Annotated in this window: 47 protein-coding genes and 1 riboswitch (2 of these 48 cut by a window edge); of the genes, 26 read left to right on the top strand and 21 right to left on the bottom strand. The window is 66.3% G+C overall.

Annotated features, from left to right (window positions below):
• From B0G62_RS11830 to B0G62_RS11840, 3 genes are all read left to right on the top strand, one after another.
• A protein-coding gene (locus tag B0G62_RS11830) for a GlxA family transcriptional regulator (RefSeq protein WP_103704364.1) crosses the window boundary here: on the top strand, nt 1–189 show its 3' portion. It extends 768 nt beyond the left edge of the window; 189 of the gene's 957 nt are visible here — the last part of the coding sequence; its start codon lies off the left edge, out of view; it ends in the stop codon at nt 187–189.
• 73 nt (nt 190–262) lie between these two features.
• Entirely contained in the window at nt 263–1,495 is a 1,233-nt protein-coding gene (gene sbcD / locus B0G62_RS11835; protein WP_103704365.1) for an exonuclease subunit SbcD, read from the top strand.
• On the top strand, nt 1,492–4,965 hold the full coding sequence (locus B0G62_RS11840) for an AAA family ATPase (protein ID WP_103704366.1): 3,474 nt from the start codon (nt 1,492–1,494) through the stop codon (nt 4,963–4,965). The genes sbcD and B0G62_RS11840 overlap by 4 nt, the downstream gene beginning before the upstream one ends.
• Nucleotides 4,966–4,983: 18 nt before the next feature.
• Here the strand turns inward: B0G62_RS11840 and B0G62_RS11845 are convergent, their stop codons facing one another.
• The 6 genes from B0G62_RS11845 to B0G62_RS11870 all read right to left on the bottom strand — a co-directional run bounded on the left by B0G62_RS11845 (nt 4,984) and on the right by B0G62_RS11870 (nt 11,010).
• Complete coding sequence (locus B0G62_RS11845) at nt 4,984–5,637, bottom strand: FMN-binding negative transcriptional regulator (RefSeq protein ID WP_103704367.1); 654 nt, start codon at nt 5,635–5,637, stop codon at nt 4,984–4,986.
• Nucleotides 5,638–5,785: 148 nt separating this feature from the next.
• Nucleotides 5,786–6,553 carry a DeoR/GlpR family DNA-binding transcription regulator gene (locus tag B0G62_RS11850; RefSeq protein ID WP_103704368.1) on the bottom strand — a complete coding sequence of 256 codons (768 nt, stop codon included), beginning with the start codon at nt 6,551–6,553 and terminating at the stop codon, nt 5,786–5,788.
• A gap of 82 nt (nt 6,554–6,635) precedes the next feature.
• On the bottom strand, nt 6,636–7,634 hold the full coding sequence (gene pdxA, locus B0G62_RS11855; protein ID WP_103704369.1) for a 4-hydroxythreonine-4-phosphate dehydrogenase PdxA: 999 nt from the start codon (nt 7,632–7,634) through the stop codon (nt 6,636–6,638).
• 81 nt (nt 7,635–7,715) lie between these two features.
• Nucleotides 7,716–9,056 carry a four-carbon acid sugar kinase family protein gene (locus B0G62_RS11860; RefSeq protein WP_103704370.1) on the bottom strand — a complete coding sequence of 447 codons (1,341 nt, stop codon included), beginning with the start codon at nt 9,054–9,056 and terminating at the stop codon, nt 7,716–7,718.
• The gene (locus B0G62_RS11865; protein ID WP_103704371.1) at nt 9,053–10,102 is read right to left on the bottom strand and encodes a 2-keto-3-deoxygluconate permease; all 1,050 of its coding nucleotides are present in this window, start codon (nt 10,100–10,102) and stop codon (nt 9,053–9,055) included. The genes B0G62_RS11860 and B0G62_RS11865 overlap by 4 nt, the downstream gene beginning before the upstream one ends.
• Before the next feature lie 611 nt (nt 10,103–10,713).
• Nucleotides 10,714–11,010 carry a hypothetical protein gene (locus tag B0G62_RS11870; RefSeq protein ID WP_103704372.1) on the bottom strand — a complete coding sequence of 99 codons (297 nt, stop codon included), beginning with the start codon at nt 11,008–11,010 and terminating at the stop codon, nt 10,714–10,716.
• Nucleotides 11,011–11,093: 83 nt separating this feature from the next.
• On the opposite strand from B0G62_RS11870, the gene B0G62_RS31205 reads away from it, so the two are divergent.
• Together B0G62_RS31205 and B0G62_RS11875 are read left to right on the top strand one after the other, a co-directional pair.
• A complete protein-coding gene (locus B0G62_RS31205) occupies nt 11,094–11,525 on the top strand; it encodes a hypothetical protein (RefSeq protein WP_167401229.1) in 432 nt (143 codons plus the stop codon).
• A 149-nt stretch (nt 11,526–11,674) separates the two neighbouring features.
• Entirely contained in the window at nt 11,675–12,682 is a 1,008-nt protein-coding gene (locus B0G62_RS11875) for an acyl-CoA dehydrogenase family protein (RefSeq protein ID WP_103704373.1), read from the top strand.
• Nucleotides 12,683–12,757: 75 nt separating this feature from the next.
• Here the strand turns inward: B0G62_RS11875 and B0G62_RS11880 are convergent, their stop codons facing one another.
• The gene (locus B0G62_RS11880; RefSeq protein WP_103704374.1) at nt 12,758–13,300 is read right to left on the bottom strand and encodes a cysteine hydrolase family protein; all 543 of its coding nucleotides are present in this window, start codon (nt 13,298–13,300) and stop codon (nt 12,758–12,760) included.
• Nucleotides 13,301–13,731: 431 nt separating this feature from the next.
• Here B0G62_RS11880 and B0G62_RS11885 point away from each other — a divergent pair, with 431 nt between their 5' ends.
• Nucleotides 13,732–14,610 (top strand): IclR family transcriptional regulator, encoded by an 879-nt coding sequence (locus tag B0G62_RS11885; protein ID WP_103704375.1) that lies wholly within the window; start codon nt 13,732–13,734, stop codon nt 14,608–14,610.
• 30 nt (nt 14,611–14,640) lie between these two features.
• Here B0G62_RS11885 and B0G62_RS11890 read toward each other — a convergent pair whose 3' ends face one another.
• On the bottom strand, nt 14,641–16,743 hold the full coding sequence (locus tag B0G62_RS11890; protein WP_208624223.1) for a putative bifunctional diguanylate cyclase/phosphodiesterase: 2,103 nt from the start codon (nt 16,741–16,743) through the stop codon (nt 14,641–14,643).
• A gap of 492 nt (nt 16,744–17,235) precedes the next feature.
• Between B0G62_RS11890 and B0G62_RS11895 the strand changes: the two genes are divergently transcribed.
• Nucleotides 17,236–18,351, top strand: coding sequence for an alpha/beta hydrolase family protein (locus B0G62_RS11895; RefSeq protein ID WP_103704377.1), 1,116 nt, complete (start codon nt 17,236–17,238; stop codon nt 18,349–18,351).
• Here the strand turns inward: B0G62_RS11895 and B0G62_RS11900 are convergent.
• Nucleotides 18,344–18,865, bottom strand: a complete 522-nt coding sequence (locus B0G62_RS11900) for a cysteine hydrolase family protein (RefSeq protein WP_103704378.1) — start codon at nt 18,863–18,865, stop codon at nt 18,344–18,346. The genes B0G62_RS11895 and B0G62_RS11900 overlap by 8 nt on opposite strands.
• Nucleotides 18,866–19,089: 224 nt before the next feature.
• Here B0G62_RS11900 and B0G62_RS11905 point away from each other — a divergent pair, with 224 nt between their 5' ends.
• Complete coding sequence (locus B0G62_RS11905; protein WP_103704379.1) at nt 19,090–20,940, top strand: acyl-CoA dehydrogenase; 1,851 nt, start codon at nt 19,090–19,092, stop codon at nt 20,938–20,940.
• Between the two features lie 52 nt (nt 20,941–20,992).
• Here B0G62_RS11905 and B0G62_RS31635 read toward each other — a convergent pair whose 3' ends face one another.
• On the bottom strand, nt 20,993–21,148 hold the full coding sequence (locus B0G62_RS31635; RefSeq protein WP_167401230.1) for a hypothetical protein: 156 nt from the start codon (nt 21,146–21,148) through the stop codon (nt 20,993–20,995).
• Nucleotides 21,149–21,248: 100 nt separating this feature from the next.
• Entirely contained in the window at nt 21,249–21,527 is a 279-nt protein-coding gene (locus B0G62_RS11910) for a DUF4148 domain-containing protein (RefSeq protein WP_244193197.1), read from the bottom strand.
• Between the two features lie 510 nt (nt 21,528–22,037).
• Between B0G62_RS11910 and B0G62_RS11915 the strand changes: the two genes are divergently transcribed.
• Together B0G62_RS11915 and B0G62_RS11920 are read left to right on the top strand one after the other, a co-directional pair.
• Complete coding sequence (locus B0G62_RS11915; protein ID WP_103704381.1) at nt 22,038–23,210, top strand: porin; 1,173 nt, start codon at nt 22,038–22,040, stop codon at nt 23,208–23,210.
• Between the two features lie 156 nt (nt 23,211–23,366).
• Nucleotides 23,367–23,543, top strand: a riboswitch (yybP-ykoY riboswitch).
• A 62-nt stretch (nt 23,544–23,605) separates the two neighbouring features.
• Nucleotides 23,606–24,616 carry a sodium:calcium antiporter gene (locus tag B0G62_RS11920; RefSeq protein WP_103704382.1) on the top strand — a complete coding sequence of 337 codons (1,011 nt, stop codon included), beginning with the start codon at nt 23,606–23,608 and terminating at the stop codon, nt 24,614–24,616.
• Between the two features lie 206 nt (nt 24,617–24,822).
• Here B0G62_RS11920 and B0G62_RS11925 read toward each other — a convergent pair whose 3' ends face one another.
• On the bottom strand, nt 24,823–26,217 hold the full coding sequence (locus tag B0G62_RS11925; RefSeq protein ID WP_103704383.1) for a sensor histidine kinase: 1,395 nt from the start codon (nt 26,215–26,217) through the stop codon (nt 24,823–24,825).
• A 476-nt stretch (nt 26,218–26,693) separates the two neighbouring features.
• On the opposite strand from B0G62_RS11925, the gene B0G62_RS11930 reads away from it, so the two are divergent.
• Both B0G62_RS11930 and B0G62_RS11935 read left to right on the top strand, forming a co-directional pair.
• Entirely contained in the window at nt 26,694–27,821 is a 1,128-nt protein-coding gene (locus tag B0G62_RS11930) for an MFS transporter (protein WP_167401231.1), read from the top strand.
• On the top strand, nt 27,821–28,234 hold the full coding sequence (locus B0G62_RS11935; RefSeq protein ID WP_103704385.1) for a RidA family protein: 414 nt from the start codon (nt 27,821–27,823) through the stop codon (nt 28,232–28,234). The genes B0G62_RS11930 and B0G62_RS11935 overlap by 1 nt, the downstream gene beginning before the upstream one ends.
• Nucleotides 28,235–28,275: 41 nt before the next feature.
• On the opposite strand, the gene B0G62_RS11940 is transcribed toward B0G62_RS11935, so the two are convergent.
• The 5 genes from B0G62_RS11940 to B0G62_RS11965 form a co-directional block, all read right to left on the bottom strand.
• A complete protein-coding gene (locus tag B0G62_RS11940) occupies nt 28,276–28,992 on the bottom strand; it encodes an MIP/aquaporin family protein (RefSeq protein ID WP_103704386.1) in 717 nt (238 codons plus the stop codon).
• 167 nt (nt 28,993–29,159) lie between these two features.
• On the bottom strand, nt 29,160–30,665 hold the full coding sequence (gene glpK / locus B0G62_RS11945) for a glycerol kinase GlpK (RefSeq protein ID WP_103704387.1): 1,506 nt from the start codon (nt 30,663–30,665) through the stop codon (nt 29,160–29,162).
• A gap of 86 nt (nt 30,666–30,751) precedes the next feature.
• The gene (glpD, locus tag B0G62_RS11950; protein WP_103704388.1) at nt 30,752–32,299 is read right to left on the bottom strand and encodes a glycerol-3-phosphate dehydrogenase; all 1,548 of its coding nucleotides are present in this window, start codon (nt 32,297–32,299) and stop codon (nt 30,752–30,754) included.
• Nucleotides 32,300–32,610: 311 nt separating this feature from the next.
• Nucleotides 32,611–32,775: a winged helix-turn-helix transcriptional regulator gene (locus B0G62_RS11960; protein ID WP_407671148.1), complete on the bottom strand. Its 165-nt coding sequence runs from the start codon at nt 32,773–32,775 to the stop codon at nt 32,611–32,613.
• A 28-nt stretch (nt 32,776–32,803) separates the two neighbouring features.
• Nucleotides 32,804–33,583 (bottom strand): DeoR/GlpR family DNA-binding transcription regulator, encoded by a 780-nt coding sequence (locus B0G62_RS11965; protein WP_103704391.1) that lies wholly within the window; start codon nt 33,581–33,583, stop codon nt 32,804–32,806.
• A gap of 309 nt (nt 33,584–33,892) precedes the next feature.
• On the opposite strand from B0G62_RS11965, the gene B0G62_RS11970 reads away from it, so the two are divergent.
• From B0G62_RS11970 to B0G62_RS11990, 5 genes are all read left to right on the top strand, one after another.
• Nucleotides 33,893–34,963: an ABC transporter substrate-binding protein gene (locus B0G62_RS11970; protein WP_103704392.1), complete on the top strand. Its 1,071-nt coding sequence runs from the start codon at nt 33,893–33,895 to the stop codon at nt 34,961–34,963.
• A gap of 128 nt (nt 34,964–35,091) precedes the next feature.
• Nucleotides 35,092–36,387 carry an MFS transporter gene (gene tcuC / locus B0G62_RS11975; RefSeq protein WP_103704393.1) on the top strand — a complete coding sequence of 432 codons (1,296 nt, stop codon included), beginning with the start codon at nt 35,092–35,094 and terminating at the stop codon, nt 36,385–36,387.
• Nucleotides 36,388–36,436: 49 nt separating this feature from the next.
• A complete protein-coding gene (locus tag B0G62_RS11980) occupies nt 36,437–37,114 on the top strand; it encodes a response regulator transcription factor (protein WP_103704394.1) in 678 nt (225 codons plus the stop codon).
• Nucleotides 37,115–37,135: 21 nt separating this feature from the next.
• Nucleotides 37,136–38,512 carry a sensor histidine kinase gene (locus tag B0G62_RS11985; protein WP_103704395.1) on the top strand — a complete coding sequence of 459 codons (1,377 nt, stop codon included), beginning with the start codon at nt 37,136–37,138 and terminating at the stop codon, nt 38,510–38,512.
• Between the two features lie 137 nt (nt 38,513–38,649).
• Nucleotides 38,650–39,264, top strand: a complete 615-nt coding sequence (locus tag B0G62_RS11990) for a hypothetical protein (protein WP_103704396.1) — start codon at nt 38,650–38,652, stop codon at nt 39,262–39,264.
• A 99-nt stretch (nt 39,265–39,363) separates the two neighbouring features.
• Here B0G62_RS11990 and B0G62_RS11995 read toward each other — a convergent pair whose 3' ends face one another.
• The 4 genes from B0G62_RS11995 to B0G62_RS12005 form a co-directional block, all read right to left on the bottom strand.
• Nucleotides 39,364–40,101: a response regulator gene (locus tag B0G62_RS11995; RefSeq protein WP_103704397.1), complete on the bottom strand. Its 738-nt coding sequence runs from the start codon at nt 40,099–40,101 to the stop codon at nt 39,364–39,366.
• 76 nt (nt 40,102–40,177) lie between these two features.
• Nucleotides 40,178–40,306 (bottom strand): hypothetical protein, encoded by a 129-nt coding sequence (locus B0G62_RS32470; protein ID WP_279629748.1) that lies wholly within the window; start codon nt 40,304–40,306, stop codon nt 40,178–40,180.
• A 7-nt stretch (nt 40,307–40,313) separates the two neighbouring features.
• Entirely contained in the window at nt 40,314–41,543 is a 1,230-nt protein-coding gene (locus B0G62_RS12000; protein WP_244193198.1) for an MFS transporter, read from the bottom strand.
• A 135-nt stretch (nt 41,544–41,678) separates the two neighbouring features.
• Complete coding sequence (locus B0G62_RS12005; RefSeq protein ID WP_103704398.1) at nt 41,679–42,599, bottom strand: LysR substrate-binding domain-containing protein; 921 nt, start codon at nt 42,597–42,599, stop codon at nt 41,679–41,681.
• 94 nt (nt 42,600–42,693) lie between these two features.
• On the opposite strand from B0G62_RS12005, the gene B0G62_RS12010 reads away from it, so the two are divergent.
• The 9 genes from B0G62_RS12010 to bcsA form a co-directional block, all read left to right on the top strand.
• On the top strand, nt 42,694–43,689 hold the full coding sequence (locus B0G62_RS12010) for an alpha/beta hydrolase family protein (RefSeq protein WP_103704399.1): 996 nt from the start codon (nt 42,694–42,696) through the stop codon (nt 43,687–43,689).
• A gap of 71 nt (nt 43,690–43,760) precedes the next feature.
• Nucleotides 43,761–44,753 carry an alpha/beta fold hydrolase gene (locus tag B0G62_RS12015; RefSeq protein WP_103704400.1) on the top strand — a complete coding sequence of 331 codons (993 nt, stop codon included), beginning with the start codon at nt 43,761–43,763 and terminating at the stop codon, nt 44,751–44,753.
• Nucleotides 44,754–45,282: 529 nt separating this feature from the next.
• Complete coding sequence (gene bcsB, locus B0G62_RS12020; RefSeq protein WP_103704401.1) at nt 45,283–47,751, top strand: cellulose biosynthesis cyclic di-GMP-binding regulatory protein BcsB; 2,469 nt, start codon at nt 45,283–45,285, stop codon at nt 47,749–47,751.
• Between the two features lie 2 nt (nt 47,752–47,753).
• Entirely contained in the window at nt 47,754–49,073 is a 1,320-nt protein-coding gene (gene bcsZ / locus B0G62_RS12025) for a cellulose synthase complex periplasmic endoglucanase BcsZ (RefSeq protein WP_103704402.1), read from the top strand.
• Entirely contained in the window at nt 49,043–53,080 is a 4,038-nt protein-coding gene (locus B0G62_RS12030) for a cellulose synthase subunit BcsC-related outer membrane protein (RefSeq protein WP_244193199.1), read from the top strand. The genes bcsZ and B0G62_RS12030 overlap by 31 nt, the downstream gene beginning before the upstream one ends.
• Before the next feature lie 76 nt (nt 53,081–53,156).
• Complete coding sequence (gene bcsE / locus B0G62_RS12035; protein WP_167401232.1) at nt 53,157–55,031, top strand: cellulose biosynthesis protein BcsE; 1,875 nt, start codon at nt 53,157–53,159, stop codon at nt 55,029–55,031.
• Nucleotides 55,032–55,044: 13 nt separating this feature from the next.
• Entirely contained in the window at nt 55,045–55,320 is a 276-nt protein-coding gene (locus B0G62_RS12040) for a hypothetical protein (protein WP_103704404.1), read from the top strand.
• Nucleotides 55,317–56,174 (top strand): cellulose biosynthesis protein BcsQ, encoded by an 858-nt coding sequence (gene bcsQ, locus B0G62_RS12045; protein WP_103704405.1) that lies wholly within the window; start codon nt 55,317–55,319, stop codon nt 56,172–56,174. The genes B0G62_RS12040 and bcsQ overlap by 4 nt, the downstream gene beginning before the upstream one ends.
• On the top strand, nt 56,171–57,671 hold the 5' portion of the coding sequence (gene bcsA / locus B0G62_RS12050) for a UDP-forming cellulose synthase catalytic subunit (protein ID WP_103704406.1). The gene runs 1,139 nt beyond the window's last position; only the first 1,501 of its 2,640 coding nucleotides appear in the window; the start codon lies at nt 56,171–56,173; the stop codon falls past the right edge of the window. The genes bcsQ and bcsA overlap by 4 nt, the downstream gene beginning before the upstream one ends.

The raw sequence follows: 57,671 nt of genomic DNA on the forward strand, positions 1-57,671 counted from the left end.
GCGATCGAAGGGCTGCGCCTGGAAGCCGCGCGGCTGATGATCGAACAAAGCCGCCATCCGCTCGAAGTGATCGCCAGGGAAACCGGCTTTCGCGACCGCCGCCATCTGCGCGAGGCGTTCATGCGCGGATTCGGCATTCCGCCCCAAGCCGTGCGCCGCGAGGCACGCGGCGAACAACGCCTTGCGTAGAGGCCCGCTGCACTACAATCGCTGCACTCGCGCGCGCCGCGCACGTCACTAAAACGAATCTGCCTCACCCCTCATGCGTCTTCTTCACACCTCGGACTGGCATCTGGGCCAGAACTTCATGGGCAAGAGCCGTCAGGCCGAGCATCGGCAACTGATCGACTGGCTCGTGGCCCAGGTCGACGAGCATGCCGTCGATGCGGTCCTGATTGCCGGCGATATCTTCGATACCGGCACGCCGCCCAGCTACGCCCGCGAGCTCTACAGCGACCTCGTGGTGCGCCTGCACACGGCGGGCGTGGCGTTGCTCCTGCTCGGCGGCAATCACGATTCCGTGGCGACGCTGCGTGAAAGCAGCGCCTTGCTGGAGCGGCTTTCGGCGCGTGTCGTGCCTCACGCCGACGCGCCCGAGGCGCAGGTCCGCGTGTTGCCACTGCGCGCGAAAGCGACGCCCGGTTGCGTGGTCTGCGCCGTGCCCTTTATCCGCGCGCGCGACGTGATGCAAAGCGAGTACGGCCAAAGCGCCGAGCAGAAGCAGCAAACCTTGCAACTTGCGATTCAGGCCTATTATCAAGCGGTTTTCGTGGCCGCCGATGCGCGGCGCAAAGCGCTGGTAGCCGAACTCGGCCATGCCGTGCCGCTGATCGCGACGGGCCATCTCACGACGGTGGGCGCAAGCGCGAGCGAATCGGTGCGCGAAATCTACGTGGGCGCGCTCGAAGCGTTCCCCACCAGCGCGTTCCCTCCGGTCGATTACATCGCGCTCGGCCATATCCATCGCCCGCAGAAAGTGGGCGGCCTCGCGCATATCCGCTATAGCGGCTCGCCCATTGCGCTGAGTTTCGACGAAGCCTCGCAGCAAAAGGAAATGCTGCTGGTCGAGCTGGGCGAAGCGGGCCTTGAAGGCGTCACGCCGCTGCCAGTGCCGGTATTCCAGCCGCTCGTTGCGCTCAAGGGCAACCTCAAGACGCTGCCCGATGCGTTCGCGAACGCGGCAAAAGACGCCTCGCCCGAGCGCCCCGTGTGGATCGAAGTGACGGTCGCCGAAGACGATTATCTGGCCGATCTGCCCGCGCGCATCCAGACGCTGGCCGAAGGTCTGCCGCTGGAAGTGCTGCGCATTCGCCGCGAGCGCGGCAGCAACGTGGCGCAGTTATCGGCCGACGCGGGCGTGACCCTCGACGAACTCGATCCGCTCGACGTATTCGCGCGCCGTCTCGCACACGAAACGCTGGACGATGACATCCGCGACGCGCTCACCGCGCGCTACAAGGCCGTCGTTGCGTCCACCGTGGAGGGCGAGGCATGAAGATCCGCAGCCTGCGCCTGAAGAACCTCAACTCGCTCAAGGGCGAGTGGCATATCGACTTCACGAAGCCGCCGTTTACCGATAACGGCCTGTTCGCCATCACCGGCCCGACCGGCGCGGGCAAGTCCACGCTGCTCGACGCGATCTGCCTCGCGCTCTATCACGAGACGCCGCGTCTGAAGACACTTTCGGCAACCGCGAACGACATCATGACGCGCCACACGGCGGACTGCCTCGCCGAAGTGGTGCTCGAAGTGAAGGGCGAAGTGTTTCGCGCCTTCTGGAGCCAACGCCGCGCGCGCGACAAGGTCGATGGCGCTTTGCAGCAGCCCAAGGTCGAACTCGCAAGCGGCGACGGCACGATCCTCACCACTCATATCAACGAGAAACTGCGCCGCGTGACCGAGATCACGCGGCTCGATTTTCCGCGCTTCACGCGCTCGATGCTGCTTGCGCAAGGCGGCTTCGCGGCCTTCCTCAACGCCACGGCGAACGATCGCGCGGAACTGCTCGAAGAGCTGACCGGCACGGAAATTTACGGCGAAATCTCGCGTCGCGTGTTCGAGCGCGCGGGCGAAGCGCGCGACGCGCTCAAGCAGTTGCGCGCGAAAGCCGAAGGCATGGAATTGCTCGACGCCACGCAGCGCGCGACGATCGAACAGGACATCGTCACCCTCACGGGCCAGTTGAGCGCAGCAGGCGTGCAGACAAAAACGTTGCACGCGCAACGTCAATGGCGTCGAGACCTCATTCAAGCCGAAGCCGATACGCAAACGGCGCTCGTGCGCGAAACCGCGGCGGCCGCCGCGCTCGACGCCGCCGCGCCGGAACTGGAACGGCTTGCCGCAAGCGAGCCCGCCGAAGCGCTGCGCCCCACTCACCTGGCCGTGCAGCAGGGCGAGGCGGCCTGCCGTCAATCGGACGCCGAACTAACCGCGTTGCGTCTGGAGCGCACCCAGCGGCTGACCGCGCAACGGCAGCAATATGGCGCGACGGCTACGCTCGCCGCGCGCATCGTGCGTGACGGCGACGCGCAACTTGCGCGGCTCGAAGCGGAACAGCGCAGCCTCGATACGTACTGTGCGTCGAATCGACATCTTGCCGAGCTAGGCGAGCGCGCTGGCGCATGGCGTCAGCAATTCGAGCAGCGCAAGCGCATGGCTGCGGATATCGCCGCGCGCGCAAGGCAGCTTGGCGATGTGGAGCGGCAACAGAACGAGCAGCGCACGCAGCGTGAGCAACATGCAGCGACGCTTGGCGCCGCTGAGCGCGCGAAGAGCGAAGCGGACGCGGGCCTGCAAACACTTCAGACGGCGCAGCAAACTCGCCTGGCGGGACAAACGCTCGCGCAGTTGCGCGAGATAGGTCACGCGTCCCAGGTGACGTTCACGCGCTGGCAGCAACTGGAAACCGTGGCCGAGCGCAGGCGCGCGCTCGCCGATGAAGAACAGACGCTGGCAGCTTCCATAACGCGCACGCTAGGCGATATCGACGCCAAAGCTGCGGAATCGCAAACGCTCCAGCAATCGCATGTGCAGTTGCTGGCTCGCGTCGAAGACAAGCAAAAGCTGCTCGAACAGGAGCAGATGATCCGCAGCCTCTCGCAACATCGCGAGCAATTGCAGCCCGGCGATGCGTGTCCGTTGTGCGGCTCGCACGAACACCCGGCAATCGACGCGTATCGCGCGCTCGATGAATCCACGACGCAGGCCGCGTTGCAAGCGGCGCGCGCGGAATGGCAGGCTTGCGCGCAGCGTCTGAATGGCAGCGAGCAGGCCTTGTCGGCGCTGCGTGCGACTCTCGCGCAGCAGCGCGCGCAACATGAACAACTGGCCGTTCGCGTCGCGCAGAATCGCGAGGAATGGGACGCTCTGGTCACCGAGCTTGCAACGCGGACCCTTGAAGCCGATGCATGGCAACATGCCGATGCACTCGCATCCGCGCGCGAAGCGGCGGGTCGCACCGCGCAGCAACTCAAGCAGCAACTCGACACCGCCGAAGAAGCCGAAGCCGCCCTCACCCGCGCGCGCGAAGCGAACACGCGTTGCGCCGACGCGCTTCAGGCCGCCCGCGCCCGCGCCGATTTGCTCGAACAATCGCTAAAGAGCCTGCAGGAGCGCAGCGAAGATCTCGCCCGCGAGCGCGCCACGCTGCAAGTTGCGCACGACGACGAATCCACGGTCCTCCTCGACGCGTTGCGCGCGGGCGGCTACGCGCTCGACGCCCTGCCCGACGACTCCGCCACCTGGCTGGCCGCGCGCGGCGCCGAATGGCGTCAATGGCAGGAAACGCAACAGCGCCTTCAGGCGCTCGGCCAGAATCTCGTGCGCCAGCGCGCCCTGTGCGAAACCGCCAGCGCTCAATGGCAGACGTGGCGCGAACGATGCGCTGGCATCGGCGTGGAGACGGTACACGCCAATGCTTCGGCATCCTTATTTGATGAAGAGGAAGCGGACGGCGACGCCTCGCCGGAAGACTTCGCAGCCAGCACCACACGCGCCGATGCCTTGACGCGCGAGCTGGCCGCGCTCGACGGCCAGTTGAGCCATCTCGAACGCACGCTCGCGCAACAGCGCACGGCGCTCGAAGAAACCACCAAAGCCTGGCAAGCGGCGCTCGCGCAAAGCCCCTTCGCCGATCAAGCGGCTTTCCTCGCCGCCTTGCTGCCGACAGAAGAACGCAAGCGGCTGCAGGCTCTCAAACAGCAACGCGAACAGGACAAGCAGACCGCCAGCGCCCTGCTGCAAAGCACGCGCGGCAAGCTCTCAAGCCTGCAAGCCGTCGAGCCGCCCGTGCGGACCGACGCGACGCTCGAAGCGCTGGAGGCACAACTCGATACGCTCGAAAAAGAATGCGCGGCGCTCAACGAGCGTCTGGGCCATCAGCGCGGGCTACTGACGCGCGATGCGCAGCAGCGCGAAAGCCAGCGTGCGCTGTTCGAACAGATCGAGGCGCAATCGCAGGATGCCGATCTCTGGCAGCGGCTCGACTCGCTGATTGGTTCGGCGAAGGGCGACAAGTTCCGCCGCTTCGCGCAGGGCCTCACGCTCGATCATCTGCTTGCGCTCGCCAACCGCCATCTCGACCGGCTGCACGCGCGCTATCTGCTGCGCCGCAAATCGACGGGCGAGCTGGAACTGGAGATCGTCGATGGCTGGCAGGCCGACGCCACGCGCGACACGCGCACGCTCTCGGGCGGCGAGAGCTTTCTCGTGAGCCTGGCGCTCGCGCTCGCGCTATCGGATCTCGTGAGCCACAAGACGTCGATCGATTCGCTGTTCCTCGACGAAGGCTTTGGCACGCTCGATGGCGACACGCTCGAAATCGCGCTGGATGCGCTCGATACGCTCAACGCGAGCGGCAAGATGATCGGCGTGATCAGTCACGTCGAAGGGCTGAAGGATCGTATCGCCACGCAGATCCGCGTGGAGAAAGGCGGCGGAATCGGGCATTCGCGGCTGGTGCTTTAAGGCACCCGCCCACGCGATTCAAGGGTTGTTTTCAAGTCCCGCGAGATGATTGAGCATCTCGCGGCCGATCGTGCCTTCGCCGCGCGCCACTAGTGCCTCGCCCGCGCCGCGAATGTCGCGCGCTTCCTTGTTCTGCCCCAGCTTGCGCTTGCCCACGAGACGCGTGATCTCGATCTCCAGCCCGACGATGGCCTTGAGCATGGTGTCGAGATAGTCGGTGGGCGCGTCGCCCATCTTCCAGGGCTGCGGCTCGTCCGCCTCGTGCGTGCGCGTGAGGCGCGCGACCACGCCGCGCACGAACTTTTCGTCGTCGCGGATGCGGATACGGCCATGCGCATGCACGACCACGTAGTTCCACGTGGGGACCTGGCGATGGGTTTCGTGCTTGCTCGGGTACCAGGTGGGCGAGATATACGCGTCGCCCGCACGGAAAATGGCGAGCACTTCGTCGCCATCCTTGACGTCCTGCCAGAGCGGATTGGCGCGCGCGACGTGGGCATGCAGCGTGCCGAAAGTACCCGGCGCACCCATATTGTCAAGGAGTTCGAACGGAATGTGATTGGCGTCCAGACCGCTTGCGCCATGCGTGACCAGCGTGCCGAACGGATGCTGCGCGATCAGCGCGTGCAGGACTTCCGGGCGGGATTCGTCGAAATGGGCGGGGACGTACATGGCGGCTCCACGATGCGGGTGTGGCGCACGGCGGCCGGGCCATGCGCGGATGGGGAAACCCTGATTGTCGCGCTAAAGCGCGCCCGGTTGTAGAGCCAGCGCCGCACGCAAACGGGGAACCAGAAAGAGCGAGCGCGAGAAAAGCGCCCTAGCCCGCCAGTTCGACCTCGACGCGTTGCAGCGCGCGAAACGGCTCCAACGTATCCTCGCTCGCACTCGCCGACGTGATCAGCCGCCAGTCTCGCTCCAGCGGCGTCCAGTGCTGCTGACGCGCGCGACCGAGCTTGTCGGAGTCCGCCAGCACGATCACCTGCGCCGCGCGCCGGATCATGCAGTCCTTGAGCGACGCCTGCTGCGCGCTCGCTTCGCACAGGCCGAAGCCGGCCACCACGCCATCCGCGCCCAGAAATGCGGTATCCACGCTCACGCGCGACAGCAGCAGTTCCGCGAGCGGCCCGAGCGTGCTCATGCTGGTGCTGCGCAGATCGCCGCCGAGCAGCGTGACTTCGATGCCCGGCGCGTTCGCGAGCGTCATCACGGCCAGCAGATTGTTGGTGATGACGTGCAGATCCGTGCGCGTGACCAGATGGCGCGCGAGCGCCGCGCAGGTGGTGCCGCCGTCGAGCATGACGGTGTCGCCGTCGCGCACGTGCGCCGCGGCCGCCAGCGCGATCAGCTCTTTCTGTTCGCGCTGCGCCGCCTTGCGCTCTTCGAGCGAGGCTTCCGGCTCGTGCACGCCGACCAGCGCCGTGGCGCCGCCATAAGTGCGAACGAGGCGGCGCTGCTTGTGCAGCACGGCCAGATCGCGGCGGATCGTGGCTTCCGACACGCCCAGCGCCTCCGTCAACTGTTCGACGTTGGCCTCGCGCGTTTGCACGAGTTCGAGGATGGCGCGGTGACGGTCGGATGCTTTCATTGCATGGGGTGGGGATGAACGGACCCGGCGATCTTACACGATGGCGCGCGGGCCTCGTCCCCACTCAGGCGATACGGCAACGTCAACGCCGCGTGGCCAGCTCCGCGCCCTGGCGCAGCGCTTCGAGCAGACTGCCTTCATCGACCACGCCCTTGCCCGCGATATCGAACGCCGTGCCGTGATCGACCGAGGTGCGGATCACTTCGAGGCCCACCGTCACATTCACGCCCGCTTCGAGGCCCAGCACCTTCACGGGACCGTGGCCCTGGTCGTGATACATCGCCACCACGAGGTCGAAATCGCCGCGTCCCGCGCGGAAGAACAGCGTATCGGCGGGCAGCGGGCCGGTCACGTCCAGACCGCGCTCCTGCAGCAGCTTGACCGCCGGAATGATCTTCTCCTCCTCTTCGCCGTAGCCGAACAGGCCGTTCTCGCCCGCATGAGGATTGATCCCGCACACGCCGATGCGCGGCTTCGCGATGCCCGCCTTCACGAGCGTGGCGTTGCCGCGCTCGATCGTGCGCTGCACGAGGCCCGGCTCGATCTTGCGGATCGCGTCGATGATGCCGATGTGCGTCGTCACGTGGATCACGCGCAGTTGCGGCGCGACCAGCATCATCGACACTTCCTCGACGCCCGTGAGGTGCGCGAGCATTTCCGTGTGGCCCGGGTATTTGTGGCCGCCCGCATGCAGCGCTTCCTTGTTGAGCGGGGCCGTGCAGATCGCGTCGATCTGCTTACCCTGCGCGAGTTCGACCGCGCGCGCGATGTACTGATACGCCGCGTCGCCCGCCAGCGCCGAAAGCTGGCCGAAGGGCAAATCGTCGGGGATCAGGTTCAGGTCGATCACATCGATCGTGCCCGGCTCGTAGCGCGCTTCGGACGGATCGTTCACGCGGCGCACCGCGAGCTTCAGCCCGCAGATGGCGATGGCGCGTTCGAGCCGGCGCGCGTCGCCGATCACGACGGGGCGGCATTGCGCGTAGACCTGCGCGTGCGTGAGACTCTTCGCGACCACCTCGGGGCCGACGCCGGCGGCGTCGCCCATCGTGATGCCGATGACGGGGATATAGGTGCTCATAAATTCCTCAAGGGTGCTGAACAGGCGTCGGCGCGCGGCTCATTGAGAGGCCTCGCGCGCCGTGCGCGCTGATGTCGGGGGTTATGTACTGTGTGTTGTGTCTTGTTTCGACTCATCGCTGTGCATGTCGCCGCGCCGGTCGCCGAGATGGCGCCACGCCGCGTACAGCGCCTCGTCGGTGCCGAAAGCGCCCGCCTTGGTAACGACGGCGGGCCGGTCGTGCGTGCCGATATGCGTCGGCGTAAGCGTATGCGGACGCGCCACGGCCACGCCCGCCTCGATTTCGGCGATCAGGCGCAGGCTGCCGATGCCCGCGGCGTCGAGCATCGCGCGCGCGGTCTCGCCGCCCGTGGCAATCAGGCCGCCAAGGCGCGCGAAGTGCGGCGCGACCAACGCGGCCAGCATTGCCGAAAGATGCGCGCCTTCGGCGGGATCGAACGCATCATCGCGGCCAATGCGCAGGAGCAAATCGGCGTGTTCTTGCGCCGCGCCGAGGGCTACGCCGATGCGAGTCCCCCATTGCGCCCAGTGCGCGTGCGCCGGCCCGGCGCGCAGCACCTCGGGCGGCACCACGAGTTCGGCGAGTTTGGCGACTTCCACGCGCTCGCGCAGCACGGCGCACTGACGCTCGCCCACGGCGGACAGGCTGCCGACCAGCACGAGAATCGGGCCTGGCGCGCTGCCGCCTTTGTCGTCGATATCGCTGGCGCGAGCCGCTTCGAGCGTCGCCAGTTCGCGCGCAAGCCCGCCCGAGCCGACCCAGAAAAACGCGCTATCGAGTTCGAGCGTCGCGCGGGCCAGCGCGCGCAGATCTTCGGCGCTTTCGGCGTCCACGATCAAGGCCTGCGCGCCTTCCGGGCCTTCCGAGGCGATCAGCGCGGTGCGGCGCGCGAGCGCGCGCGGCTCGTCATGCAGCAGGGCCGCATTGAAGCGCTCGCTTTTGAGGCCCGCGCTTGCCAGCATCGCGGCCATATCGGCCGGGCGGCCCGCGTGTTCGAGTTGCCAGGTTTGTGTCTGTTCGAGCGGCACGCCGTGCACGACCAGCGCGCCGCCGCGCACCGTGCGGCCCGTCGCCGGAAACGCGGGCGCAACGATCGCCAGACCCGCGCGCGCCTGCAAAGCCGCGACTTCGGCGGCCCAGTTGCCGCGCAGCGTCGAATCGATCTTCTTGTAGAGGCGTCGTTCGCGGCCCAGCGCGGCGAACGCCTGCGCGGTGCGGGCAGCGGCTTCGGCGGGCGCGAGGCGGCGCGTGTCGGTGTCGGCGGCGATCACGTCGGCGTCGTTCGGCGTAGCGCTCGACGGCACTTCGCGCGCGTCACCCGACGCATCGAGCGTCACCACCGTGCGATGGCCCGCGCTCGCAAAGCCGATCGCGCAGTCGGCGGCGCCCGAAAGATCGTCGGCGATGATCAACAGCTTCATGGAGCGAGCCTCTTGCTTTCGCGTGCCTGCGTGTGATTTTGCGGGCGGCTCGCTTCGCGCGTTGCTTCACGCGTTGCGTCACGCGCGGCCTCGCGCGCCTGTGCCCGCTTCGCCACCCAGGCCGTGAGCACCGGCGAGGCGATCGCCGTCACCACCACGCAGGCGGCGACCAGCAGCGTCGCGCTTTGCGCCGCGTGTTCGTAGACCGGATTGGCCGCCGCGACCAGCGCGGGCACGGCGGCGGCGTTGCCTGCCGTGTTGGCGGCCGCCACGCCGGCCACACCCGTGCCGCCGGTCACGCGATCGGCGAAGTAGAGCGGAATGCCCGTGACGATCACCACGGCGACACCCAGACCGATGCCCAGCAAACCGGCCTGCCAGACCTTGTGCAGATCGAGGCCCGCGCCCAGCGCCAGCGCGAAAAACGGAATCATCACCGGCACGGCGCGCGCGAGGAAAGCGCGCATTTCGCGGTCCAGATTACCTAGCAGCATACCCGCGCACAGCGGCAGGATACTGCCCACCAGCGTCTGCCACGGGAACGCCGACAGCCCGGCCACGCCCATCGTGACCATGGTGAGGAACGGCCCCGACTCCAGCGACATGATGGTGTAGGCGCCCACGTCTTCCGAGCGGCCGTACTGGCCCATCAGCGCCATATAGAGACCGCCGTTGGTGTCGTTCATGGCGGCGACCACGGCCAGCGTCGAAAGCCCCGCGAACAGTCCCGAGGCGACCGGCTGCTCGCCGAGCAGATGGCCCAGCAGGATGCCCACCAGGATCGCCGCGCCCACCTTGGTCGCGAACAGCGCGCCGCCCTTCTTGAGCAGATAGGGCGTGGCCTTCACATCGATGCTCGCGCCCATGCAGACGTAGAACACCGCGAGGATCGGCAGCGCGCCGGTAAAGAGTGCGTTCGTGAACGAGCCGAAGAACTTCGGCAGGCCTGGCAGGAAGGTCGCGACGAGCGAGCCGGCCAGCAGCGGCACGATCATCATGCCGCCGGGAACGCGCTCGATAGCACGCTTGATGGGAATCTGAGCCATGGGAGTCTCCTCAATGATGATCCGATCGGCGCGCGCCTTGAGCCGGCGTGATCGCGCTGGGGATTTTGATCGGCTTGCTCACTTTTTTGATTGGAACGATCACGTCGGAGTGTATACGCGCTGGAGTAATTGCGCAATTCGCTCATTGATTTGATCGAAACGATCAAAATCAGGGACGGTTAGCGGAACGGACTCGATCGATCCCGACAAGCGCATGACCGGACTAGAGGCATCGTCAGATCGAAGGAATGGAACGCGTTTTTCGCAGTGCGTCCACATCTTCAGAACTACTGGTGGTATCGCCTGCGCAAACGCAGCGACGCGCCGGCCGTGATTTACAACGGCAGCCGGGCGTTTTATCTGGGCGTGGAAAAGAAGGAGGAGTCCGGCGCGCCTGCGCGTCGGTGGGCGGCGATGCCTGGGACGACGCGCGGCGGTTCTATCACGGCGCGCTGGAGGCAAGCTGTTCGCGAGGCGCGTGCATCTGCGTTCGCGCGAATTCCTCAGCGACGATTTCGCGCGAGACGCGCGCAAGGCGTATTTGATCGACTACCCCGGCCTGATCGGGATCGTGGGCGCCGATCCGGCAAGGCATACGACAAGCGCAACCGCTACGAGGCGAAGGCGCTGCGCGACGCCGCCGATCCCGCCGCCTGATCCGCGCCTTCCAGCAGTTCGAACAGCCGCGCGACGCGGCGGCGCTGCGTGGCGACGAGATCGTAGGTCGCTTCGAGGGCGCGCAGCCGCTTCTTCCAGTATTTGCCGTCGATGCCGCGCGGGCTGCGCGCCGCCTGCATACGGCTCATGTACTGCACCATGCGCTCGACGTGGTCGAGTTCGGCGTCCGCCAGGATGGCGGGCAGCAGGCCGCCGGTACCTTGAGTGGGGGTTTTCGGTATGGCGCTCATTGTTTTCCCGTTTTTTATTTGCCGCTCTGTCCGTCTATCCCCGGACGCGTCTGGCGGCGCGATGATGTTCGGCGCGTCCCGCAATGCTTTTCAGCGCCGATGGTCTCTGCCTTTCGTCATACGACAATAACCGCGTTCGGACGGCGGGCTTGACCATGCGTCTCAGTTTTCGATCCATGGAATATTTGGGGCCTATAGCCATCAAGCCGCATTCCGGTTGCTCCGCGCATCACGCCAAACGCTGCAAACCCCTTGCGCCCGCAACGACTTTGCAGCATCGCGTCCGCTTCATTTCCGCTATTTCCGGTTCAGCAATGGATTCATTCGTCATGCGGAATAACACCGCGGCCGATTCACCCGGCTTGCGCGTATACCCCGAAAACATTGGCTTTGCCGGCGCTTTCCCCTTTCGAATCAACGCGCCTCGCGCGCTGAAAATCGATTTAGGGGATTTTTTCCGGGTTTTTTTCGGGTTGCCTCACCTGATGTGCGCTTCTAGAATCGGAACGATCTAATACGGCGTCGCGCGAACCACACAAATCGCGCGTAGAAAAGGCGCCCATATAACGAGACTCAAGCAAGCATCAGGAGGACGATCCATGACAAATGCGCAGCACGCGCACCATCGAGCGCCCGCATGACGCTACCCAGGGAGAGACACACCATGGACGACATGCTGACGACATCGGCGCAAACCGTACTCGCCGACCTCTGCACCCCGCAATTCGTACGCGGCGTGGAGTTGACACAGGACCGCCGCGCCGGGCGCGAACTCTGGCGGCAACTTGAAGCACTCGGCCTGCTCGACGCGCTCGTGCCGCAGACCCAGGGCGGCGCCGATTTGCCGCTCGCACAGGCCGCGGGCGTGCTGTTCGCGTTCGGCCAGCACGCGCTGCCGCTGCCCGCCGCGCACACGATGATCGCGCGCCATCTGCTCGCCGCCGCCAACGTGGCCGCGCCGCGCGGCCCCATTGCGCTTGCGATCGCCGACGCCACGCAACGCGCGGCCTTCGTGCCCTACGGTCAGGTCGCCGACGCCGTGGTCGTGGAAACGTCCGCCGGCACCTGGCTGGTCGCGCTCAAATCTGCCTGCCTGGAGAAGCACGGCGACGGGCTGGACGCCACGGTGCGCTTCGACACGCGCACGGCGCAGCCGCTGCCCGCGCGCGGCATCGCGGAACTCGGCGCCATCGTGACTGCCGCCACCATGGCGGGCGCGATGCAGCGCGTGCTCGACATCAGCACCGCCTATGTGAACGGACGCGCGCCGGCCAGCCGCACCTGCAGCACCTTCCTCGCGCTTGAGCGCCAGTTGAGCGTGATGGCAGGCCACGTCGCCGCCACGCGCGCTGCCGCCGAACAAGGCTGCGCCGCGCATCGCAGCGGCGAGCAGCGGCTTGCCGGCGCCATCGCCAAGGCGCGCGCGAGCCGTGCGGCGCCGCTCGTGGCCAGCGGCGCGCATGGTCTGATGAGCACGGTCGGCAATGCAGAGAAGGTCGATCTTCAGTTGTTTACCCGACGCCTGCACGCGCAACGGCTGCAGTATGGCTCGGAAGCCTTCTGGGACGAGGTCGTGGTCGGCACACATGCGCGCGATCAGCGCTGTGTCGTCGATAACGATGTTGTGGGGATTTTCGACGCACTCGATGAGGTGGCGACGCTCGGGCACTGACGCGTTGACCCTTCCACGCGGTAACTGAAAACGCGCCTTTTCACGAGGCGCGTTTTTTTATGCCGCTCTACCGCGTCAAAACGCAACGTCCTCAGTCCGCGCGAGCGTCACGAACGGGCCATTCAGCGTGCGGTTGTGATGCGCGATGATGTCGCGCGCGTTCAGACCGGGCGAATCGACCGTGGTGTGCGCATCCTCGACCAGCACGGCGCGCAAGCCCAGATCGAACACCGCGCGGCAGGTCGTATCGACGCAATATTCCGTCTTCATGCCCACGATCACGAGTTCGTTCACGCCGGCATCGGCCAGCCGCTGCGCGAGATCCGTGCCGACAAAGCAATTGGGCCGCGTTTTCACCAACACGCCATCGCGTGCGGCATCCACGTCGAGCCCGCTCACGAGTTTCGTCAGTTCACTGTCCGGCGCGATCGGCGAACCCGCCGGCCCGGTGTGACGCACGGCATAAACCGGCGCATCGGCCGCGCGAGCGCGGGCAATCAGCGTGTTGATGTTGGCGAGCACGCGCGCGCCCTCGTAAGGCGGCGGATTGCCGTGGAAAAGACCAACCTGCATATCGACGATCAACAAAGCGCGTTGGCTGGGGGCGCTGGCCTGCATGGCGTTTCTCCTTGTGAAGCCGGAACGGACGGGAGAAACGACAAGGCCCCGTCCGTTACCGGCGGGGCCTTGTGGCAGATACGAATGAACCTTGCTCGCGTATCGACCTCACGACCCGCCAGAAGCGGTCGTGGTGGTCGTAGTCGTACGTGCGATGGCATGCAGGATCATGTCGTCGATGATGCAGGAAGTCGACGCCCAGCGTCAACCTGCCACGGCGATATTCGAACCGGCGAGACCGGATTTCGCCAAATCCAGCCACAGTCCCTACCCCCTGGATAGCGGCATAGCGTCGCGATTTCCAGAAAATGAGCCTGTCGTCTTAAAAAAATTGTTCTAGCGCAAAGGTGAAAGCTAGAATGCCGGGTTTGCCGCAAGGCGCGCCATTTTTGACCGGCTGCGCCAGCCTCGTCCCGAAGAAGGAATCCGACATGAAAGAACGCCTCGCCCGCGACCGCGAGACCGCCGCCCGCGCCGACGAAGCGGCCGATTCGTCCAGCGACGCCCCGTTGGTGAGCGCGCTCGCAAGGGGCATCCGGATCCTGCAGTGCTTTTCGATGGGGGCGTCGGAGCTGTCGGCGCGCGAACTGGTGGAGCGCACCGGCTTGCCCAAGCCCACGGCGCTGCGGCTCATCAATACGCTGTGCGAGTTCGGCCTGTTGCGCCACTCGGAGCGTATTTCGAAATACGTGCTGGGCACCGAGATGCTGAGCCTCGCCGCGCCCGCGCTCGGCCGCATGACGGTGCGCCAGATCGCGCGGCCGATGATGCAGGAGCTGGCCGACTACTGCCAGGGCCAGGTGAAGCTCGCCGTGGGCCATCGCATGAACCTCGCCTACTCGGAGGTGATTCAGGGCGCGGGCAGCGCGGTGTATCGCGCGGAGACCGGCACGCGGGTTTCGCTGTCGCGCACGGCGGCGGGACGCGCGTATCTGTGGGCCGTGCCGGGCGCGTCGCGCGAGCAGTATCTGCAAGACACGCTCGCGCTCGATCCCGCCAAGGGCGAGCTGCTCGCGCAACGGCTCGCGCAGGCGCAGCAGCAGCTACGCGAGATCGGCTGCACGGTGTCGTATGGCGACATGCAGCGCGAGATTCATTCGGTGGCGATTCCGCTGGCGTCGCCCATCGACGACGAATACTGGGTGTTCAGCTGTTCGATTGCCGTGTTCAATCTCAACGGTAATCAGTTGATCGACGACATCGCCCCGCGGCTGATGTCGCTCGTGCGACGCGTAGAGGCGTCGCTCGGCAGCATGAGCGGCGTCGCGCACGACATGGAAGCGCGGCCGTGGCGTCTGGCGGCGAACTAGCCTTCGCGCGTCCTTACGCGCAGCGCGCGCTCAGCCCGTTGCGACCGTCACCGATGGCGCCAGCGCCATCGGCGCGCCCGAAAGCTTGAGCTTGCCGCTGGCCACCAGTTGCGCGAGCGGCACGGGACGGCCCAGCAGGAAGCCCTGCACCTCGTCGCAGCCTTCGCCCGCGAGCAGGTCGAGCTGATCCTGGGTTTCGATGCCTTCGGCCAGCACGGGAATCCCAAGGCTCTTGCCGAGCGCCAGCACCGCGCGGATGATCGCCGTCGCCTGACGGCTCGATTCGGCTTCGCTCACGAAGGACTGGTCGAGCTTGATCTTGTCGAACGGGAACGAGCGCAGCGTGTCGAGCGACGAATACCCCGTGCCGAAGTCGTCGAGCGCAAGGCTCACGCCCAGCGCCTTGATGCGCTGGAGCGTTTCGAGCGAGCGCTCGCGGTCGGCGAAGATGGTCGATTCGGTCAGTTCGAGTTCGAGCCGCGATGGCGGCAGCCCGGTTTGCTCCAGCACCTCGGCCACCAGCGAGGGTAGGTCCGCGTGCGCGAACTGCACCGCCGACAGGTTCACCGCCACCTTGCACGGCGGCTGCCACGTGACGGCGCGCGAGCAGGCCTCGCGCAGCACCCATGCGCCAATCGCGAGAATCAGCCCGTTTTCCTCGGCCAGCGGAATGAACACGCCCGGCGAAATAAAACCGTGGCGCGGGTGCTCCCAGCGCAGCAGCGCCTCGTAGCCGCAGATTTCGCCGCTGGCGATCGAGGTTTGCACCTGGTAGTGCACGCTCAACTGCCCGCGCGAAAGCGCGTCGCGCAGATCGGCCGCCAGCGAGCGGCGCGCGCGCGCCATCTCGTCCATCTTCGGCTCGTAGAAGCACACCGAGCGCGTGAGATCCGCCTTCGCGCGGTACATCGCGAGATCGGCGTTATTGATGAGCACCGTCTTGGTGGTAGCGTCGTCCGGGTAGATCGCCACGCCCATGCTCGCGCCCGAGATCACTTCCCAGTCGTCGTAACGAATCGGGCGAAACAGCGCCGTCTCCAGCCGGTTCAGGAAATCGTCGAGCGACTCGCGGCGCGCGAAGCGGCGCAGCGCCACGAACTCGTCGCCGCCCACCCGCGCGACGAATTCGTCCTCGCGAACGAGGCTCTTGAAACGCAGCGCCAGTATCTTCAGCACTTCGTCGCCCGCATGATGGCCGCGCAGATCGTTGATGTCCTTGAAGCGGTTCAGGTCGATGCCGATGAGCGCCAGCTTGCCGCCATGCGCGGCGGTGCGCGTTATCTCGGCGTCGAGACGCTCGTTGAAGCCCGCGCGGTTGGGCAGGCCGGTGAGCATGTCGGACAGCGCCATGGTGCGCAGATGCTCGACCGATTCGGCGCGCACGCTGTCGTCGAGCAGGTAGCTCACGAGACCCGCACCCGCGATGATGAAGGCCATGCCCGCCACCGCCAGCGCGAGCGCCTGGAGCGCGGCGGGATTGGAGGCGTGCGTATCGATGGCGAGCGGTACGATCTCGAACGCGCACATGCCCGTGAAGTGAAGCGTGGCGATGGCGATCGCCAGCAGCGCCGCGACGAGGCCCACCTGGGAGCGCGCGCCTGTCACGCTGCCGCCCGTGCTCGCCGCGCCCGGCTTGCGAGAGGCCTGATCGAACGCGAGCGCGCTGAACCCGACCGAAAGCACGATCGACGTCACCAGATAGAGCCGGTTCCAGGTGACGATGCCCTCGACGCGATAGGCCGTCATGCCCGTGTAGTGCATCAGCGAGATAGCGAGCCCGACCAGCGCGCCGCCGAGCATGGGCGCGGCGCGCGTGAAGCCGCTGCACGCCACGAAGAGGCCGAGAAAGCTGCCGGCCAGCGCGATGAGCAGCGACACGATGGTCAGCACCGCATCGAAGGTCACGGGCACGCCCGGCTCGTAGCCGAGCATCGCCACGAAGTGCGTGCACCAGATCGCCACGGCCGCCGTGGTGGCGGCGAGGAACTGCCAGCCCGCGCGCTGCATGCCGCGCGTGGCGAACGCGCGCCGCACGAGGCGCGCCGTCACCCACGAGCCCGCGCCGCAGATCAGCACGGCCACGATGACGAGCCATGGATTGTGCTTGTAGACGATGCAGCCCAGCACGTTCATCACCGGAAGGCCTCCTTTGAGCCTGAATGGATTGGCGGCGCCAATCGTTGCAGTGGGCCGCACTGGCGGTTTGCGGCCCAGCCGGCACACAGCTCACGCGCAGGGGCGCGACGATATCACGGCGCCGCGCCTCGGTATCTGGCCGAAGCGTGCGCCATTGCCGAAAAGGGAAGTTCGGGACGGACGAGCCTCGCGCCACGCGCACGCAGCCCGTTCGCCAGTTTACGGCACCTGCGCGGCATAACTTTATAAAGCCCTTTTTTATTCGAGCATTTGCAAACGTTTCATGTAATTTTTCGGACAGATTGCCTGGATTCACGGTTGGCTGCGGTGAAAAACGTCATATGACGACGCCCGTTTTCGCTTCTTCAATAGAATCGGACTCCGTATCGACGAGAGGCCGGGAGGGCGAGCATGACGCGTGTTCTTGCTGACTTGGGATCAAGCTGTGCGCTTGCCTGTTTCTTGCGGCGCGCGGCGTGTTCGCTTTGCATGGCTGCGCTGCTTTCGGGGCCGGCGCGCGCCGTCCTGGCCGATGAAACTGGAAACACCGCGCCGTGGCACGTCGGCCTGACTACGCGCGTCATCCATCCCACCGTCGAGCGCAACTGGCGCGGCGCCGCCACGCAGCAACTGCTCACGCAGATCTGGTATCCCGTCGCGAGCGCCACGCCCGAAACGCCGCGCGACATTGGCCGCCCTGGCGATCCACTGTTTCGCGGCCATCCCGTTGCCAGCGACGCCGCGCTCGCCGGCGACGCGGACACGCGCTTTCCGCTCGTGCTGCTTTCTCATGGCACGGGCGGCAGCGCCAACGATCAGGACTGGCTCGCCAGCGCGCTCGCCGCGCATGGCTATATCGTGGCCGCCGTCAATCATCCGGGCAATAACGAACTCGAACCCCTCACGCGCGAGGGCTTCATGCTCTGGTGGGAACGCGCCGCGGATTTGAGCAACGTTTTGGACGCTTTATTGGCCGATGCGCAGTTTGGGACGCATATCGACCCGGCGCGCATCGGCGCGGCGGGGTTCTCGCTCGGCGGCTATACGGTGCTGGAAATCGCGGGCGCACGCACGGACGTGCACGCGCTGGAGGCATTCTGCCGCTCGCCGCAGGCGGATGCCATCTGCCATCCGCCCGAAGCGAAACGTCTGGTTGCAGGCGCAAGCGGTGCAAGCGCCCCGCTCCCGACGCCGCCGACGCCAGCCATGCGCGCCTCGTTCGCGCGCTCGGGCGACTCGTACCGCGACGCCCGCGTGCGGGCCGTGTTCGCGATCGCGCCCGCGCTGGGCGAAGCCTTCGACGCCGACGCCTTCAAGGACGTGACGATTCCCGTTGCCCTGCTCGCGGGGACCGCCGACACCACCGTACCGCCCGACACCAACGTGCGCCGCATCGCGGGCTTTCTGCGGCAGGCGAACCTGCGGCAGGCGAGCCTGACGATGGTGCCGGGCGCTTCGCACTACACCTTCCTCGACACCTGCCTGCCGGGCGCCGTCGAACGGCTGGCGCGCATCTGCAAGGACGGCCCTAGCGTCGATCGCGACGCCGTTCATGCGCTCGCGGCTCGGGAAGTGCTGGCGTTTTTCGCGCGCAACCTCAGATAGCGGCGTCGGCCGGCGCGAGCGTCACGCGCGTGGCCAGCGCGTTGAGCGCGATCGCGTGAATCATCTGGCTGACCGTCGTGCAGGCGTCGCTGAGCACGGTCACTTTCTTGTAGTCGTCGGCGCGGCGTGACAGCGCCGTATGCGTCACGCAGTTCTGCGTCATCATCCCGCACAGGATCAGTTCGTCCACGCCCAGACGCTGCAAGGTGTCGTGCAGCGTGGTGCGCTCGAAGGCATCGGCGAACTGCTTGACGACCACGGGCGCGTCGGGCGCGGCCGCCTGGATGCGCGCGTGCGTTTCGACGCCCACGGTGCCCGCGTTGAAGAACGGCGCGTTGCCTTTGGCGGCGTCGGCGACATGCTGGACGTGGATCACCGGCACGCCCTTCGCCTGCGCCCGCCCGATGGCGCGCTCGACCACGGCGAGCGTGGCGTCGGCGTTCCATAGCTCGAACGCCCCGCCCGGGAAGTAGTCGTTCTGGAGGTCGATGACGATCAGCGCGGGTTGGCTCATGCTAAAGCTCCTGGTCTTTTGATTGAGTGCGCGAAAAGAGGCAAAGTGTACAAAGAGGTGCGAGAAAGTTCGCGCCGATCAGTCTACGCGAGCGCGGCGCGCATCATGGCTTCCGAGGCGCGACCGCCGCACCGGAACCCGTTAAAAACCCCAATAGCACGATCGTTCTATTTTAGTGTAGGCTGGCGCTCTCACTCGTCACCTTCTTCGCGAGACTGCCTGCCATGTCGCTGATCTTCTCCCGCCGTGACCTGAATTTCCTGCTTTACGAATGGCTCGACGTCGAGCGTCTCACGCGCATCGCGCGCTACGCCGATCATTCGCGCGAGACCTTCGACGCCGCGCTCGACACCTGCGAGAAGATCGCCACCGACCTGTTCGCACCGCACAACAAGAAGAACGACCAGCACGAGCCGCACTTCGACGGCGAAACCGTCACTATCATCCCCGAGGTCAAGACCGCGCTGAAGGCCTTCTGCGAAGCGGGCCTGATGGCGGCGGGCCAGGACTACGAATACGGCGGCATGCAGTTGCCGCTGGTGGTCGAAAAAGCCGGCTTCGCGTGGTTCAAGGCCGCCAACGTCGGGTCGAGCGCCTATCCGTTCCTGACCATCGGCAACGCGAATCTGCTGCTCGCGCACGGCAGCGAACGGCAGATCGAAACCTTCGTGAAGCCCGAACTCGAAGGCCGCTACTTCGGTACGATGTGTCTTTCCGAGCCGCAGGCGGGATCGTCGCTCTCGGACGTGGCCACCCGCGCCGACTACGAGGGCGAGTCGCCGCTGGGCGCGCAGTACCGGCTGCGCGGCAACAAGATGTGGATCTCGGGCGGCGAGCATGAACTGTCGGAGAACATCGTGCATCTGGTGCTCGCGAAGATCCCGGGCCCGGACGGCAAGCTGATTCCCGGCGTGAAGGGAATCTCGCTGTTCGTGGTGCCGAAGTACCTCGTCAATGACGACGGCACGCGCGGCGAGCACAACGACGTCGTGCTCGCCGGCCTCAATCACAAGATGGGCTATCGCGGCACGACGAACTGCCTGCTCAATTTCGGCGAAGGCACGAAGTACACGCCGGGCGGCCGCGCGGGCGCGATCGGCTATCTGGTGGGCGAGCCGCACCGGGGCCTGGCCTATATGTTCCACATGATGAACGAGGCGCGTATCGGCGTGGGTCTGGGCGCGACGATGCTCGGCTACACCGGCTATCTCCACGCACTCGATTACGCGCGTAATCGTCCGCAGGGTCGCGGCATGGGCGCGGCGGGCAAGGACCCTGCATCGCCGCAGATCAAGCTGGTCGAGCACGCCGACGTGCGCCGTATGCTGCTCGCGCAAAAGAGCTATGTGGAAGGCGCGCTTGCGCTCAACCTCTGGTGCGCGAAGCTCGTTGATGAGGCCCGCGCGATCGACGACGATGCCGCGCGCGAACCGCTCACGCTGCTGCTCGATCTGCTGACGCCGATCGCGAAGAGCTGGCCGTCGCAATGGTGTCTGGCCGCCAACGATCTCGCGATTCAGGTGCATGGCGGCTACGGCTACACGCGCGAATACAACGTCGAGCAGTTCTATCGCGACAACCGCCTCAATCCGATCCACGAAGGCACGCACGGCATTCAGGGCCTTGATCTGCTGGGCCGCAAGGTGACGATCCAGAACGGCGCGGCGCTCAAGCTGTTCGCGCAGCGCGTGCAGGCGACGCTCGATCGCGCGCGCTCGAACGGCGATGCGCAGGACGCCGCGCATGCACGCGCGCTTGAAGCGGCGCTTGGACGATTGATCGAGGTGACGCACGCGCTGTGGGCGGCGGGCGATGCGAACGTGACGCTGGCCAATGCTTCGGTGTACCTGGAAGCGTTCGGCCATGTCGTGGTAGCGTGGATCTGGCTCGAACAGGCGCTGACCGCGCGCGCGGCGCTCAAGCACGCGCAGGGCGACGACGCCGATTTTTATCGCGGCAAGCTGGCCGCGGCGACGTACTTCTTCGCGTGGGAACTGCCGAAGACATCCGCACAATTCGATCTGCTCACCTCGCTGGATCGCACGACGCTCGACATGCAGGACGCGTGGTTCTAAGCCATGGGTTCTGAAACGCGCGATGGCCACCGAGGCCATCGCGCGACGCACTTCACGAACCGAAGAACGGCACGCAGTAATCGGGCGGGCCAACACAATCGCCGGGCCCGTTCGGTTGCGGATGCAGGTTGGCGCAGCCGGAGATGGCCGCCGTCGCCACGGCGCACAGCGCCGCGCGCACGATGTAAGTGATGATGCGTGATTTCATGAGGTGAGAAACCCGGATATTTGGCCGCGATGCAAATGCCCGTCACGCCGCGCGGCCATGCCGGCATGACGGTTGCGTTCGATGACGTATCGACGATGCGTCAGTGATGTGCGTAGAGCGTGCCGTTGAGTGCCTTGAGTTCGCCGTCGTTCTGCGCCTGCACGAGCTCGTGGCGCACCTGGGCACGCGTGATGGGCACGCCGTCTTTATTCCACGCAGGCGCGGGCGTCGATACCACCGATACCACCGCCGTGCCGGTTGCAGGCGCCGACGCCGGGGCTTCCCCGGCAGACGGATCGCCCGGCAGACCGCCTGCGTGCGCAACCGCCGACACTGACACCAGCAGGACGGCCAGCGCGCCACTCCAACTCTTCTTCACCTCAGGCTCCTTTCCAGCCACCTGGCCGGTGCCGTTAATCCATTCATGCGGCAAGAATAGAGGCGCGAACCTGCGCGAATATCCGCAGGAAAATGAAGAAATGTTTAAGCGTGTGCTCATACGCAGCGTACGCTTCGATAAACGCCAATTCGATCAAGTGTCCTGAACGTCTTTCATACGCCCGCGTGAGCGCATGAATGATCGTCGCGCCATTCGATCCGCTTTCAGGCGCACATCTTGAGGCAAGGCCTCTTGTCGATAAACGCCCGCCCGCGCCGCGAATAGCCGCAAAAAAACAACACCTTCGTGTGCCATGCGCTTGCGGCGCCGTCCGGACGGGAGCTACGCCGCGCCGCGTTTTTTGAAACTCAGTCTTTCAGATTTTCAAATTCGTCCGGTAAGCACGTTACGCATAATCGCCCCTGAACCCGGCCGGCGTGCCTCCGCCGCCGCGATTCGATTTCATGAAGCGAATGCTCTCTCACGCAACTTTTTAATGAATATCCATCAATGAAAAAAACCGCTCTCGCTCTCGCGGCCACGCTGGCTTCACTCGCATCCGTCGCTCACGCACAAAGCAGCGTCACGCTCTACGGCGCACTCGACACCTCGGTCGCGTTCTTCGGCAATCAGGCCGGCAAGAACGGTTCGGGCAACACGTTCCAGATGATGTCGGGCAATGTCTCGCCGAACCTCTGGGGCTTGAAGGGCACGGAGGATCTCGGCAGCGGCCTGTCGGCGATCTTCAAACTCGAAAGCGGTTTCAATATAGACAACGGCAAGCAAGGCCAGGGCAGCCGCATGTTCGGCCGCACCGCGATGGTGGGCCTGAGTTCGACGACGGGCGGTACGGTCACGCTGGGCCGTCAGTACGACCCGCTCATCGACCTGCTCCAGCCGATGACCGACGACGTCAACTTCGGCTCCGCATTCGCGACGCCGGGCGACATCGACAACTACGACAACAGCTACCGCACCAACAATTCGGTCAAGTACACGAGCCCGAACTGGGCAGGCCTGCAGGTCAGCGCGATGTACGCGTTCGGCGGTCAGGCGGGCAGCATGGGCGCGGGCCAGACGTGGGCGGTCGCGGCTGCGTATAACCATGGTCCGTTCGGCCTCGGCGCGGGTTACTTCAAGGCCAACAGCAATAGCGGCACGGCTTCGTCGTTCGACGGCCTGAACCCGAACACCGATGTCAATGTCGATTCGCCGGTCATCTCGGGCGGCTTCGTGTCGGCGAACTCGCTGCAGATCATCCGCGCGGTGGGCAACTACAACTACGGTCCGTTCCAGTTGGGCCTTAGCTACAGCAACGTCGAATACGCGAACTACCAGAGCGCGGCCGGTTCGAACAGCGACACCAAATTCAACACGGGACAGTTCTTCCTGAACTACCAGGTCACGCCGATGGCACTGCTGGGCTTCGGCTACAACTACACGAAGGGCAGCGGCAACGGCGTGAACGCCAGCTACAACCAGTTCAGCCTGGGTGGCGACTACTTCCTCTCGAAGCGTACCGACATCTACGTGCTCGCGGGCTACCAGAAGGCCTCGGGCCGCACGATCGACGCCGATACGGGCGCGCTCGTGAACGCAGCGGCTTCGTTCGGCGACTTCGGCAACGACGCGACCACGAACAAGCAGGCGATGGCGATGATCGGCGTGCGCCACCACTTCTGATTCGTCAGACTGAAAAGCCGACACACGATGCGGCGCGCGCAGCCACGCGCGCCGTGTTTGACGCGCATGCCGCCACACGGCGCCATGCGCGTTTTTCATTGGCTTTTCATCGATAAGCCGCGGGAACTCGGCAGCGTCATATTCCTACGCTATAATGCGCGGGTCTTAGGGGAGTAGTCTGCCTTGCGCGCAACGCGCGAGGCGCCGTCGTCAACATAATTGGCAGAGTTGCCATGGCGCCGGCAGCCGTTCTTCGGCCTGACGAGACCTATGACGTCATCCCTTACACCCGGGCTGGGCGGGGGGATTGCGTCATTGGTCCAACCGTCCGGCCCGTGGAACGTCACTACAACAATGTCCCCGAATTCCCGCCTCCACGCCTCGGAGCGTGCGTCATGATCTGGACGTTCGCCCTGCTCATTGCCGCCGCCGGCATCATCTATCTGTCCTGCGAAACCTTCGTCAATGGTGTCGAATGGCTCGGGCAGAAGCTCAATATCACACAGACCGCCACCGGCACGATCCTCGCCGCGTTCGGCACCGCCTTGCCCGAAAGCGTGGTCACGCTCGTGGCCGTGGCGTTCGGCGGTGACGATGCACACAAGGAAATCGGTATCGGTGCAGCCATTGGCGGACCGCTTGCGCTCAGCACGATCGCCTACGCGGTGGTGGGCGTCGCGCTGCTTGCGACCGCCGCTCGCGCGGGCCGCGCGCGCGCCGGCACGGTGGACGCCAATACGCGCCGCCTGCGCCGCGACCAGCTCTGGTTCCTCGCGATCTTCGTGGCGAAGATCGGACTCGGCCTCGTGGTGTTCCACTTCAAGCCGCTGCTGGGCATCGCGTTCCTCGCGGCCTACGCGTTCTATTGCTGGAAGGAGTTGAGCGACGACGGCGGCGAGGAAGAGACAGAAGGCGGCGATCTCGAACCGCTCAAGCTGCGCCCGCGTGACGCCAATCCGGCGATGGTGTGGATTCTTCTGCAGACGCTCGGCGCGCTGGTGGTGATCTTCTTCGCTTCGCACCTGTTCGTGCAGCAGATCAGCGCCGTGGGACCGTGGCTCGGCTTGAGCCCGCAATTGACCGCCGTGCTGTTCAGCCCGATCGCGACCGAACTGCCCGAAATCATGAACGCGATCATCTGGGTGCGTCAGGGCAAGGAGCGCCTCGCGCTCGCCAACATCAGCGGCGCGATGATGATCCAGGCGACCATTCCCACCGCGTTCGGCCTGTTCTTTACGCAGTGGCATCTGGGCGCGCCGTCGATCCTCGCCGCCGTGATGACGATGCTCGCGATCCTGTTCCTGCAATGGTCGTTCCGCGCCCCGCAGGTGAAGAGCCGCCAGCTCACGCACGTGGGCTGGCTCTATGCCGTGTTCGCGGCGATGCTCTTCGTGATTCCGCAGTAACGCTGCGGCTTATTGAGGCGCGTTTAAATACGGTTTAAATGGGCTTTAAAGCGCGCTTATACATGCGCGAGACGGAATACTCGCACCGCCTCGCGCATGCGCTGCGATTGCACCTCCAGCGCGACCGCAATGACCGACCTGCCCGGTGCCGTTGCTGCGCGCGTCAGGGTCATATATGTCGGCCCGCTTGGTTATCAGACCATCCACTACGCGTCTTTCGTCATCGGCTCGCGCGAGCGCGCGCCTGCGTAGGCCCAGCAATCGAGCGTCACACGCAAACCTGGCCGCTCGTGCGTGAGCGCAAGACCAAAACCATGCATACGCATGACCGCCTGCACCAGCGAAAGCCCAAGTCCCGAACCCGGTGCCTCGCGCGTGCGCTCACTGCGATAGAAGCGCTGAAACACGGCCATGCGCTCCGCTTCGGGAATGCCGGGGCCGTTGTCGCTCACCTGCACGCTCGGCCCTTGCGGTCCCATCGATACGCGCAGCCCCACGCGCCCGCCCGGCGGCGTGAACTTGATCGCGTTATCGAGCAGGTTCGCAAGCGCCTCGAACAGTAGCGCGTAATCGGCGCGCACCATGGGCACGCGCTCCAGTTGCAGCGTCAGATCGATATGCTTTTCAGCGGCGAGCGGCTGATAGAGGTCCGCGACCTCGGCACACAGCCTATCGAGCGCGACATCGCCGAAACCCGCGCGCCGCCGCATTGATTCGATCTCCGAAATACGCAGCATCGCCGCGAAACGCCTCAGCACGTCATTGACACCGCGCGTGGCTTGATCGACGAGACTCGCGTGATCGCCGTCAAGGCGCTCAAGCGGCACGCGGGCGAGATGCGCGCGCACGCGCACGAGCGGTGTGCGCAGATCGTGCGCGATGCCGTCGCACGCGCCCTTGACCTCATGCATCAGGCGCGAAACTTCGTCGAGCATGTGATTGACGATCTGCGAAAGCCAACTGATTTCGTCACGCCCGCCGTCGGGCAGACGCGCATCGAGATCGCCCGCCGCGATCTGCTGCGCCACACGGCGCACTGCTTTCACGCGCCGCAACTGCGAGGCGGAAACCAGCACACCCACGCCCAGACCGCCCAGCATCACCAGCGCCGCGCTGCCGGCGAGACCGCCGAGCATCGTCTCGCGCAGACGCGCCATTTCGCCCACGTCGCGCGACACCACGAGCAGGTCGCCGTCAGGCAGGCGCGTGACGCGCGTGCGTAAATACTGCGGATGAACCGTGGCAGGTCCGATCAGAAACGGCCGGTCCCAGACACCGACGCCGTTTTCGGTAAGGTGATGCGGCATACGCGCGATATCGCCCGCTAGCCAGCGTTTGTCCGGCGAGAACAGACCGTAGAAGTTCACGGGACGCTGGATCTGGCTGCGGATATGCGCGTCGAGCTGCGCGGGCAGCTGCGCAGGCGCGAGCGCCGAAAAATACGCGAATTGCCAGTTAATGTTGTAGTCGGCCTCACGCGCGGTATAGGACGCCGATTGCCAGTAATTCAGATAAACAAGCGCGGACATGGAAGCCGAGAACACCAGCGCGTAGATCATCAGCAGCCGGAATGTCGTGCTGCGCCAGAGACTCATTTTCATCGTATTTCCCTGCGTTTTCCCGCCTTTACGTCCAGTATCGCAAACCGCCCATACATGAACATGAAAATTTCTTTAGTTTCGTGAAAGAACGCGTACACAACACAAATTCCACCAAGGAAAGTTTAATTCTCCGGCAATGACGCTGTCGTGGCCCGCAGTCAAAATCGGCTGTGCGAGCGAACGATTGCTTTTTCATTCATCGCAAGAAACCGTTTTGAACTGCCTTTTTACCTTTCATAACGCCCGCCAGCGAAGCCGGAACGAAAGTGGCCTGTACAATCGAGGCTTGAGGTTTTTTCAATCTGTCCCTCGCGGCACGCGTGCAGCTTCCCCGTCTCCTCAGTGGACGCGCCCCGGCGGCGCTTCGCATCTGCACGCCCGCCGCAATCTTTAGCTGGTCACTCCCGATGTCGGATATCGAATGCGCGCAGGCATCGCGCGCAAATCAAACGAAAAATCGCAATAAAGAACGTTGGGTGGCCGTCTGGTCGCTCGCACTCGGCTCGTTTGCCAGCGTCACCACCGAATTCCTGCCCGTTGGCGTGCTGCCCGAAGTCGCGCGCACCTTCGGCATTTCGGATGGTCAGGCCGGGCTGATGATGACCTCGCCCGCACTCTTCGCGGCCGTCGCCGCGCCCGGCGTGATGATCGCCGCAGGCCGCATCGACCGCCGGCGCGTGCTGATCGGCCTGTCCATGATCCTGCTTGCGGCGTGCCTGATCGCGGCGTTTGCGAACAGCTTCGCGATGCTGCTAGGCGCGAGTCTCGGCGCGTTCTGGTCGCTGGGTCTCGCCGTCGCGGGGCGGCTCGTCGCGCCGGAGCACGTTCATCGCGCGGCGGGGACGATCTTCGGCGGCGCGGCGCTCGCGATGATCGTGGGTCTGCCGTTCGGCACCTTGCTCGCGGGATTCTTTAGCTGGCGCGGCGCATTCATCGGCGCGGGCGTGCTGGCCACCGTCGCATTGATCGCGCAGATCGTCGTTTTGCCGCCGATGCCCGCGCAATCGCGTCTGCGTCTTGGCGGCTTCGCCGCGTTCGCCCGGCAGCGTGAGGCGCAACTCAGTCTCGCGCTCACGCTCATCGTGTTCATCACGCACTTCGGCGCGTATACCTATCTGATGCCGCTGCTGATTCAAGCAGGCGTGTCCGGCGATACCGGCACGTGGGTGCTGCTCGCTTATGGCTTTTGCGCGCTGATCGCGAATTTCGCGGCGGGACGTTACGTGAGCCGCAAGCTGAGCGCGGCGACGTTCGCCAATATCCTGCTGCTTGCCGTCGTGCTCGCCGTGCTGCCTTCGCTGGATCATGCGCGCTTCACGGTACTCGCGGGCGTGATGATCTGGGGCATCGCGTGGGGCGCGCTGCCGCTGTGCCTGAACGTCTGGCATCGGCGCGTGCCGGATGGCGAGAGCGAAGCCGCCGCCGCGCTCTTCACGCTGGCGACGCAGGTGGCGATCGCGCTCGGCTCGGTGGTGGGCGGCGTGGTCGTCGATCATCAAAGCCTGGGCGCCGATTATCGCTACTGCGCGCTGGCAGGATTCGTCGCTGCCGCGCTGGTGCTGCGCGCGCGTGCACACAAGCCTCGCACTCCAAAGGACCACTAATGACCGACCGCGAACTGATCGTTCCGCCGCAGATGCAGGCCATCGTGGAGCGGGCCGGCTATGTGCCGGCGGTGAAAGTCGGTGCGACCGTGTATTGCGCGGGACAAGTCGGGCGCACGCCCAAACTGGAAGTGATCGCCGACCCCGAGGCACAGTTCGTCGCCTGCTGGGAGAACCTGCGCATCGTGCTGGAGGAAGCGGGTTGCACGTTCGATGACGTCGTCGACATGACGACTTATCACGTGCGGATGAGCGAGCACATGACGGTCTTTCGCGAAGTGAAGGACCGGGTGTTTCCGCGCGGCACCTGCGCATGGACGGCGATCGGCGTGTCCGAACTCGCGCGTGCCGGCTTGCTCGTGGAGATCAAGTGCGTGGCGGTGCAGCGGGAAACAAGCGCTACGTCGGGATAGGCAACGTCCCGACGTAGCGGCTCAGGCGTCAATGCAACGCTTCAATGCGAGGCGTGCAGATACAGATACAGCGTCGATGCCGCCACGCCGCCCAGCAGCGGGCCGACGACCGGAATCCACGCGTAGCGCCAGTCGCTGTCGCGCTTGCCCGGAATCGGCAGCAGCGCGTGCATGATGCGCGGCGAGAGATCGCGTGCGGGGCTCATCGCGTAGCCCGTGGGGCCGCCCAACGAAATACCGATGCCGAGCACGAGCAGACCGACCGGCAGTGCGTCGAGCGCACCCAGGCCCACTTGCGGCGCGGCCAGATACAGCACGCCCAGAATCAGCACGAAAGTACAGATCGCTTCGGTGATGACATTGTGGCGCACGCAACGAATCGCGGGCCCGGTGCAGAACACGGCGAGCTTGAGATCCGCATCCTCTTCGTTCGCGAAGTGCTGACGATAGGCGAGCCACACGAGAAACGCGCCGGCCATGCCGCCGAGCATCTGCGCGGCGATATAGCCGCCCACTTTGGACCACGCGAATTTGCCCGCCAGCGCAAGGCTGATCGTCACGATCGGGTTGAGGTGAGCGCCGCTGTATGCAGCCGTCACGTAGACGGCCACGAACACGGCCATCGCCCAGCCCATCACGATGACGATGAGGTCCGCGCCGCGGCCCTTGGTTTTGGCAAGCAGCACATTGGCGACGGCGCCGTTGCCGAGTAGCACGAGAATGGCCGTGCCGATGAATTCCGCAATATAGGGTGACATGATGGTTGTCTCACTTATTGTGCTGCGGGCATACGTGGCCGATGTTCCGGCCCGCTGCCAGCGCGCTATTGTTGTGTGATTGGATTTACTTGGGATGCCCTGTTTCTACAACGGTGCTTCTACTGCGTTGTTGCTGCGTGCTTCGATGACTTTACGCACGCGCGATATCACTGCGCGTCGTCGGCCCAGGCCTTCGCGGCGCGCACCGCACGCTGCCAGCCTGCGCGGCACGCATCGACCTGCGAAGCGGCCATGCCCGGCGAGAAACGCTTGTCCACGTGCCACTGGCTTTGCAGCTCGTCCACGTTCTTCCAGTAGCCGATCGCGAGACCCGCTAGATACGCCGCGCCCAGCGCGGTCGTTTCGGTGATCTGCGGACGCACCGCATCCACGCCCAGCAAATCGGCCTGAAACTGCATCAGCAGGTTGTTCGCGCTCGCACCGCCGTCCACGCGCAATTCGCCCACGCTGATGCCCGAGTCCGCTTCCATCGCCGCCAGCACGTCGAGCGATTGATACGCGATCGAATCGAGCGCCGCGCGCGCCAGGTGGCCCGAAGTCGTCCCGCGCGTCACGCCGAACAGCGAGCCACGCGCACGGGCATTCCAGTGCGGCGCGCCCAGACCGGCGAAGGCGGGTACGAGATAGACGCCGTCCGTGTGCGGGACACTGGCCGCCAGCGCTTCGATTTCCGACGCGCTCTTGATGATGCCCATGCCGTCGCGCAGCCACTGCACCACCGCGCCCGCGATGAAGATGCTGCCTTCGAGCGCGTAGTTGACCTGATCGCCGATCTGCCACGCAATGGTGGTGACGAGGTTGTTCTTCGACTCGATGGGCTTCTCGCCCGTGTTCATCATCAGGAAGCAGCCCGTGCCGTAGGTGTTCTTCACCATGCCGGTGTGCGTGCACATCTGGCCGAACAGCGCGGCCTGCTGATCGCCCGCGATACCCGCGAGCGGAATCTTCGAGGCGAATACCGTCGTCTTGGTCTGACCATAAATTTCGGATGACGAACGAACTTCCGGCAGCATGCTGCGCGGGATGTCGAGCGCTTCGAGCAGATCGTCGTCCCACTGGCGCGTGTGGATGTTGAACAGCATCGTGCGCGAGGCGTTGGTGACGTCGGTGACGTGCAGTTCGTGCTTGGTGAAGTTCCAGACGAGCCAGCTATCGACCGTGCCGAACGCCAGTTTGCCTTGACGTGCCTTTTCGCGCGCGCCTTCGACGTTGTCGAGAATCCAGCGGATCTTGGTGCCCGAGAAATACGAATCGATCGGCAGGCCGGTCTTCGCGCGCACTTTCTCTTCGAGACCTTGCGCCTTCAACTGGTCGCAGAAGTCGGCCGTGCGGCGGTCCTGCCAGACGATGGCGTTATAGATCGGATGACCCGTTTCGCGGTCCCAGACGATGGTGGTTTCGCGCTGGTTCGTGATGCCGATCGCGGCGATGTTGGTGCCGTTCATGCCCGCGCGCGTGACGGCTTCGGCGGCGACGCCGGCCTGCGTCGACCAGATTTCCTGCGGGTCATGCTCGACCCAGCCCGGTCGCGGATAAATCTGCTCGAACTCTTTCTGGGCCGTCGATACGATGCGGCCCTCGCGGTCGAACAGCATCGCGCGCGAACTCGTGGTGCCCTGGTCGAGCGCGAGAATGTATTGTTGATCCTGCATGTCTCTTATCTCCATCCATACGTAGTTGTGATTCGCGCCGCGCCTTTAACTGACCGCGCGGCGCGCGATGTTGCTACCGGCTTGCTTTAATGCGGCACGGCCGTCCGCGCCTGGCTCGTGGCGAACCACGATTCGAGCGCGGCCGTCACGGCTTCCAGCGTGCCCGGCGCCACATGCAGGCCGAGCTTCGAGCGGCGCCACAACACATCCTCGGCGCAGGTCGCCCATTCGGTATCGCGCAGATAGCGCAGCTCGGCATCAAAGATGCCTGGCGCGATCTGCGGGCCCAGTTCATCGAGCGATTTCGCCGCGCCGATCAAACGTTCGGCGCGCGTGCCGTAGGCGCGCGCATAGCGCTGCGCAAGCGGCGCGGGCAGCCAGGCGAAGCGTTTGGCGAGGCTCTGCGCGAACGGCTCGAAGCGCGCGTTGGCGATGTCGCCGCCGGGCAGCGGCTTGCCGGCCGTCCACGCGCCGCTCGTGCTGCCGAGCGCGCGCGCCAGCATGTCGCCGGCCTCTTCCGCGAGCTTGCGGAAGGTCGTGATCTTGCCGCCGAACACGGAGAGCAGCGGCGCGCCGTTCGTGTCGTCAAGCTCAAGGCGGTAGTCGCGCGTCACCGCCGATGCGCTCTTCGCGCCCTCTTCCTCAAGGAGCGGACGCACGCCCGAATAGGTCCAGTGCACATCGGAGGGCGAGATCTTACGCTTGAAATAGCGATTGATCGACTCGCACAGGTAACGCGTCTCGTCGCCGTCGATCGCGACCTTGGCGGGATCGTTGCGATACTCCACATCGGTCGTGCCGATCAGCGTGAAATCGTGCTCGTAGGGAATCGCGAAAATGATGCGCTTGTCGGGGTTCTGGAAAATGTAGGCATGGTCGTGTTCGAACAGACGCTTCGTCACGATATGACTGCCCTTCACGAGACGCACGCTATGCTGCGCGCCGCGTCCGAGCGCGCCGTGCAACACGTCGCCCACCCACGGGCCGGCCGCGTTCGCCACGGCGCGGGCGCGCACCTCGAAGGTGCTGCCGTCGGCGCGGCGCAGCGTGGCCTGCCATTCGGCTTCGCCGCCGGCGCTCTTCACGCGCTGCGCGGCCACGAGCTTCGTGCGCGTGAGAATGCGCGCGCCGCGCTCCTGTGCATCCAGTGCATTGAGCACGACGAGGCGCGCGTCGTCCACCCAGCCATCCGAATAGACGAAGCCGCGACGGATCGAATCGATCAGCGGTACGCCTGCCGCATGGCGGCGCATGTCGATGCCGCGTGAGCCTGGCAGCAGTTCGCGCTTCGCGAGGTGATCGTAGAGAAACAGGCCGATGCGAATGAGCCATGCCGGACGCAGGTTGGGCATGTGCGGCATCACGAAGCGCAGCGGCCACATGATGTGCGGCGCCGCGCGCAGCAGCGTCTCGCGCTCCTGCAGCGCCTTGCGCACGAGTCCGAATTCCTTGTACTCGAGATAGCGCAGGCCGCCGTGAATCAACTTGGTGCTGGCCGACGAGGTATGCGAAGCCAGATCGTCCTGCTCGCAAAGGAGCACGGACAGCCCGCGCCCGGCTGCGTCGCGCGCGATGCCCGCGCCGTTGATCCCGCCGCCCACGACGAGCAGATCGTACCGATTCTCTTGAGTCACCTGCGTTTCCTGTTTGTGGCTTGGCCCAAGGCCCGTGATCGGGCCCCTGCAAGTCCAGATACGAACCAGAAATGTTCGAATGCGAAATTTAACGAACAAAATCGAAAAAGTAAAGTTCGATCCGATGAAACCAGGGAAAAGTGGGGAAAAGCGCTCGATTCAGGGCAGAAAGGGTCAAAAAACTGGGGTTTTCCCGGGTGATAGCGGTAAGCGAGTGGGGCGAAGAAGTGACAACGGCAGCGCGTTAGCAGCCTGTCAGGAAGCAGAACGAACACGGAAATGTTCGATTTATTTTCGCACGATGTTCGTTTCTATTCAGAACCGCCCCGGCTCTTGAGCCAGAGACAGAATTTCCGCATGACCTCGACGACTGGCAGCAGTCGCAGGCCGTCGTCGGTGAGCCGGCATTCGACGCGCGGGGGCACCTCGGGAAACACCGTGCACAGCACCAGCCAGGCCTCTTCGAGCGCGCGCAAATCGTTGAAGCGCTCACCCGAACGAGATCTATTGCGCGACGTACACCGCCGTGCCGGCCTGGGCGATGGTTTCGTCCATATCGGCGGGCAGCGGTTTGTCGGTGAACAGCGCGTGGATCTGGCTCAGATGGCCTTGGCGAACGAGCGCGGGGCGGCCGAATTTCGAATGATCGGTGACCAGATAGACGGTGCGCGCATGCTGGATGATCGCCTCGGCCACGCGCACTTCGCGCGTGTCGAAGTCGCGCAGCGTGCCATCGGTTTCGATCGCCGAGGTGCCGATGATCGCGTAATCCACCTTGAACTGGCGGATGAAATCGATCGTCAGCTCGCCCACGATGCCCTTGTCCCAAGGCCGCACGATGCCGCCGGTGATGAGCACTTCGCACTCGGGATAGCCGCTCATCATGCTCGCGACATTCAGATTGTTCGTGATGACGCGCAAGCCGCGATGGCGGTTGAGCGCGCGCGCGACTTCCTCGGTCGTGGTGCCGAGGTTGATGAAGAGCGAGGCCTGATCGGGAATATGCGAAGCAGCGAGCGCGCCGATGCGGCGCTTCTCGTCGTGGAACATCTGCTGGCGCGCGCTGTACGAGACGTTTTCGGCGCTCGTGGGCAGGCTCGCGCCGCCGTGATAGCGGCGCAGCAGATTCATGTCGGCAAGCCAGTTGACGTCGCGGCGGATGGTCTGCGGCGTCACGTCGAAGTGCGCGGCGAGATCGTCGACGGTCACGAAGCCGTCACGCTGCACCCAATCGAGCAACTCCTGCTGGCGCGCGTTGAGGGTGAGGCGAGGGTCTCGGGTCATGTTTTGAGGCGCTATTGGTGGACTGGCCGTATTGTAAGTTGTAAGCGCTGAAACCCGCAGCGCAGCGCGGGATCCCCATGCTGGAAACGGATGCGACGCATCCACGACTTTGACCTCGACGTCGGCTTGAACCAGCAATCCGGGCACGCCCGCCGCCCTTCGCGCCAGAAGGGTAAATACCGACAAAATCCCTTCGCGCCAGAAAGCAACCAGAAGGGCAGCCTTTCTTATACTTGCCACCAATCCCGGACTACCGGCAGCCCGCCCCCGGCCGCCGCAGCGCCGCCCAATACAAGGAGACACGCCCCCATGCCTTTTCGCGCCCAGCATCCCGGCCGCGCCCTGCTGCTCTGCCTCGCGCTTGGCGCGGCGGCGGGCATCAGCGCGCCGGTGCATGCGGAGGCGGGGCAGGCCGCGCCGGTCAGGCTGATGATGGGCGGCATGTCCAAGATCGTCTATCTGCCGGTCGTGCTGGCCGCGCGGCTGGGCTATTTCCGCGATGAAGGGCTCGATGTCCAGGTGGTGTCCGGCCCGGCGGGCATCGACACTTCCACGGAACTGATCGCAGGCGCCATCGAAGGCGCAGTCGGCTTTTACGATCACACGCTCGATCTGCAAAGCCGCGGCCAGGATGTGCTCTCGGTCGTGGTATTCCAGCGCGCCTTGGGTCTGGCCGAACTGGCTTCGACGCGCGCCGAAGGCGGCCGCGCGCTGGCGCGCTCGGGATCGATGCGCGACGCCAAGGGGCGGCGTCTGGGCGTGACAGGCTTCGGCGCCTCCACGTGGGTGGTCACGCGCTATCTGGCGGCGGGTGCGGGTGTCGCGCCCGGCGACTATACGATCGTGCCGCTCGCGTCCGACACGCGCTTTATCGAAGCCATGGAACAAGGCAGCATCGACGCGGGCATGGTCGAGGAACCCACCGCCACGCGCCTGCTGTCGAGCGGCGCGGCGCGGATGGTCGCCGACATGCGCAGCGTCGAAGGCTCGCAGCGCTGGCTGGGCGGCCCCTACGCGGGCGCGTGCCTGTATATGCGGCGCGGCTGGGTGGACGCCCATCCGCACGAAACCGCGCAACTCGTGCATGCGCTGGTGCGTGCGCTGCGCTATCTCGACACGCATTCCGCGCAGGCCATCGCCGATACCCTGCCGCCGGAACTGACCGGCAGCGACCGGGCGGGCTATGTGCAGGCGCTCGCCTCGGCGCAGCCGGCGTTCTCGCGCGACGGCCAGATGCCGCAAGGCGCGCCGCAGACCGTGCTGCGCGTGCTGATCGCAGCCGGTTCGGGACTGACGGCGCGGCATGTCGATCTCGCGAAGACGTACACCAATGCCTTCGTCACGGGCGCGCAGTCCGATGCGCCCAAGGGCGCGCCGTAGCAAACGCCACCGGCTTCCAGCGAAACCTTAAAGCACCGAATGCAGCCACAAGGCGAGCGCCCCAGCGGTCCATCGAACCACTACGGATCCGCTGCGGACCCGCTCGTCTCTCACCAAGGATGTCCACCATGTCTTCTGCCATCAACGCCGTACCGGGCGACTCGAAAGCGCGCACCGTGTTCCGCGCGGTCAGCGGCAATTTCCTCGAAATGTACGACTTCATGGTGTACGGCTATTACGCCGCCGCCATTGGCGCCGCGTACTTTCCCGCCGGCAACGAGTTCGTCTCGCTGATGCTCGCGTTCTCCGTGTTCGGCGCGGGCTTCCTGATGCGCCCGCTCGGCGCGATCGTGCTGGGCGCCTACATGGATCGCCACGGTCGCCGCAAGGGCCTCCTCATGTCGCTCACGCTGATGGCGATCGGCACGATGTGCGTGGCCTTCGTGCCCGGCTACGCCACCATCGGCCTGCTGGCTCCGGCGCTCGTGCTGGTCGGCCGCCTGCTGCAAGGTTTCTCGGCGGGCGCGGAACTGGGCGGCGTGTCGGTCTATCTCGCCGAAATCGCCACCAAGGGCAATCGCGGCTTCTTCTGCGCGTGGCAATCGGCCAGCCAGCAGGTGGCCGTGGTGTTCGCCGCCGCGCTCGGCGTGCTGCTCAACAGCGTCGTGCCCGCCCATGAGATGACGAGCTGGGGCTGGCGCGTACCGTTCGTGATCGGCTGCCTGATCGTGCCCTTCCTTCTCTACATCCGCCGCACGCTGCGCGAAACCGACGAATTCGAGGCGCGCCGCCATCATCCGAGCCTGCGCGAAATCACCCGCGCGATCGTCGCCAACTACGGCATCGTGCTCGCGGGCATGGGCCTCGTCATCATGACGACGACCTCGTTCTACCTGATCACGGCCTACACGCCCACCTTCGGCAAGGTCGAACTCAAGCTCACCTCGCTCGATGCGCTGCTCGTGACGGTGTGCGTGGGCGTGTCGAACTTCATCTGGCTGCCGATCGCCGGCGCCGTGTCGGACCGCCTCGGCCGCGCCCCCGTGCTGATCGCCTGCACCGTGCTGACCGTGTTCACGGCTTACCCGGCGATGCAGTGGCTGGTCGGCGCGCCCTCGTTCGCCACGCTGCTGGTGGTCGAGCTGTGGCTTTCGACGCTCTATGCGTGGTACAACGGTGCGATGGTCGTGGCGCTGACCGAGCTGATGCCGGTGCACGTGCGCACCACGGGCTTCTCGATGGCTTACAGCCTCGCGACGCTGGTGGGCGGCTTCACGCCCGCCATCTCCACCTGGCTCATCCACACGACCGGCGACAAGGCCGCGCCCGGCGCCTGGATGAGCGTCGCCGCCGTGTGCGGCATGGTGGCGACCCTGTTCCTGTACCGCTCGAAGGCCACCCGCGAGCAGTACAAGACGGCCTGACCGTTCCACGCCAATACGCGCAAGCACGCGCCAACACGCTTGAACCCGCATGAGACTGCTGCTCGTCGAAGACAACGAACAACTCGCGCACTGGCTCGTGCGCACGCTGAGCGATGACGGCTTCATGCTCGACCACGTCGGCGACGGCGAAGCCGCGGAAGATGCGCTGCGCGCCTCGACCTACGACGTGGTGCTGCTCGACCTCAACCTGCCGCGCATGTCCGGCAAGGCGCTGCTGCGCCGCATGCGCTCGCGCGGCGACGCCACGCCGGTGCTGATCCTCACGGCCACGGGCGCGATCGACGAAAAAGTGGTGTGCCTGGGCGCCGGCGCCGACGATTACATCGTCAAGCCCTTCGACGCGCGCGAACTGGTCGCGCGCGTCAAGGTGCTGGCGCGCCGCCAGGCGCCCTCGCGCTCGAACCGCATCCGCTGCGGCAATCTCCTCTACGATATGGACAGCCGGCGCTTCTACGTCGAAGAGGACGCGCTCACGCTCACGCCGCGCGAACATGCCGTGCTGGAAACGCTGATCCTGCGCGCGAAAAAGACCGTCTCGAAGGCCACGCTCGCCGAATCCGTGAGCGACGCCGATGCGCCCACCAGCGAGGACGCCATCGAAATCTACGTCTCGCGCCTGCGCAAGAAGCTCGAAAAGAGCACGGCGACCATCATCACGCTGCGCGGCCTCGGCTATCTGCTCGAAGATGCCGAAGCGGACGAATAACCCTCTGCCTGCCCTTGCGCCATGAAGCCCACCGACAGCCTGCGCGTGCGCCTGCTGCTCTGGCTCGTGCTGCCGATGACACTGTTCATCGCGGCGGCCGGGCTGATTACGCGCGGCAACGCGTGGCGCACCGCGAACCTGCTGCAGGACGATGCGCTGCTGTCGGCGGCGCGCGTGATGGCGGGCGACATCGGCTGGGAAGGCAACGCGCTGAGCGCGTCGATTTCACCGAGCGCAATCGAAATCCTGCGCACGCCGCACCGCGATCAGGTGTTCTTCCGCGTGCAGGAAATCGGCGGGCCGATCATCGCGGGCACCTCGGATTTTCCGCAGCGCATCCCGGCCACGTCGCCGCAATGGTTCGACGCGGAGGTCAACGGCACGCCGATCCGCGCCGTCTCGCTGATCCGGCCGATGTACGACGCGGGTGCGACGCGCCGCGTGATCGTTTCGGTCGGGCGCACGCTGGGCGAGCGCGACGCCATGGCGGGCGCGCTCTGGCGTCCGCAAATGTTCTATTTCGCGGGCATCGTCACGGCCGCGGTGATACTGGTGTGCGTCGGGCTGACGCTGGAGTTGCGCCCGCTCACGCGCCTCGCGCGCGGGCTGCCGCAGCGCGTGCGCACGTCCTCGCGCATGGCGTCGGTACGTATCGACGTGGAGCCGCTGCGCACCGAGCTGCGGCCCATCGTGAGCGCGTTCAATGCCTGCCTGGACCTGATCGAGCGGCAGACGGCCATGCAGCGCCGCTTTATCGCCGATGCCGCGCATCAGTTGCGCACGCCGCTCACGCTGCTCGGCACGCAGTTGCAATACGCGCGCCGCCAGCAGGACCCCGAGCGGCTGCACGAAACGCTGACGGCGATGCATCAGAGCAATCGCTCGCTCGTCGGGCTTACCAACCAGTTGCTCACGCTCGCGCAGGCGGAATCGGCGGATTACACGCAATTCGAAGGCGCGAGCGTGGACATGCGCGCGGTCGCGACCGGCGTGATCGAGCAACTCGCGCTGCTCGCGCAGCGCCGCCGCGTGGAATTGGTCGCCACGCTCGCGCCACGCGCCGAAGTCATCGGCAACGAGCAACTGCTGTCGGTGCTGGTGTTCAATCTCGTCGATAACGCCATCCGCTATTCGCCCGAGGGCGGCACGGTGGCGGTGACGCTCAGGGCAGGCGACGACGCGCCGGTGCTCAGCGTGGCCGACGAAGGCGCGGGCATCGCCGACGCCTTGCGCGACAAAGTGTTCGAGCCGTTCTTCCGCGCTTCGACCTTGCCGGGCAGCGGCCTTGGCCTTGCGATCGTGCGGGAGATCGCGCGCGCGCACGGCGCGGAGGTCAAGCTCGAACACGGCGCGCAAGACCACGGAACCGTCGCCGTGGTGGAGTTTGCCGCGCGCTGACGGCTTGCGCCGTTCCGGCGCATCCTTGAGCTTTCCCGACTGCCTTTCCGCCGCTTACCAACGCCCCCTGGACGCACGCGATCGACATACGATGGCGCCAGACCATCTCCGATCCGATCGTTCTTCAGGGGCATCTCATGACAATCAGCGTGGCCGCAAGCTCGAACGGCGGCTCCACCTCGTTCTACGCGCTCTGGGCGTCGAAGCAGAACCCCGACGACGCGGCGGCGTCAGGCGACACGCTGCAGACGTCCGACGATGGGTCATCGGGACTCGACAGCAATTCCAGCGCCGATCCGCTCGCGCAGGCCGTTGCGGCCGCATTGAATTCGCTCGGCACCGATAGCGATGGCGGCGACGGCCAGGACGATGAATTCGGCGATCTGGCGGACAACAACGCCACCGCCGCCGACAAGCTCGCCGCGCTCCAGCAGTTCCTGGGCTCGCTGTTTCAGGCGGCGGCGCAGCAAAGCGGCACGGTAAGCACGGCAGGCGGAAGCGATGCGGCTTATAGCGGCGATCTGGCTTCGGCGGTGTCGGGGCTCGCGCAATCGGCCACATCGCTGGACGGCGCGAATAGCGATCTGGCCGCAAGCTACGAGAACCTGCTCGCGGCGCTGGGTGTCAGCTCGGACGATCCGCTGGACGCCTCCGCCATGGACCTCCAGCAATTCCTCTCGACGCTCGCTGGCAATCTGCAGGCGCGGGGCGCGTCGTCCGCAAGCGGGCTGTTCATCGATATTTCGGCTTGATTCCGGCGGGGGCGAAACACGCCCCCGTCTCACGAGGTCTCGGTGGTACCTGTCGCGCCGGGCGGTTTCGCCGGCGCGCTTTTTTTGCAGCCTGCGCTTTTAGCCCGGCATGTCCACCAGCGAATCCGGTACCCGCCCCGGATCGGGCACGAACACATAGCCTTTGCCGCGCACCGTATGGATGTAGCGCGGGGCCGTCGGATCGTCCTCGACCACCCGGCGCAGCCGCCAGATCGGCACGTCGAGGCTGCGCTCGCGGAATTCGCGCACATCGCGATGCACGATGTCGTGAATCAGCGTGCGCGTGAGCACCTTGTACGGGTGCGTGGCGAAGATCTTGAGCAAGGCGAATTCGCTTTCGCGCAGCGGGATCAGCGTCTGATCGCGCGAGAGCGTGCGCATCGTGAAATCGAGTTCGAACGGGCCGAACTGATAACGCGTGCGCACTTCGGGCGCGCTCGCCATCGACGGGCCGCGCCGGCGCAGGATGTTCTGGATGCGCACCAGCAGTTCCTGCGGATCGAAGGGTTTGGGCAAATAGTCGTCCGCGCCGAGCGTCAGGCCGCGGATGCGGTCGGTCACGCTGCCGCGCGCGCTCACGAAGATCACGGGAATATCGTCGCCGGCCGCGCGCAACGCGGTAATGGCTTCAAGACCGTCGGTCTGCGGCATCATGATGTCCAGCACGACGATCGACGGCCGTTCGCGTTCGAGGCGGCGCAGCAGATGCTTGCCGTCGTGCAGGACCGCCGTATCGAATTGATGCGAGCGCAGGAAACGGCTCAGCAGATCGCGCACGACGGGATCGTCGTCGACGATAAGGACACAGGGCTTCATGTGCGAATTTTATAGCAGCGTCCGTGCCTGCATGAGGCCTGTTTCCTTACCCTTTCTTTCCTTGCGCGCGCAACCTTCAGCCGCAAAACGTCAGGCCGGACAGCAACGCCAGCAGCGCGGCGGGCGTGAGCCAGCCCGCGAACGCCACGGCGCTCGACATGATCAGTAATGCCGCGACCGTCGCGGCGATCCACGCGGATTTCATACAGGCTTCATGCGGGCTGCGCCGCGCCGGCATGAAGGCGCACGACGCGCCGGTCGTCGATCGGCAGATGCAGCAGGCCGGACAGCACGCCGAGCCAGATCGACCCGTGCCACAGCCATGCATAGGAATGCGTAGCATCGAACACCACGCTGCCGAGCCACACGCCAAAGAAGCTGCCAAGCTGATGCCCGAAGAACACGAAGCCGAACAGCGTGGCGATATACCGCACGCCGAACACCTGCGAAACGATGCCGTTCGTGAGCGGCACGGTTCCCAGCCACGTCAGCCCCATCACGAAGGCGAACACATAGAGGTTCGCGAGCGTGAGCGGCAGGGCGATAAACAGCGCCATTGCAGCGGCGCGCGTGAAGTAGATGCCCGAGAGCAGATATTTGCGGCGCAGGAAGCCGCCCGCGTAACCGCACAGGAACATACCCGCCGTGTTGGCCAGCGCGATGATGGCAAGCGCCATGCTCGCCTCGCGCGCGCCCATGCCGCGATCGAGCAGATACGCAGGCAGATGCGCGCCGATAAAGGCCAACTGGAAGCCGCACGCGAAGAAGCCCAGGTTCAGCAGCCAGAAGCCGCGATGCGCGAGCGCTTCCTTCAGGGCGGCGCGCATCGTGCCGCCTGCAAGATGCTGCGCGCCGCTGCTTGCGGGCCGGTCGCGCAGGCAGGCCGCAAGCGGCGCGCTGACGAGCATCACGACCGCCAGCACGCCGATGGCCGACGCCCAGCCGATCGAGCCGATCATCCCTTGCGCGAGCGGCACCATCCAGAACTGGCCCAGCCCGCCGATGGTGCCCGCCACGCCCAGTGCCCAGCCGCGTTTGTCGGCGGGAAAGAGGCGCGAAAGCGCGCCATAGACAGCGCCGAACGCCGTGCCCGAAAGCGCGATGCCGATCAGCACGCCCACGCCGAAGGTGTAGATGCCGACCGACTCCGCGTGCGCCATCACGGCCAGGCCGAGCGCATAGAGGAGCGCGCCCGCGAAGATCACGCGCGCCGAGCCATAGCGATCCGCGATCATGCCAGTGAGCGGCTGCGCGAAGCCCCACAGCAGGTTCTGCAAGGCGAGCGCCAGGCCGAAGGTCTCGCGCGGCCAGCCCCGCTCCAGCGTCACCGGCAGGAGGAACAAGCCCTGCACGTTGCGCACGCCAAGCGCCGCGCCCATCACGACGCCGCCCGCCACGACCAGCAGCCAGCGCTGCCGCCATGCCTCTTCCGGTCCCCTCATCGCGGTCTCCTCGACGCTCGTGGCGACACGTCCGGCCGCCGTGTACGCAGTAAAGCGCGCGCGAGGCGAAGTGCTCAAGTGAGTTTTTGGCGGCCTTCGCATGATTTGGGCGCATACGATGAACCGTATGCCGCCTCAGGCGGTGCGCGCCTCGTCCAGAACCCATTCGACCACGGCGGTCACGTCGGCGCGCGGCGCGGCGTCGGCCTGATGGAGCCAGTAGGCATAGCCAGTCGGCTCGGCTGGCCGCGTTTCGCCCGGCTCGCGAATCGCCACGAGCCGCCCGTCAGCCAGCATCGGCCCGACCAGCGCGAGGCGGCCAAGCGCGATGCCGCGCCCCGCGAGCGCGGCCTGGATCACCTGATCGTAGCGGTTAAAGCGCAGCACGCCGCGCGCGGGCTGGCCTTCCAGGCCGAACGCGCCCAGATGGTCGGGCCAGCGCAGCATCGGGCGGCGCGGGCCATCGAATTCGAGCAACACGTGGCGCGCGAGCGTGGCCGCGTCGAGCGTCGCCACGCCGAGGGACGGGTGCGCCACCGGCGTCACGTATTCCTCGTAGAGCCGGTGCGCCGTGGCGAACGCGCCGGGCGAGGCGTTCGCGGGTGCATAACGCAGAGCGAGATCGATGCCTTCGGCGCGCAGGTCGAGCACCTTGTCGGTGGCGGCCACGCGCAGGTCGATCCCGGGATGGCGCTCCTGCAGCGCGCCCAGACGCGGCAGCAGCCAGAGTCCGGCCACGCCCAGGCTCGCCGTGATCGTCACGGGCTGGCGCACGCGCGGCTGCATGAGCGCATCGACGACGTTCTGAAGCTGCGCGACCGCGCCCTCGGCGGCGCGAAAGAGGCGCTCGCCTTCGGGCGTGAACGTAATCGAGCGGTAGCCGCGATTGAGCAGGCGCACGCCCAATTGCGTTTCGAGCGCATTGACCTGGCGGCTCACGGCGGACTGCGTAAGGCACAGATCCTCGGCGGCGAGCGTGATGCTCATGCGCCGCCCCACGGCGACGAAGCCCCGGATGAAATCGAGCGACGGCAGTTTGACGAGCGGAATTGACATGCGTGGACCTCATGCGAACGATGCACGAAGATTGATTGAGCGCGGCGTGCGGGTCAAGTTCAATGGGGGGAAGCGTCACCCTTCACGCACTCATATGAACGATCCGCAGACCATCGCACCGCCGCCCGCACCGCTCACGCTGCACGCCGCCGACGGCTTCCGGCTCGGCGGCGTCGTCTGGCGGCATCGCACACATGCCGTCGATGGCGCGCCGCGCCCGCTTGCGATCGTCAATGCCGCGACTTCCGTGCGTTGCCGCTACTACTTTCGCTTCGCCGGCTGGCTGCATCGGCAGGGCTGGGATGTCGTCGTGTACGACTATCGCGGTATCGGCGAATCGCGGCCCGAGCGGCTGGCCGGACTCTACGCCACCTGGCTCGACTGGGGCGAGCGCGATTTCGAAGCCGTGCTGCGCCACGCGCGCGAGGCATTCGCCGGTCAACCGATCGATGTGGTAGCGCATAGCATCGGCGGCTTCGTGACGGGGCTTGCGCCCTCGGGTGCGCTGATTCGCCGGGTGTTCACGGTCGGCGCGCAGTACGCGCACTGGCGCGATTACGCCCCGCGCAGCCGCCTGCCCATGCTGCTCAAGTGGCATGCGGTCATGCCCGCGCTTGCAACGCTCTGCGGCTACGTTCCGGCGAAGCGGCTGGGATGGATGGAGGACACGCCGCGCGGCGTCGCGTTGGCCTGGAGCCGCAGCCGCGCGCGCTTCGAGGACACTTACGTGCGGGCGCCCATCGCGCGGTCGGCTGAAGAACGCGCGGCGCTCGTTAAGCGCCTGGCGAACTGCGCCGCGCCGATCCTCGCCGTAAGCGTTACCGACGATCCGTTCGGCACCATTCCCGCCATCGAGCGTCTGCTCGGCTACTTCGCGGGCGCGCCGCGCACGCATCTGCGCATCGCGCCCGCGCAGATCGGCGTGGAGGAGATCGGCCATTTCGCGTTTTTCCATAGCCGCTTCGAGACGCGACTGTGGCCGCTTGCACTGCGCTGGCTGCGAACGGGCTCGCTCGGGCCGCAAACGCCCGGTATCGTGATCTCCGCGCGCAATATCAATGTCGATGCCCCCGAACACGCCGCCCAATAAAATAGATCGACCGTTCTTTTTCAGGGAAATTCTGCTATCGTGCGTGAGCCGCGATCCTCCCAGGAGCTTTCATGAGCGCATCTTTCGCCCACCGTTACGCGTACGCCAACGGTATCCGCATGCACTACGTCGAGCACGGCGAAGGCCCGCTCGTGCTGCTCTGCCACGGCTGGCCCGAGTCGTGGTACTCGTGGCGCCACCAGATCGAAGCCATCGCGGCCGCGGGCTTTCGCGTGGTCGCGCCCGACCAGCGCGGCTATGGCGACACCGAAGTGCCGCTCGACACCGCCTCGTACGACATCCTCAATCTCACGGGCGATCTGGTCGGCCTCGTGCATGCACTCGGCGAAAAGCGCGCGATCCTCGCCGGGCACGACTGGGGTTCCATCGTCGCGGCTACGTCCGCGTTGCTGCGCCCCGATATGTTCCGCGCGCTAGCCTTGCTGAGCGTGCCGTATCTGCCGCGCTCGCGCGTGCGTCCGGCCGCGTATTTCCAGACCCATACGCTGGAAAAGCATTTCTATCAGGACTATTTCCAGCCGCCGGGCCGCGTCGAGCGCGAACTCGAAGAAGACATCCGTCAATCGCTGCTCGGCATCTACTACACGGCGGGCGGCGAAAGCCGGCGTCATCCGGAACATCGGCGCAAGGGTTTTATCGGCTTCGAAAAGAACCAGCGTTTCGTCGACAGCCTCGCGTATCCCGACACGCTGCCGGGCTGGCTGTCCGCCGCCGATCTCGACACCTTCGCCGCGCAGTTCGCCAAAAGCGGCTTTCGCGGTTCGATCGACTGGTACCGCAATCTCGACCGCAACTGGGCGCTCACGCCCTTTCTCGACGGCGCGCGCATCCAGCAGCCCACGCTGTTCGTCGCGGGCGAGCAGGACGGCGTCATTCACATGATGGCGAAGGCTTACGAGCAGTTGCAGGACCAGGTGCCGCGTCTCACGAAGAAGGTCTTGCTGCCCGAGGCCGGGCACTGGATCCAGCAGGAACGCCCCGAGGAAGTCAATGCGCTGCTGCTGGAATTCCTGCGCGATCCCGCGGTGCGCGAGGCGCGCTGAAGCCTGCGCAAAGAGCGAGACCACGACAGCCACGAGGGGACGTTCGCGTCCCCTTTTTCATTGCAACACTCCGCAATAAGGAAGCGCCAAGCTTGACGTGCGAGCGCCACCACACGCAGTTCGCATGACGAAACCGTTACGCCTCACTCATTTATTTCGGATGCCGAATTATTAAAATAACCATTCGCTTTATCGTTTTTCTACTTCCCATCGCAAACATTAATCATGCAAATGCAATAAAACCGGATTGCGAGCTAACCGTATGCCCCTTGAGATGCTTGCCTGACAAAGCGCTGCACTGAATCGACTGCCAATGCGTAATTAACGTTTATTAACAATGCAATGTAAATAAACGGTGAGCAATCATCTGTCAGACTTGATAAGAGTCATATAAACTCCGACCAAACTCCGAATGTTGGCGCACCCGCGATCAAGGCGGGAAAAGCGGAATCGCCAATATCATCCGACGACGGCTGGCTGCGCACGAATTGGGGAGCAGCCGTCACGAAAAGACAAAGGGCCGTTTGCGATGCGAGTTTCCGTTCAAGTCCGCCTCGGCGCGCTGATCGCCGGGCTGCTGCTGGCGTCCAGCCTCCTCGCAGCCGACAAGCTGGCCGTTTCCGCGCCAGCCAGTAAAGCCACATCTGCTGCGACGCCGGGCGCGGCCACTGCTGCGCCCGGCGTCGCGGTGGCCGCGCCGGCGTCCGGGCCGGATATCGGCATCGGCCTGACCGGCGGCGTAGCCGGCGGTATCGCAAACACGCCTGGCGGCAGCGGCCCCGCCGTGATCCAGACGGCGCCCGGCAAGATCGCCATGCCCATCGACGCCACGGCCTCGCCGGTCCCGGCCGGGCCGCCGCGCACGCGCGTGTTCTCGCTGCGCCAGATGGGCAACTATGGCCCGATGGAGCTGCGCGGGCTCGATCCCACCGGCTACATGAACGTCGACGTGCGCACCGACGAAGTCGTCAACAGCGCGAAGCTGCGCCTCGTCTACACCTACTCGCCTTCGCTCATCTATGCGCTGTCGCATCTGCGCGTGATGGTCAACGGCGAAGTCGTCGCCACGATTCCGCTCGTCAAGGAAACCGCCGGTCAGCTCGTGACGAGCGAGATCAATCTCGATCCGCGTCTGTTCACGGACTTCAACCGCATCAGCGTGCAGATGATCGCGCACTACACGCTCGATCATTGCGAAGACCCGTACCACTCCGCGCTGTGGACCGACGTTGCGCCCGAAACCACGCTCACGCTCAACACCACCGGAATCGTGCTGCCCAACAGCCTCGCGCTGCTGCCGGTGCCGTTCTTCGACCGTCACGACAACACGCTGCTGCGCGTGCCCTTCGTGCTCGCGGCCAATGCGGGCGTGCCGTCGCTGCGGGCGGCGGGCGTGGTGTCGTCGTGGCTCGGCGCGCTCGCGAGCTATCGCGGCGCGCGCTTCCCGGTGGTGCGCACCGCTCCCACCGACGCCAACGCCGTCGTGCTCGCGCTGCCCGGCCAGGTGCCCGAAGGCATCGCGCTGCCCGAGATCAAAGGCCCGACGATTTCGGTGATGACGAACCCCGCCGCCGATCCGCAGTCGGGCCGCAAGCTGCTGGTGCTCGCGGGCCGCACGCCCGAGGAGCTGGAGAAGGCCGCCGATGCGCTGGTGCTCGGCCAGGCGGGCATGTCGGGCGACAGCGTGGTCGTGCAGTCCGTCGATCTGGGCCCGGCGCGCAAGCCCTACGACGCGCCCAACTGGGTGCCGACCGACCGGCCCGTGCTGCTGCGCGAGCTCGTGAGCGATCCGCAGCAGTTGCAGGTCTCGGGGTACAACCCGCCCGCGATCCGCGTGAACATGCGCGTGCCCGCCGACCTCTATGCGTGGACGCGCAGCAACGTGCCGCTCGACATCCGCTATCGCTACACGGCGCCGTCGACCTGGAACGACTCGATCCTCAACGTGAGCATCAACGATCAACTGGTGCGCTCGCAGCGCCTGAAGCCGGTCACGCGCTCGACCGACGAAGCGCGCATCAATGTGCCGCTGCTGTCGGGCGCCGATGCGCGCGCGTCAACCAACGTCGAAATTCCGGCCTTCCGCGTCGGCTCGAACAACCAGTTCCAGTTCCAGTTCCACATCGATTCGCAGAAGACGGGCCTGTGCACCTCGACGGCCGCCGATGTGGCGCGCGCCGCCGTCGATCCCGATTCGGTCATCGACTTCAGCGACTTCGCGCACTACACGACGCTGCCGAATCTCGCGTTCTTCGCCAATAGCGGCTATCCGTTCACGCGCATGGCCGATCTCGCGGAAACCGCCGTCGTGATTCCCGATGCACCCAATGCGCAGGATCAGGAAGCGGTGCTCACGATACTCGGCCACATGGGCCAGTGGACCGGCCTGCCGGCGCTGCGCGTGAAGCTCGTGGCCGCCAGCCAGATCGACAGCGTAAGCGGCAACGACCTGCTCGTGATCGGCTCGGGGACGGCTGCGAATCTGCTCGCCAAATGGGGCAAGGATCTGCCGCTCCTGATCGAGCGCGGCAAGACCGAAGTGACCACGCGCGACCAGAGGAGCGGCTGGCCGGGCTGGCTCGGCGGCACCGAGGACGTGGACGACGTAACGCCTGCGGGCCGCTCGATCGTCACGCTGGGCGGCCCGATCGCGGCGCTGATCGGTTTCGAATCGCCGCTGTCGTCGGGCCGCAGCGTGGTGGCGCTCGCGACCACTTCGTCGGCGCAACTGGGCGACGTGCTCGATGCGCTGGAAGACAGCGGCAAGGTCGCGGCGATGCACGGCGACCTGAGCCTCGTGCGCCATAACGAGGTGGAAGGGCTGCGCGTGGGCGGTCGCTACTTCGTCGGCGACCTGCCGTGGTATGCGCGCATCTGGGTCCATGTCTCGCGCTACCCGTCGCTGATGGCGCTCGCGGGCATTCTCGCGGGTCTCATCGTCGCGCTTACGGTGTTCTGGGCGCTGGGCCGCATGGCCGCTCGCCGCACCGGAGACTGACGATGCAGCCGGGACCGTCCCGCCTCGCGCGCTGGCTCGCGGCTGGCGCCTGCGCGTTCGCGCCGCTCGTGAGCGCGGGCGTGGCGCAGGCGGCGACGCCGTCCGCCGCCGGTGCGGGCACAAACGCACACACAAGCGCAAGCGCCTGCGCATGGGCCGACTGGAGCGCGTTCAAGCGCGATCTGCTGTCCGCCGATGGCCGCGTGATCGACGCGAGCACGCCGCGCCAGATCACGGTGTCCGAAGGCCAGTCGTATGCGCTCTTCTTCGCGCTCGTCGCGAACGACCGCGCGGCCTTCGACAGGATCCTCCAGTGGACCGAGAACAATCTCGCCCAGGGCGATCTCGCGGCGCATCTGCCCGCGTGGATCTGGGGGCGCACCGACATCGACGAGAAGGGCGCGCCCGTCGCGTCATCGGCATCATCGGCATCATCGGCGCCATCGGCCGCCAGTGCCGCGCAAACGTCGAAAGGCACCTGGGGCGTAATCGACTCGAACTCCGCGAGCGACGCCGATCTCTGGATCGCCTACTCGCTGCTCGAAGCGGGCCGGCTCTGGAACGAACGCCGCTTCACGGCGCTCGGCACGGTGATGGCGCGCAACATCGTGCGCAGCGAAACGGCCACGCTGCCGGGACTCGGCCGCACGGTACTGCCGGGGCCGCAAGGCTTCAAGCTCGACCGCGACAGCTGGCGGCTGAACCCGAGCTACGTGCCGCTGCAGATAATGCGCCGCTTCACGCTCGCGCTGCCCGAATCGAACGAATGGAAGGCGATGCTCGACAGCTCGACGAAGCTCGTCAACGACACCGCGCCACACGGCTTCTCGCCGGATTGGGTCGTCTATCGCGGCAAGGACGGCGCGAAAACCCGAGGCCAAGGGGGCTTCGGCCCCGACGCGCCGACGCACGCCGAAAGCGCCTACAACGCAATCCGCGTCTATCTGTGGGCGGGCATGCTCGCCTTTGACGATCCGCTGCGCAGCACGACGCTTGCGACCTTCGCGCCGCTCTCCGCTTTCGTGGCGGCGCACGGCTTTCCGCCCGAGCGCGTCGACACGCAGACCGGCACGCCGGGCCCGAGCGAGGGCAACGGCGGCTTTTCGGCGGCGGTCGCGCCGTATCTGTCCGCGCTGGGCCGCACCGATCTCGCCGATGCCCAGGCCGCGCGCAGCCGCAAGCTCGCGCAAACATCGCCGCCCGGCTACTACAGCAGCGTGCTGATGCTGTTCGGACTCGGCTATCTGCAAGGCCTCTATCACTTCGACGCGCAAGGCCGCGTCGCGCCCGCATGGACGACCCGATGCCCGGCACCGCGCTGACCGCCCTCGCCCGCGCGCCGCGGCGTGCTTCCCGGCACGCATCCCGGCGCCCGCGCGCCACGCCGCGCCTGTCGCCGCTGCTCGCGCTGCTGATCGCGGCGTCGCCGTTCGCCGCGCGCGCGCAGAACGCACAGCAGGCGCCGCAGCCGGCTACCTATGCCGCCGCGCCCTCGGCGCAGGCGGCGCAATTGCTCTCGGCGGCGCGCATGTGGATGGCGAAAAACCGCCCCGACGTCGCGCAAGGTCTGGTGGAAAAAGCGCTGCTGTTCAATCCGCAGCAACCCGATTCGCTCGCCCTGAAAGGCGAAATCGAATTGCGCATGAACCACACGGCCGAAGCCGCGAAAGCCCTCGCGCAGCTCAAGAAAATCGCGCCGAATGCGCCCGCGACCCAGGAACTGTCCGACGCGTATCGCGTCGCGACCAGCGACAAGAACGAACTTGCGCAGATCCGTCTGCTGTCGAGCGCGGGCAAGTCCGACGAAGCCGCCGCGCGCATGAAGAAGCTGTTCCCGAACGGCGCGCCGCGCGGCGATCTGGCGCGCGACTACTACCGCATCATCGCGGGCACGGACGCGGGCCGCGTGCAGGTTCTGGGCGAACTGCGCGCGCGCCTGAAGCAGAACCCAGGCGACAGCGCCACCGCGCTGATGCTCGGCGACATGCTCACCGACCGCGCCAGCACGCGCATGGAAGGGCTGAACCTGATCTACCGCGTGTATCAGCGCCAGGACAGCAACCGCGCCCAGGCACTGGAACTCTGGCGGCGCGCGCTCGGCAGCGCGGGACGCGACGATCCGGCCTACTACGTCTGGTATCTGCGCTATCTCCAGGAAGTCCCCGACGATACCGACACCCAGGAAACCGTCGCCGATCTCGCGAAAAAACTCGGGCCGAAGGGCGTGGCCCAGGCCAACGCGGCGGCGGCGAGCGGCCAGCCTTATATCGTCGCATCGGGCGGCAGCAATAAAGGCGGTAGCGGTGGTGGCGCAAGCCCGCGCCGGGCCGGTCCCGGTGCGGCGGCGCGCAATCGCGGCCTCGCGCAACTCCAACGCGGCGACCTCAAGGATGCCGAGGTATCGTTGCAGACGGCGCAACGCGCCGCGCCTAACGACGGCGAAACGCTGGGCGCACTCGGCCTCGTGCGCATGCGCGAAGGCCGTCAGGACGAGGCGCGCGACCTGTTCGCGCGCGCGCTCAAGCTGGACCCCGACAATGCCGGCAAATGGCGCAGCCTCGAAAAGACGGCCACCATCTGGGGCACCATTGGACGCGCCCGCACGGCGAATTCCCAGGGCAAGCCGGAAGAAGGCGAGACGCTCGCCCGTCAGGCGCTCAAGCTCGATCCGGGCAATGACGACGCCACGCGCATCCTCGCCGATTCGCTTATCGCGCAGAAGAAGTGGAGCGAGGCCGAAGCGTTGCTGCGCCCGCTCGTCGAAGCGAAGAAGCCCGACATGGACGCGCTGCGCAGCCTCGTGACGGTGCTGCGCGAAACGCATCGCGATAGCGAGATCGACCCGCTCATCACGGCCACGGCGCCGCGTCTGACGGGGTCCGAGGCGGAACTCAAGCGGCTGCGCGCCGATCTGCTGTCGATCCAGGCCGATCAACTGCTCGCCGAAAACCACAAAAGCCCGGCCATCGCCAGGCTCGAAGAGGCCGTGCGCCTCACGCCCGACGACGCCTGGATGCGCTTCACGCTCGCGCGCCAGTATCGCGACCTGGGCCTGCCGGCGCTTGGCCGTGAGGTGATGGAAGACGGCCTGAAGGTCTCGCAGGCGCCCGACATGCATTACGCCACCGCGCTCTATCTGAACTCGGTGGACGACGTGGATGGCGCGGCGGCGCAGCTCGACGCGGTGCCGGTCGCCGAACGCAGCGACGGCATGCGCGAACTGATGGGCAACCTCCAGGCGCAAAAGCAGCTCGCGCAGGCCCGCCAGCTCATCGCGCAAGGCAAGGAAGACGAGGCGCGCGCGACGCTCGACGCGGCGGCGGCCAGCGCCACGGCGGCCAACGATCCGCAGATGCTCGCTTCGGTGGGGCGCGAATGGATCGCCATCGGCGAAACCGACAAAGGCCTCAAGCTCGTGCAGGACTGGCTCGCGGCGCACCCCGGCGACGATGCCGCGAACGGCGTGCGGGTGCGCTACGGCGAGCTGCTCGGTGCGGCCAACCGCGACGACGACTGGGCGAAGTGGATCGACGCGACGCGCGCGCAACCCGGCATCACGGACGATCAGCGCGCGAGCCTCGACGATCAGGAATTGCGTCTGGCCGTGCGCGCGACCGACCGCCAGATCGCGGCGGGCGACTTGAAAAGCGCGCAGCGCACGCTCGATGCCGTGCCGGATCGTCTCAAGTCGAACCGCCGCTGGTTGCTCGAAGAAGCCGATCTGCTGGACGCGCGCGGCGATTACAAGGGCGCGATGGCATCCGCGCAAAAGGTACTGGCGACGCAGCCCAACGATCCCGACGCGCGCCTGACGGTCGCGCGCATGTACGAACGCATGGGCCGCAACGCCCAGGCCGCGCAACTGGTGCGCGACGTGCTGGCCGATACGCCCGAGGACGACGTGGGCACACGCCTCGCGGTCGCACGGCGCTTCACGGCGCAGGGGCTCAATCAGGACGCGCAGGACGTGGTCGATCCGCTGCGCGCGCGCTATCCCGATCGCTCCGACATCACGACGCAGGCCGGGCGCGTGGCGCAGTCGCGCGGCGATTACGACGAAGCCGCCAGCCTGTATCGCACCTCGCAAACCCAGGAGCAGGCCGAAGGCGAGCAGCCGGACCCAAGCGACGGGCTGACCTCGGCGGCACGCGCACTGCAGGGCCTTGAGGACCGCCGGCAAGGGCAGATCGCGACCGAGTGGTATCAGTCGAACCTCTCGGGCGACTCCGGCATTTCAGAACTGCACGCCACCGAGGTGCCGCTCTACGTGCGCATTCCGGACGGCTACACAGGCCACTATTTCTTTCACGCCGATACGGTCTATCTGAACGCCGGCACGCTGCCCGCCAACGATCTGGAAAGCGCGTACCAGTACGGCAAGATCGCGGCGCTCGGCAACGCGGGCCTGAATCCGGTCAATGAAACGGCCACCGGCGTCGCACTCGCGGCCGGCTACGAATACAACCGCGCGAACACCAACTGGCGCGCCGACATCGGCACCACGCCGATCGGCTTCCCGATCACGAGCGTGCTGGGCGGCCTGCTGTATCGCTACGACTTCCCGCACGCCTCGCTGTCGGTCGATGTGTCGCGCCGCGCCATGACCAGCAGCCTGGTGTCTTACGCGGGCGGGCGCGATCCCGTCACGGGCGAAACCTGGGGCGGCGTGGTGCGCAACAGCGTCACCGTGCGCGGCGCGCAGGATTTCGGGCCGGGCACGCTGTTCACGAGCGTCGGCTACGGTCTGTTGACCGGCAGCAATGTGCCGACCAACCAGGAATTGCGCGTGCGCAGCGGCTACGGCCTGACCGTGTGGCAGCGGCCCGACCAGAACGTGTCGAGCGGCCTCACGATCAACTTCTGGAAATACTCGAAGAACGAGCACTTCTATACCTTCGGCAACGGCGGCTATTACAGCCCGCAGAGCTATCTGTCCTTCGGCATTCCGCTCGACTGGACCGGGCGCTACAACAAGCTCTCGTGGGAAATCGACGGGTCGGTGGGCGTGTCGTTCACGAACGAGGATCGCTCGCCGTATTTCCCCACCAACGCCGCGCTGCAATCGCAGGCCGCCGCCTACATGGCCGCCAACGGGCTCGGCTCGCCGTATTTCGGCGGCGGCTCGGGCGGCGGCTTCAGCTATACGGTGGAAGCCGCGCTCGAATATCGCGTGACGCCGCACTTCACGGTGGGCGGGCGCTTCAGGCTCGACCGCTCGCGCGACTACGCGCCGAACGTGGGCCTGCTGTATCTGCGCTACTTCTTCTCGCCGCAGCATGGCCCGGTGCCGTACCCACCCACGCCGGTCAGGCCATACTCGGAATATTGAGGCATCGTATGAAGACTTCGATCGACAAGGCGCTGCCGGATTTCGCCAACGGGCTGGCCGCGCCGGGAGTGAGACGATGAAACAGTCCGCCCGCGATTCCGCCGCGCGCGCCCAAACACACGCCCAGCCAGGCGCCGCGCCGCGCGCTTCGCTGCTCGCGCGCCTCTCGCAGCGCGAGCCGCTGGCAATCGACGGCCTGCCGCCCGCGCTCGCTGCGCTCGGCGTGGGCCAGGTCCATATCGTCTATGCCAGCGCGTCGCCCGCGCGCGACACGCTGTTCTGGGAAACCGCCGCCGCCGCGCTCGAAGGCCCGGCGACGGTGCTGTCCACGCGCGACAGCGCGAGCATCGCCGCCATGCTGCGCGCTCGCGGCATCGACGTCGAACGGCGCGACGCCATTCATCACTGGGCCAACGTGTGCTCGCTCACGCCGCTCGAAGGCCGCGACGGCGCGCAGGTGCTGATCGAGGCGCTGGAAGCGCTCGCCAATCAGTGCGCCGCGCCTGCGAGCCAGTTCTATATCGAAGGCGCCGATGCTTTCTTTGCCTGGCACGAGGCCGCCACGCTCGTGCGCCAGGGCGCGCTGCTGGCCAACTGGTGCGCGCAGCACCGCTACGGCGTGCTGCTGGTCGCCGAGTTGCCGGACGCCGGAGAAGACGCCGTCCAGCCCGCGCTCGCCGCCTTCCAGGCGCGCTTCGCGGGCGCGGCGCAACTGCTGCAGACACAGGGCCAGTTTCACTGGGAAGTGGCGTTCTGGCGGTCGGGCGACAGCGTGCTCGGCAGCCAGTCGCTGCCGCTGCGCTTTTCGACGGTCGATCATCGGCTGACGGTATCGGGCGGCACTTTCGAGCATTCGATCGGCGAAGCGGGCCTGCTCGCGCCCGACGAAGGCCGCGTGATCGTCTCGCGCGACGCCGTGCTCAACGAGCGCGTGCTGCCGCCCGCCTGGCAGGTCGTCGACGACAACGAGGCGGCGCTCAACGCCGCGCGTACCGCCGTGGCCGCCACCGTGATCCTCGACTTCGGCGCGAGCCGCGACCTCGAAGCGCTCGCCGAACACGTTCACACGCTGCGCCTGCAGTGCGGCAATGCGCTCAAGATCATCGTGCGCGAGGACGGCGTCGCGATGCGCTACGAGTCGCTCATGCTCAACCTCGGCGCCAACCGCGTGATTGCGCGCAATACGACGCTCTCCCAGTGCGAGGCCATCGTCGAGAGCCTGCAAGGCCAGGTGTTCTCGCGGCCGATGCCCGCCGATTACCGCCAGGCGCTGGCCGCCGTGATGCACGGCGAGGAAAGCGGCTATGTGAGCGCGACGCATTTCGTCGATCTCGTGCGCGCCGCCGTCGAGCGCAGCCGGGTGATCCAGTTGCCGAACGTGCTGATCCGCCTCGCGCTGATGCCCGAAGTGGCGCACGTCGACGCGCTGAAGGCCTGCCATCAGCGGCGCGCGGGCGACATCCTGACCGCGGCCGGCGACAGCCTGTATGTGTTCTTCTTCGCGTGCCGGCTGGGCGATGCCGATGCGGTCTGCCAGCGCGTGTTCCAGCGTCCGCTCGCCGAGCTGTTCCAGGGCGAGCAGCGCTGCGGCGACGCGAAATCGATCGGCGCGCTGCTCGAAACGCTCACCGACGAGATCGATACGCAGACGCCGCCCGACTACTCGGGGTGGCTTGCGCTCAATGCGCCGCTCGAAGCCCCCGCGCAGGCGCAGACTCCCACAGCCGCTGCCGCTGCCGATCAAGCGGGCGAGCCTGAGATTCCCGTCTATATCGCACCGCGCGAAGTGCCGGCCGCCGACACGGCCGCCGCCGCCGCGAGCACGCCGTTGCCCAGGCTCTCGCCGCTGCCCGGCTTGCCGGTGCTCGCCGATGCCGCGCATGCGCCGCCCGCCCGCCCGGCGGCGCCGCGTGACGAGCCGCGCCGCGCGACGCTGCCGCTCAAAGCCTAGGGGCCCCGCTGACATGGACATCTTTTTCGGTTATTTCATCTGGGGGTTGATCATCGCGGCGCCGCTCTGGTGGCTCGCGTGGCGCCTGCGTCTGGGCCGCTATCTGCCAGACTGGGCGAAGCCCGCGAGCCAGCGCCCGCTCGAACTGCCGCCGCAGCTCGACGCAGTCGTGATCCGCGGCAAGCGCCGCAAGGATCTCGTGGTACGCCGCCCATCGATTGCGTCCGCCGCCGCGCACTCGGCCGCCCACGCCGATTCCCAGACCACTCTCGCGGAGCCTCGTTCATGAAAACCGTCGCGATCGTCTCCGCCGTGGGCGGCGCGGGCCGCACGACACTCGCCGCTTCGCTCGCGGGGCTGCTGGCCGCGCGCTCGCACACGGCGCTCGCCATCGAATGCGATCCGCGCAACGTGCTGGCCATGCACTTCGGGCTGCGCGAAAGCGCGCGCGAAGGGCTCGTCACGCAGCTCTACGACCCGAATCCCGCCAGCGACGTCTGGGCGCGCGCCGCGCTGCAAAGCGACGACGGCGTGCTGGTGCTGCCGTGGGGTAGCGTCACCGCCGACGGCGAGCCAACCACGCACAGCACCGATGACGGCGACGGCGGCACGCGCCTGGACGCCAATCTCCGCTGGCTGCGCGAACTGCTCACGCGCGTGGATCTGCCGTCGAACACGCTCGCGCTGATCGACACCGCGCCCTGGCCTTCGGCGCATGCGCGCCAGGCGATCGAAGCCGCCGATATCGTGCTCGGCGTGCTCACGCCCGACGCCGCCGCCTGCGCGACGCTGCCGCGCTTCACCGAGGCGCTGGTGCGCGCGGGCAAGCGCACGGCCTTCGTTGCCAACGCCGTGGTGCCCGCCCGCCAGCTGCACACCGATCTGATCGCGCTGCTGCGCGCGCGCCTGGGCGCGGCAATGCTGCCGTACCTCGTGCACGCCGACACGGGCGTGCCCAACGCCTTCGCCAGCGGCGCCAACTTCTGCCGCAGCGCGCCCGGCTCGCAGGCCGCGCACGACCTGAACGGCATCGCCTCGTGGATCTCGCACTGGGCCACGGGTGCGCTCGCCGAGCTGCAAAGCGATCTGCCCGAAGGCGCAAGCCCGCCGCCGCCGGACCGTGCGACCGGAGGCAGAAGATGATCCGCGCCCGGCTGCGCACGTTCTGGGCCAACTATGTGAGCGATCCGCTGGCCCGCTTCTGGAGCGCGCTCTGGGTCGGCCTGCGCCGCGTGAGCGCGCCCGAGCTGAGCGTGGCCGCCGATGCGGGCTTCGGCCAGTGGCTGCTGCGGCTTTTTTTCCGCCCGCCGCGCCCCGGCAAGCCCGACTGGCCCGCGCTCGCCTTCGCCTCGCTTGGCCGGGACATCGCCGCGCGTCTGAACATGGGCCGGGACCGCAGCAAAAGCGCGTGGCTTCTACGCCTGTTCCTGCGCCCGCGGCGCAGCCGCCGCCGTCTGGCCGCCGATCTGCGCAAGCTCCACAAGCAGCCGCATCCGCGCCGCATCGCGATGCGCGTGTGGCTCGACCGCAGGCTCGAACCGCTCTACCGGCACGGCAAGCGCGCGAGCGCCGCCATCGCGGCGCATCTGCCGGCGATCAACTGGGACGGCATTCGCGAGCGCCTCGAAAAGCTCTCCGAAGCGCTCGACCGCGTGCCCTTCCTGCGCCAGTGCCTGCTGTGGCTCGCCTTCGTCGCGGCGGTCACGATCTGCACGACGCCACTGCCGCTCGGCGACCAGGTGCTGCTGTTCTTCCTCGTCTGGCTGGTGGTGATGCTCGCGCGCCGCGTGCCTGGGCGCCTCGCCACCATGCTGATGGTGATGCTTTCGATCATCATGACGGGCCGCTACGTCTGGTGGCGCTCCACCCAGACGCTGCATCTCGCGAGTCCCGCCGAGGCAGTCGTCGGCTACGTCCTGTTCGCCGCCGAGCTGTACACGTGGATCGTGCTGATGCTCGGTTACGTGCAGACGGCCTGGCCGTTGCGCCGCAAGCCCTCGCCCCTGCCCGACGATCCCGCCGACTGGCCGACCGTCGACATCTACATTCCGACCTATAACGAGCCGCTTTCGGTGGTGCGTCCGACCGTGTTCGCGGCCAGCACGATCGACTGGCCGCGCGACAAGCTGCGCATCTATCTGCTCGACGACGGCGATCGCGACGACTTCCGCGACTTCGCCGCGCATGTGGGCGTGGGCTACATCCGCCGCGAGGAGCACACCCATGCGAAGGCAGGCAACATCAATCACGCGCTCAAGCTCACCTCGGGCGAGCTGATCGCGATCTTCGACTGCGACCACATCCCCACGCGCTCCTTCCTGCAGACGACGGTGGGTACCTTCCTCGCCGACCCGAAGTGCGCAATGGTGCAAACGCCGCACCACTTCTTCTCGCCCGATCCGTTCGAGCGCAACTTCGACACGTTCCATCGCGTGCCGAACGAAGGCAGCCTGTTCTACGGCCTGATCCAGGACGGCAACGACTTCTGGGACGCCACCTTCTTCTGCGGCTCCTGCGCGATCATCAAGCGCGGGCCGCTGGAGTCGATCGGCGGAATCGCGACCGAGACCGTGACCGAGGACGCGCATACCTCGCTGCGGCTGCATCGCCACGGCTTTACGTCGGCGTATCTGCGCACGG

Origin of the sequence: Paraburkholderia eburnea (assembly GCF_002917095.1) — a bacterium.
Classification (GTDB): Bacteria; Pseudomonadota; Gammaproteobacteria; order Burkholderiales; family Burkholderiaceae; genus Paraburkholderia; species Paraburkholderia eburnea.

What these genes read in the sequence shown, in the direction of transcription:
- sbcD (WP_103704365.1), top strand. Translation starts at nt 263, where the DNA reads ATGCGTCTTCTTCACACCTCGGACTGGCATCTGGGCCAGAACTTCATG.
- B0G62_RS11840 (WP_103704366.1), top strand. Translation starts at nt 1,492, where the DNA reads ATGAAGATCCGCAGCCTGCGCCTGAAGAACCTCAACTCGCTCAAGGGC.
- B0G62_RS11845 (WP_103704367.1), bottom strand. Translation starts at nt 5,637, where the DNA reads ATGTACGTCCCCGCCCATTTCGACGAATCCCGCCCGGAAGTCCTGCAC.
- B0G62_RS11850 (WP_103704368.1), bottom strand. Translation starts at nt 6,553, where the DNA reads ATGAAAGCATCCGACCGTCACCGCGCCATCCTCGAACTCGTGCAAACG.
- pdxA (WP_103704369.1), bottom strand. Translation starts at nt 7,634, where the DNA reads ATGAGCACCTATATCCCCGTCATCGGCATCACGATGGGCGACGCCGCC.
- B0G62_RS11860 (WP_103704370.1), bottom strand. Translation starts at nt 9,056, where the DNA reads ATGAAGCTGTTGATCATCGCCGACGATCTTTCGGGCGCCGCCGACTGC.
- B0G62_RS11865 (WP_103704371.1), bottom strand. Translation starts at nt 10,102, where the DNA reads ATGGCTCAGATTCCCATCAAGCGTGCTATCGAGCGCGTTCCCGGCGGC.
- B0G62_RS11870 (WP_103704372.1), bottom strand. Translation starts at nt 11,010, where the DNA reads ATGAGCGCCATACCGAAAACCCCCACTCAAGGTACCGGCGGCCTGCTG.
- B0G62_RS31205 (WP_167401229.1), top strand. Translation starts at nt 11,094, where the DNA reads ATGCTTTTCAGCGCCGATGGTCTCTGCCTTTCGTCATACGACAATAAC.
- B0G62_RS11875 (WP_103704373.1), top strand. Translation starts at nt 11,675, where the DNA reads ATGGACGACATGCTGACGACATCGGCGCAAACCGTACTCGCCGACCTC.
- B0G62_RS11880 (WP_103704374.1), bottom strand. Translation starts at nt 13,300, where the DNA reads ATGCAGGCCAGCGCCCCCAGCCAACGCGCTTTGTTGATCGTCGATATG.
- B0G62_RS11885 (WP_103704375.1), top strand. Translation starts at nt 13,732, where the DNA reads ATGAAAGAACGCCTCGCCCGCGACCGCGAGACCGCCGCCCGCGCCGAC.
- B0G62_RS11890 (WP_208624223.1), bottom strand. Translation starts at nt 16,743, where the DNA reads ATGAACGTGCTGGGCTGCATCGTCTACAAGCACAATCCATGGCTCGTC.
- B0G62_RS11895 (WP_103704377.1), top strand. Translation starts at nt 17,236, where the DNA reads ATGGCTGCGCTGCTTTCGGGGCCGGCGCGCGCCGTCCTGGCCGATGAA.
- B0G62_RS11900 (WP_103704378.1), bottom strand. Translation starts at nt 18,865, where the DNA reads ATGAGCCAACCCGCGCTGATCGTCATCGACCTCCAGAACGACTACTTC.
- B0G62_RS11905 (WP_103704379.1), top strand. Translation starts at nt 19,090, where the DNA reads ATGTCGCTGATCTTCTCCCGCCGTGACCTGAATTTCCTGCTTTACGAA.
- B0G62_RS31635 (WP_167401230.1), bottom strand. Translation starts at nt 21,148, where the DNA reads ATGAAATCACGCATCATCACTTACATCGTGCGCGCGGCGCTGTGCGCC.
- B0G62_RS11915 (WP_103704381.1), top strand. Translation starts at nt 22,038, where the DNA reads ATGAAAAAAACCGCTCTCGCTCTCGCGGCCACGCTGGCTTCACTCGCA.
- B0G62_RS11920 (WP_103704382.1), top strand. Translation starts at nt 23,606, where the DNA reads ATGATCTGGACGTTCGCCCTGCTCATTGCCGCCGCCGGCATCATCTAT.
- B0G62_RS11925 (WP_103704383.1), bottom strand. Translation starts at nt 26,217, where the DNA reads ATGAAAATGAGTCTCTGGCGCAGCACGACATTCCGGCTGCTGATGATC.
- B0G62_RS11935 (WP_103704385.1), top strand. Translation starts at nt 27,821, where the DNA reads ATGACCGACCGCGAACTGATCGTTCCGCCGCAGATGCAGGCCATCGTG.
- B0G62_RS11940 (WP_103704386.1), bottom strand. Translation starts at nt 28,992, where the DNA reads ATGTCACCCTATATTGCGGAATTCATCGGCACGGCCATTCTCGTGCTA.
- glpK (WP_103704387.1), bottom strand. Translation starts at nt 30,665, where the DNA reads ATGCAGGATCAACAATACATTCTCGCGCTCGACCAGGGCACCACGAGT.
- B0G62_RS11965 (WP_103704391.1), bottom strand. Translation starts at nt 33,583, where the DNA reads ATGACCCGAGACCCTCGCCTCACCCTCAACGCGCGCCAGCAGGAGTTG.
- B0G62_RS11970 (WP_103704392.1), top strand. Translation starts at nt 33,893, where the DNA reads ATGCCTTTTCGCGCCCAGCATCCCGGCCGCGCCCTGCTGCTCTGCCTC.
- tcuC (WP_103704393.1), top strand. Translation starts at nt 35,092, where the DNA reads ATGTCTTCTGCCATCAACGCCGTACCGGGCGACTCGAAAGCGCGCACC.
- B0G62_RS11980 (WP_103704394.1), top strand. Translation starts at nt 36,437, where the DNA reads ATGAGACTGCTGCTCGTCGAAGACAACGAACAACTCGCGCACTGGCTC.
- B0G62_RS11985 (WP_103704395.1), top strand. Translation starts at nt 37,136, where the DNA reads ATGAAGCCCACCGACAGCCTGCGCGTGCGCCTGCTGCTCTGGCTCGTG.
- B0G62_RS11990 (WP_103704396.1), top strand. Translation starts at nt 38,650, where the DNA reads ATGACAATCAGCGTGGCCGCAAGCTCGAACGGCGGCTCCACCTCGTTC.
- B0G62_RS11995 (WP_103704397.1), bottom strand. Translation starts at nt 40,101, where the DNA reads ATGAAGCCCTGTGTCCTTATCGTCGACGACGATCCCGTCGTGCGCGAT.
- B0G62_RS32470 (WP_279629748.1), bottom strand. Translation starts at nt 40,306, where the DNA reads ATGAAATCCGCGTGGATCGCCGCGACGGTCGCGGCATTACTGATCATG.
- B0G62_RS12000 (WP_244193198.1), bottom strand. Translation starts at nt 41,543, where the DNA reads ATGAGGGGACCGGAAGAGGCATGGCGGCAGCGCTGGCTGCTGGTCGTG.
- B0G62_RS12005 (WP_103704398.1), bottom strand. Translation starts at nt 42,599, where the DNA reads ATGTCAATTCCGCTCGTCAAACTGCCGTCGCTCGATTTCATCCGGGGC.
- B0G62_RS12010 (WP_103704399.1), top strand. Translation starts at nt 42,694, where the DNA reads ATGAACGATCCGCAGACCATCGCACCGCCGCCCGCACCGCTCACGCTG.
- B0G62_RS12015 (WP_103704400.1), top strand. Translation starts at nt 43,761, where the DNA reads ATGAGCGCATCTTTCGCCCACCGTTACGCGTACGCCAACGGTATCCGC.
- bcsB (WP_103704401.1), top strand. Translation starts at nt 45,283, where the DNA reads ATGCGAGTTTCCGTTCAAGTCCGCCTCGGCGCGCTGATCGCCGGGCTG.
- bcsZ (WP_103704402.1), top strand. Translation starts at nt 47,754, where the DNA reads ATGCAGCCGGGACCGTCCCGCCTCGCGCGCTGGCTCGCGGCTGGCGCC.
- B0G62_RS12030 (WP_244193199.1), top strand. Translation starts at nt 49,043, where the DNA reads ATGGACGACCCGATGCCCGGCACCGCGCTGACCGCCCTCGCCCGCGCG.
- bcsE (WP_167401232.1), top strand. Translation starts at nt 53,157, where the DNA reads ATGAAACAGTCCGCCCGCGATTCCGCCGCGCGCGCCCAAACACACGCC.
- B0G62_RS12040 (WP_103704404.1), top strand. Translation starts at nt 55,045, where the DNA reads ATGGACATCTTTTTCGGTTATTTCATCTGGGGGTTGATCATCGCGGCG.
- bcsQ (WP_103704405.1), top strand. Translation starts at nt 55,317, where the DNA reads ATGAAAACCGTCGCGATCGTCTCCGCCGTGGGCGGCGCGGGCCGCACG.